Raw genomic sequence first — 51,839 nt, 5'->3', positions numbered from 1 at the left:
CCGGCGGCTCCGGCGGCAAGGCGGCCGCCGCCCCGGCCCGATCCGGTCCGGCCGAGGATCCGTTCCATGAAGCCCGGCTGCGCCAGTTCGGCGCGGGTAGCGGTCCTGGCTAGCGTCTCGGGCCGGTCGGAGGCGGCCCGCTCCGCGGCGGGGAGCTGGCTGTTGAGCTCGTCCCGGAGCATCGCGCGCTGCTGCGGGGTCAACCGGTTGAAGGCTTCGGCGTGGGCCCGCTCCATGTCCTGGGGCGGTGCAGTCTGCAGCATGTACTTGTATTTCGCGATGGCCGCCTGGTCGGCGTCCCGGCCGGCGGGTTGCCCGGGCCTGCCGTCGCGAGGCTGCGGCCGGGACGGATACCTTTGACCGCCGTCGCCCCCGCCACGGTTGTACCCGCCGTCGTAGCCGCGGTCCTGCCCATAACCACGGTCCTGCCCGTAACCGCGGTCGTAACCACGGTCCTGACCGTAGCCGCGGTTGTAACCGCCGTCGTAGTTAGGGTCCTGGCCGTATTGGCGGTTTTGGCCGCGCCCGTAGCCTGCCTCCTGGCCGTAGCCGGGTCCCCGGCCGGAGTCCTGGGGCCGCGGCGGGCGCTGCTGTCCGGTGCGTTGGGCCAATTGCTCCTTGGCGTACTGGATGGCCTTTTGCTTGCCCTTTTGGACCAGCTTGTCGAACATTCCCACGGTTCCGCTCCTTGCCTGCCCGGTGGAAGCCGGTGCACGGGGTCATCTCTCCCCGTTAAGAACTGTTGGCGACGGCAAAGGGTTCCGGCGGTCTCCCTAGCCCGCGACGCGTTCGACCGCTTGCACGTGTTCGGGCCGCACCGGGGTGGTCTGGGCCAGGTACTCCGGGTGCTTTTCGACGTAGGCCTTAAAGTAGGGGCATACGGTCACCACGGACACCCCGGCAGCGGCCGTGTCATCCAGCGAGTAGCGGGCCAGACGTCCGGCCAGTCCCTGCCCGGCATACTCCTCGTCAACGGTGGTGTGGAAGAAGACACGCTCGGGGCCCGACGGCCCCTCGAACGGCAACCAGTGGGCCTTGCCGATCACCTTGCCGCCGTCCACCAGTTCGTAGCGGCGCCGTCCGGCATTGCTGCGGACGGCGATGGGGACGTCGGCTTCCATGGGTCCTCCTGATGATGGGGCGGTCCGGCAGTGCTCAGCCGCGGGGTCGCAGCTGGACGGTCGGCAGCGTCGGTGCGGGCAGCGGTGCGGGCGTCCCGTCGGGGAAGGGGCCGAACCGGGGATACGGGGCGCCGTCCGGATAGGTGCCGTTTTCGGGTTCCGGCGCGGGGTCGACGTCGATCTCGGCCTGCCAGGCGGCGCGGTACGCCACGATCTCCTCATGGCTCCGGCCCACGAAGTTCCACCACATGATGATCTGCTCGCCCAGCGGCTGGCCGCCGATGAGCAGCAGCCGGGCCGGGGCGTCCCCGGCCTCGAGGACGAGGCGCTTTCGCCCGGGGGCGAGGTAAACCAAGTGGTCCACCGGGACGTCGTTTCCGTCCAGCCGGAGGTCGCCGGTATCCAGCAGGACTCCGTGTTCGAACCCGGCGTCCAAGGCGAGTTCCAGCCGGGACCCCGCACGCAGCGTGGCCTCGGCACCGAGCAGCGGAGGGGTGTAGGTGTTGACGGGAGACGTGGAGCCGGCCAGCGAACCGAAGAAGACGCGCAACTCCGTCCCGTCGCCGACGACGGGTTCCGGTGCGTAATGTTCGAACGTCGGCGGCATGTTGCGGGTCGAGTCCGGAAGGGCGAACCAGAGCTGCGCGCCGTGCAGGACGGTGGTGTCCGGCGTCGAAAATTCCTGGTGGGAGATGCCCCGGCCGGCGATCATGAGGTTCACTTCCCCCGGGCGCACGATGGCTTCAAACCCGGCCGAATCCCGGTGCGCGATCTTGCCGGAGAACAGCCAGCTGACCGTGGCCAGGCCGGTGTGCGGGTGGCGGGGAACCTGCATGCCGCCGGTACCGGACACCAGGTCGGGCCCGTAATGATCCAGGAAGCACCAGGAAGCACCAGGAACCGATCAGGCTGCGCCGTTTCTGCGGCAGGGTGCGGCGGACGTTCATGGCCCGGATGCCGCCCAGCGGGACGTCACGCGGCGCCAGGACCTCCGCGTCGGCGGAGTCTGCTTCCAGTGAACAGACAACTTCCCTCGGTGCCGCCTCCAGGTTGCTCATGGCCTCAGTTTAGACGGGCGCTTGCAGCGTGCCGCCAGATGCAGCGTTGCACCTGCACCGCCGTGCATCGGGGAGGATGGGGGGATGGACGAACTCGGCGAACTGCTGCGCAGCCTGGATTACTGGTGGATCTACCCTGCCGGTGCGCTCTTCGTGACCGTTTCCGCGCTGGTTCCTCCGGTGCCGAGCACCACGCTGTTCGTCGCGCTGGGGTCGCTCTCGGTGCACTCGGACCACCTCGACCCTTACGTACTGGCGGCCGCCATGCTGGCCGGCGCGGTAGCGGGTGACGCCGGCACGTTCTTTCTGGTGCGCCGCTTCAACCTCGCCGAGCGGAAGGTGTTCTCCGGGCGACACTGGCAGTCAGGCTTCCGCAAGGCCCGCACCGGGCTGGGCCGCAAGGGGCTGCCGCTGGTGCTGACGTCCCGGTTTGTTCCCATGGGGCGGGTGACGCTCAATGTGGCCGCCGCTATGATTCCACAGCCCGGCCGCCGGTTCCTGGCGCACTCCGCCCTGGCCGGTGTGCTGTGGTCCGCCTACTCGGTGGGCATCGGCACCGCGTCGGGCGTGTGGCCGCAGCTGTCCACCGAGTTCGCGGTGCTGCTCGCCATCGCAGCGTCCTTGGTGCTCGGGTCGCTGATCAACCACACGTTGAAGTGGTGGGAAAACCGGCAACGGATGGAGTCCCTCCAGAAGCGGGGCCGCTAGGCGGTCGCCGGCACCGGCAGGAAGCGCGGGTGCCGGCGACTGTGTCAGGCCCGCTCTTCCACGCCGCACCAGTTGGCGATGAACAGAGCGATGCTCTTGGTGATTCGACGGACCGATTCGATGGATACCCGCTCGTCGAAGCCATGGATCGCTTCGGAGACCGGGCCGTAAACAAGCGCGGGCGTGTCGGCATAGAGCGCGAAGACACGCCCGTCCAGGTAGCCGGGAGTGGTGAAAGTGCCAAGCTCCTGACCGAAGACCTGCTCGTGCGTGCTCTCCAGCAGGGACTCGGCTTCACTGCCGGGCTCCAGCACGTAGCCTTCGGAGAAGAATCCGGTTTTGGTGGCGACGGCCTTGATCGGCTCGGGGCCGGCCCCCAGCCGGGCGAGGCATTCCTGCAGTTCGTGCCAGGCCTGCTCGGCCGGGATCCCGGGGTAAATGGCCGCCCGCACATCGAATTCACACCAGGCGGGCACGCTGGAGGGCCAGTCGCCGCCGATGATCTGCCCGAAGTTGAAGTTAATGGGGTGTTCCAGGTCCTCGAAGTAGCGGTGCCGGCCCCGCTCCGCGTTCCACTTCTCCTCGACTTCGCGCAGGGCGGTGATGGCGGTGTAGGCGGCGTCGATGGCGTTGAAGCCGGTGCCCATCTCGCGCGGATGGGTCGGGTTACCGGTGACACGCACCTTGAACCAGAGCACCCCGACGTTGGCCCGGACCAGCATGTCCTCTTCGGGCTCGGGAATGATGACCGCGTCCGCCCGGTAGCCGCGCATAAGCGCGGACAGGGAACCGTTGCCCGTGCATTCCTCTTCGACGACGGACTGGAAGTGGATTCGGCCGGCGGGTTCGAGGCCGGCCGCCTTGACGGCGTCGAACGCGAAGAGGTTGGCGGCCAGCCCGGCCTTCATGTCGCCGGCACCGCGGCCGTACATCCAGCCGTCGATGATGGGAGCATCCCAGGGGGAGCGCGACCATGCCTCTTCCGGCCCTTCCGGCACCACGTCGACGTGTCCGTTCAGGATAAGCGAGCGGCCGGTTTCGGCGGCAGGCCGGTACGTGCCGACAACATTGTCGACGTCGTCGTAGGAGACGGTGACGGGGCCGAAGCCCGGATGCGTGGCGAGCTCGTCGGGATCCAGCTGCCAGCGGTCCATTTCCAGGCCGCGGGCGGCCATCGCCGTGTGCAGCAGGTCCTGCGCGCTGCCTTCCGCGGTCCGCAGCGACGGGTGCTTCACCAGCTCCTGGGTGAAGGCCAGCTGCGCGTCGAACGCGGCGTCGACGGCATCGAGAATACGTTGGGACTGTTCGTCATTGATCATCCGAATGCTCCTTGATATGGCGCGGGGGAGCCGCCCGGCTGGACGGCTCCCCCGCGAGGTGGTGAGACGCTGGCTTCCGGCGGCGGTGTCCACCGGAGGCCGGAGCCCGCCCCGGGGTGGGGCGGGCGTGGGGACTTAGCTGTCGGCTACGATCTGCTTGTCCTTGACCCGCAGCCGCTCGCCGAGGAACCCGCCGAGGGCCGTGAGCAGCGCGATGATGGCAAGGATCATGGCCGCGCCCCAGGACTGGTTGCCGGAGACGCCGAGCATGGCGGTGGCGATCATGGGCATGAAGCCGCTGGTCGCGCCGGCGATGTTGTAGCCCAGGGCCACGCCGGAGTAACGCAGTTTCGCCGGGAACAGTTCGGTCAGCAGCGCGCCGTTGACCGCGTACGCCACGGCGATCAGCATGATGCCGAAGGTGATGGCCAGGGTGATCAGCAGCGGGGACTTGGTGTCGATCATGGCGAACAACGGGAAGGCCAGGACGGCGGTGAGGATGCCGCCCCACATGGTGACCTTGCCCGGGCCGATCTTTTCCGCGAGCCGGCCCATCAGGATGGTGACGATGATCTGGGCGACGGCGGCGATCAGGGTGGCGTTGACCATCACGTTGCGGTCCACCCCTAGGGTGTTGACGCCGTAGCTGACCACGAAGGTGGTGATCATGTAGAAGCCGCCCACGCCCAGCAGGGCGGCGAGCACGGCAACCACCAGGCGGCCGCCGGCGTTGCGGAAGACGTCGAAGGCCGGGACCTTGGAGGTCTCTTCCTGGGCCAGCAGATCCTTGAAGATCGGCGACTCCTCCACCTTGAGCCGGATCCACAGGGCGATCAGGAGCATCGGGAAGGCCAGCAGGAAGGGAATGCGCCAGCCCCAGGCGTCAAAGAAGTCGGACGGGAAGAGCAGCACGAGGGTGAACGCCGTGGACGCCAGCAGGGTCGCCACCGGCGAGCCGACCTGGACCAGGGCGGCGTACCGGCCGCGCTTCTCGGCCGGGGCGTGCTCGACGGCCATCGTGACCGCGCCACCCCATTCGCCGCCCACGGCCAGTCCCTGGACGAGCCGCAGGACGGCGAGCAGGATCGGGGCCGCCAGGCCGATGCTGCCGAAGTCGGGCAGCAGGCCGATCAGACCGGTGGCGACGCCGATCATGACGATGGTGGTCAGCAGGGCGGGCCGGCGGCCGTACTTGTCGCCGATGTAGCCGAAGAGCATGGCGCCGATCGGACGGGCTGCGAAGCCGACGCCGAAGGTGGCGAACGAAGCCAGCAACGCGGCCGTGGGATCCAGTTCCGTGAAGAACAGGCGGTTGAACACCAACGCCGCGGCCGTGCCGAAGAGGTAGTAGTCGTACCACTCGAGAGCCGTTCCGACGAAGGCGGCCCGGGCGATCTTGCCTGCGTCCTTGCCGGAGACTTTCGGCGGAGCGCCGGGGGTGTTGAGAGATTGCGGCGTCGTCACGTGTTGCCTTTCAAGCTATGCGGGGCCGGCTCCGATGGAGGAGGCAGCGGCAGCCCGTAATTCCTATGGCCCTGAACGGAGGACATCCCGAGGTAGAGCTGTGAAGTACCTCTCGACTGTAAGGTAGTGCCATTCCCCTGAACAATGACAATACTCACCGGCTTGACAACGCCTACTTGTGCCTTTTCACAACTTGTGCCCATTTTTGTAGTCCGCGAGCGCCACGAGTGCGAGCGCTGCCTGCGCCGGAACCGTCATGTCCAGCCCGATGACTTCCTCCAGCGAATGCAACCGGTTGACCACCGTGTTTCGGTGGCAGTAAAGTTCCTCCGCGGTTTCCTTGATCGAACCGGTGCGGCCGTAACTTTGTGCCACCTGCAGCAACCGCTGGCGCTCATGCGGCGTGCAGTGGTCCAGTGCCGTGGTGACGGGGAGCGAGAATCCGGGGAGCGCCTTCTCCAGGAGGTCCCGGGCAATGGACATCCAAGTGCCCGCGATGGTGGCCAGCCCCGTATCGGCACCGTGCTTGGCGGCCAAAACCAAAGCCGCCGCTGCCGCCTGCGGAATCGCGGCCAGGCCCTCCACGCCGGGCATATAACCGGCCGGAAATTCGGGCGGATCGTCCTGCCAGGTCCGTCCGGCTCGGCTTACCCGGAAAAGGTAGAGGGCGCCGGCGCGTTCGTAGGAGAAGGTGTGGCGGTCGGCCGCCGGCTGATCCGGCAACTTCGCCGCCGCCTCCTTGGTGACCGCAATCAGTTCAAACACGTCCGAGCTTTCTACTTCCAAGCCGGCGGCGATGTCGGAGACCTCGCCGGTGTTTTGGGTATCGGTGTTAAAGAGCCGCGAAAGCAGCCGTTGCCGGTGCAACTGCTTGTCGCGGGCCAGCAGGGCTTCCTCTTCCGAAAACGCCTGCTGAATACTGCTGACGTATCTCTCCACAGTGTCCAAGACCCGGTCCATGTTGGCAACGAGCACGTCGGTGCCGTGCCCCCGCGCAACGCGTTCAAGGCCTTTCCACAGGACCCGGAAGTCGTTGCGTACCGCGCTCAGGAAGGCCTCCAGCGGAACCCCCTGGCGTGCCCGGCGGGAAGCCACATCCCTCGGCAGGGACCGAAGATCGGGCGGCAACTCGAGGCCGGCCATCTGGAACAGGAACATCTCCATCGTGTCCACCGCTGTCCGGCGGACATCCTCGTCCGGAACCAGTGCCCCCTCATAGGAGATGGCCGCAAAGCGCTCCAGGAAGTCGCTGACCAGTAAATCGCGTTCCTGCCACAGGCGCCGGATAAGTTCGGTCCACTGGGGTTCGGCCGACGGGTCGGGATTGAAGTCCCGGTGCCGGCTGGCGCTGTGCAGGAAAGGTTTTACGCGCGGCTCGCTCATGCATCCATCTTATGCATTTGCCTAATCCTTCCGCCGGAGATGGCGTCTTTTGTCCATTGAGCGTGACATTGCTCCAGTGTTGAAATGGAGGCGGCGCCGGGCACGGCTCGCTGCGCCGTCTACCGCTCCGGGCACGCCGCAGCGAAAGCACGAAGAGGACTCATGCTCGTCGATCTCCTGATCCGCAACGCCCGCATACTGACCCAGGACCCCGGACATCCGGTGGCAGAAAACCTGCTGATCCACGACGGGAAGGTGCTGGCACTCGACGTCGACCCGCAGGCCGCGCCCCGGGCCCGGAGGGTCGTCGACGCCGCCGGTGCGGTCATCGTCCCCGGCTTCAATGACGTGCACGCCCACAGCGTCTGGTTCGGGCTCGGCCTGCTGGAAGCGAATTTGGGGACCGTCGCCAGCCTCGATGAGGCCTATGCGGTGATAGCCGACGCCGCGTCCACGCTGGCGGAGGACGAATGGGTGGTGGCCTCGGGGTACAGCCCGCTGCTGCACGGCGGAGCCCAGCCTGACCGCGACCGGCTCGATGCTGCCGCCGGCGGCCGCCCGGTATGGATCAAGCACTCCTCCGGCCACGCCTGCAATGTCAACGGTGTTGCACTCGATCTCATCGCCGCACGCGGCGCCGACCTTGCCGCGCCGATCGATGGCGGCGTCGTTGTCACGGATGCCCAGGGCCGGCCCACCGGGCTGCTGGAAGAGAACGCCATGCGGTTGGTGCAGGACATCATGCTGCCCTACCCGCTGGCGACCATCGAACGCGCGCTGGACCTCGCGACCACCCACTATCTGACCGAGGGCATCACCAGCGTCACCGACGCAGGCATCGCCGGCGGCTGGATCGGCTACTCACCGCGCGAGTTCGGCGCCTACCAGAGTGCACGGGACAAGGGGCTGCTGAGCGTCCGGATGCAACCCATGCTGGTTCTGGATGCCCTGCACGAGGTTCCAGGGCACGACGCAGACCCGGTCTCGCGCGGCCTCGATGCCGGCATCCGCACCGGCTTGGGGGACGACTGGCTCCGGCTGGGACCGGTGAAAATCTTCAGCGACGGATCGCTGCTGGGCAGCACCGCCTACGTCACCGAAGAGTATGTCGGCTGCCCCCACAACCACGGCTACCTGCAAATGGACGCCGAAGTGCTGCGCGCATCGTCCCTCGAGGCGTACCGCGCCGGTTGGTCCATCGCGATGCACGCGATCGGGGATCACGCCATCGACCACGCGATCGACATCATCACCGAAGCCCAGGAAACCTACGGCCACAGGCCGCTGCCCAACAGGATCGAGCACGGCGGCGTGATCCGGTCGGAGCAGCTGGACCGCATCGCCGCGGCCGGCATCGTCCTGGTGCCGCAGCCGCATTTCATCACCGAGTTCGGCGACGGCATGGCGCGGCTGCTCGGTCCGGAGCGGACGGCGACGTCCTACCCGGCCAACAGCCTGCTGCGGCGCGGCGCTACGTTGCCGGGCAGCTCGGACCGACCGGTGTCCAACGGCCGTCCGCTCGACGTGATCCAATCGTTCGTGGAGCGGCTGACCCCGTCCGGCGAGGTATACGGCCCCGACGAGCGGATCACCGCGGCCGAGGCGCTGGCCGCCTACACCGTCGGTTCCGCGGCGGCGACGGGAGCGGGGGACATCAAGGGCCGGTTGGCGCCCGGCCTGCTGGCCGACCTGGTCTTTTTGGACCAAGACCCCACCGCCGTCGAGCCGTCGCGCATCGGCGCCACGCAGGTGCTGGCCACCATGGTGGGCGGCGACATCCGCTTCGGCGCGGAGAAATTTCCGGCACTGGAATCCGCTGATGCGGCGACGGCGTCGACGGGGGAGGAAGCACGATGAGCACGACCGGCCAGGAATTTCTTGACGACTTCGGTGCCATGTCCGGGTTCGGCGCGACCGCCGGCGGCGGCGTGGACCGGCAGGCCGGTACGCCGGAGGACCATGCCACCCGCCGGTGGTTCGGCGAGTGGCTGGCGCGGCACGGCTTCACGGAAAAGGTAGACGCCGCCGGAAACCAGTTCGGGACCCTTGAACTTGTTCCCGGTGCTCCCTATGTCTTGCTCGGCTCGCACCTGGACTCCCAGCCGTTGGCCGGGCGGTACGACGGCGCCTACGGCGTGTTGGCCGGGGCCCACGCCGCGGCCCGCGTGGCGGCCGAAGCTGCCGCGGGCGGGATCGACCCGGTCTACAACGTGGCCGTGGTCAACTGGTTCAACGAGGAAGGCAGCCGCTTCACGCCCAGCATGATGGGCAGTTCGGTTTTCACGGGGAAGCTGCCCCTGGAAGAGGCGCTGGCCACCGCGGATCCGGCCGGGACGACGGTTGCCGCGGCCTTGGCCGCCGGCCACCGCACCGCCGACGACGGCGCCCCCCGGCTCGCCGACGTGGCCCGTTACGCCGAGATCCATATTGAACAGGGCCGGAGCCTTGAGGAAACCGGCACGCAGGTCGGAATCGTGGACCGCACGTGGGCGGCGAGCAAGTACCGCGTCACGGTGGACGGGGAGCAGTCGCATACCGGCTCCACCCGGATGGAGGACCGCAGGGATGCCCTCTACGCAGCCGCCCTGGTCATCTCCGCCGCCCGCGACCTCGCCGCGGAGTTCGCCCCCGGCCAGCTGCACACCTCGGTCTCCGAGATGTACGTGTTGCCCAACTCGCCGGTGACCATTGCGCGCCAGGCCGTCATGAACCTGGACCTGCGGTCGCCGGATGAGGACGTCCTGGCCCGCGCCATGGAATTGCTGGACAAAAGGATCGCCGAGGCGGAGGCCGTGTCCCGGACGACGGTCGGTTTGGAGCTGACCCACCGGTGGGGACTGGTGTCCTACCAGCCCGCGGGCGTGGCGCTCGGCATCGCCAGCGCGGAGCGGCTCGGGTTCAGCCACACGGATATCATGACCGTGGCCGGCCACGACTCGACGAACCTGAAGGACGTTGTGCCGACGGTCATGCTCTTCGTTCCCAGCGTCGAAGGGATCTCCCACAACGAGGCCGAATTCACCCGGGACGACGACGCCGTGCGCGGCGTGGAACTGCTGACCGAGGTCGCGCGGCGGCTGGTCGCCGGGGAGCTCGCGGCCGGCTAGGAGCCGGTAAGCAGCCGGACGGCGGCTTCAGGCGCTGTCCTCGGAGGCATGGCGGCAGAGGACCCATACGTTGTCCTCGCCGTGGCGCTCGAAGGTGACGGTGCTGACCAAGGCATGGATCAGGTTGAGTCCGCGCCCTGACTCCGACTCGTCGTCGACGTCGTGCTCTTGCGGGTTCGAGATGCCGGGGCTGGAAGGTGCTGCGCCGATTTCGGAAATGCGTGCTTCCAACCGGCGGGACCAGATGGTGATCTCAACACCGAGCTGGAGGGGAGTTTCGGAAGCAGGGACGGCGTGCTGGACCACATTGGTGGCGGCCTCGATCACGGCAGTCGAGAAGGCCATCCGGTCCAAGTCCGGAACGAAGTCGGCTTTCGTCCACAGCGCCTCGAAGTCCTCGTGCAGGGCCTCGACGGTTTCGGCCGTGGCCAGCCCCTGGCGTGTCGTTCGGGCGAGGACCTCAGTCATCGGAAAACGCCGCGTCGACGCTCTGGTAAGGAGTCAGCACGCGGTGCATGCTGGTCAGCTCAAGCACCATCCTCACCTGCGGCTGCACGTTCGCGATGCGGAGGTCGCCCCCGGCTTGCCGGGCGATCTTCAGGCAGCCGATGAGCGCCCCGAGGCCGGAGGAGTCCATGAACTCCGTACCCGCCATATTCACCACCACATGGTGGTTTCCTTTAGCCACGACGGCCGCGACAACTTCCCGGAGGCGGGGTGCTGCGACCATGTTGAGCCGGCCGCTCCCGATGACTTCGGCATAGGCGGGCGTGGTCTCAACGGTGAACTGCATCCACGTTCCTTTCGTCGGGCTTGAACCCTTTGTACCTGACGGCCTTGACCAGCACGCCCAGAATCAGCAAATCAAACATAACCCAGGCCACGTTCACCAGCGTGCCCACGGGTTCGTTCAGTCCGGCCGCCAGTCTTGCCGCGCCCGTCAGGAGGGCAGCAACCAGCAAAGCCATGGTGACCAGCTGGGGTGTGATCAGGTTCCAGCTGCTCCCCCCGGATTGGCGGGCTTTCGGAGTGACGGCAAAGCCGAGGGGCCGTCCCAGCCACACGTTGCGGGCCGCCGTCGTGCAGGCCTTGATCCAGGTGGGGAAGAGGGCGAGGCTGTACTGCTGCCCGCGCCAAGTGCTGACGCCCTTGCCCACCACGGCGAACAGCAGTTGGTTGACCACCATGAACGGGATGAACCGGATGAAAAAGTCCGTGCTCAGGCTGTTGACGGGGAGGATGCCCAGGGTGAGGTAGACGATTGGCGCGGCGAAGTAGATCACCGCGGCAAAGCCACTGAGGTAACTCCACATCGTGGAGAAGTACATCAACCGTTGGCCGAGCCTCAGCCCGCGTTGCGCCAGCGGGTTCTCGCGCAGCATGACCTGGACGGTGCCCTGGGCCCAGCGCAGCCGCTGGGTCAGCATGGTTTTGAGGTCCTCCGGGGCCAGGCCGTGGGCGAGTACCTCGTGGTGGTAGACGCTGTGCCACCCCATCGAATGCAACCGCATCGAGGTCGCCATGTCTTCTGTCACGGAGATAGTGGCCAACGGCATCACCGGCTGGGCCTCGTCGGGGCGTTCTATCGAGACGGCGTCCAGCACCGCCTGCACTGATCCCAGCGCCCCCAGCGGGGACCAATCCCGCCGGGACATCCGCTCGAGCGCGCCGTCCAATTCGTCCGGCTCGGGCACACCGGCCGTGCCCCCGAGTTCCATGGCGGCGATCTCGGCCAGGTCCGCTTCCACGGCCGCGAAGTTCTCGGCAACCAAGGACCGCACGGCGTCGTCGACCTTCTTCCGGAGGTCATAAGTGATTTCGCTGAGCGACCCGCCGCTTCGGAGGCTGGCGCGGGCCGTGTCGGTGGCGGCCTCCACGTCGTCGAGCAGCATTGCTACGAGTGGATCTGCCGCCTCCGGGGACCTTCGGGCCTTGCGGATGGCACTTCGCGCCCCTGCGAGCGCGCGGTGAACCCCGCGGTCGACTTCGGTGACATAGCCGGCCAGGCCCAGCTGCATCAGTGCTTCGCGCCGGAGCAGGGCATTGGAACCGCAGAAAAACGCTGCGTTCCAGCCGTCCTTGCCTTGCTGAATGGGCCCGTAGAACAGCGGGGCCTGGCTGCCCAGCGGATCGTTGGCCGGAACGTTGCTGAAGTACTGGGGGGTCTGGACGAGGGCGACCCTGCGCTGGTTGAAATACCCCAGCGTCTTGTCCAGAATGTCGGGCCGGGGGACCTGGTCGGCGTCGAGGATCAAGAGGAATTCCCCGTGGGTCATCATCAGCGCGTTGTTCAGGTTGCCCGCTTTGGCGTGCCGCGGCTTGTCCGCCCAGTCACCGGTGCGGGTCAGGTAGCCCAGCCCGTGGCGGGCGGCCAGTTCGCCCAGCTCCGGCCTGGCGCCATCGTCCAAAATCCAGGTGCTGTGGGCGTACCGGATGTCCCGCGCCGCCAGCGCGGTAGCCATGACGAGGTCCAGCGGCTCGTCGTAGGTGGTGATGAAAACGTCGACGGTGGCGTCCGCAGGCGGTGGCGGCGCTTTGCGCTCCCGGAACCGCCAGACCGTTAAACCAAAGAGTCCGACGTCGATCAGGCTGTAGGTCTCGGCCAGCACCAAGGGGACGGCTATCCACCACGCCGACCAGTTGAGCGAGTCGAGCCATCGCCACGCGAGGTAGTTGGTTCCGAGGATGACCGTCAGAACCACCAGCAGCCGTATGGCAAAACGTTTCACAAGGGTACCGGGCTGTCTGCCGGGCACCGGCGCAGCATCACGGCGGTGATGTCGTCCGCCACCGCGGCGCCGGCCAGGTCCAACACGGCATCGCAGACGTCCCGGACATCGTCACCGGAGCTGGCAACGGCGGCCACCGCGTCCATGGCTGCGTCCACCGAGTCGAAGGCATCGAGAAGCCCGTCGCTGAGTACAAGGAGCGATTCGCCGGGCTCCAGCAGCAGACGGCTTGCGGCCCACGTGCTGCCCGGGACGGCACCGACGGGCGGGCCACCCGAGGGCAGGCGGCGCAGGCCGCCGTCGTAGAGGTGCAGCCCAAGCCCGTGCCCCGCGTCCACGTAGTCGACCGTAGAGTTCCCGGCGTCCAGCCTGGCATGAAAGATCGTGACGAAGGAGTCGGACTGGGCCAGGTCGCTCTCGAGCGACTGGCTCGCCGCCTGGAAGGCCGGGACGATGTCCGCGTGTCCGTGGGAGGCGCGCAACACCGCGCGAACCGTCGCGGCGATAAGGGCAGCGCCCATGCCCTTGCCCATGGCATCGGCGACCGTCAGTTGCAGCCCGTTTTCCGTGGCGCACCAATCGAAAAAGTCCCCGCCCACGCTTCGGCTGGGCCGGCAACGGCCGCCGATCTCATAGCCTTGAAGTCTCAGGGGCTCGGCCGGCAGAAGGCTGCGCTGAACCTCGGCTGCGCGTTTCTGGTCTTCGCTAGGAATCGCCTCAACGGGTTGGGATCGCGGGCGGCGGAAAAGCGCTCCGATTCTTGCCTGGAGCTCCCGGGGGCTGAACGGCTTGCTGATGTAATCGTCGGCGCCCGTGTTCAACCCGCTGAGCCGGTCCAGCTCCTCAGCGCGCGCGGTAATCATCAGTATGTAGGCGTCGGAAAAGGTCCTGACCTGCCGGCAGACTTCAATGCCGTCCAGATCGGGCAGGTTCAAATCCAACGTAATGAGGTCGGCGCCGCCGTTGCGGACCAGCTCGAGGCCGTCCCGCCCGTTTTCTGCCTCCGCCACCGTGAAGCCTTGGTCGGAGACGATTTGGGCCAGCAACCGGCGGATGTCCGCGTTGTCCTCGACTATGACGGCACGGCGGTTGCTGGGGGCAGCTGGCATGCTTTCATTAAGGCGGTTATCTTCCCGTTTGTCACATCCGTCACTGCAGAATCCGCCCGTGACGACGATATTGGAGTTCGCCGCCATGGAAAAAATCCTCGACCTGCTGACCCTGCATCGGGTGAAGTTCCACGACCTCTCACTGCGCGGGCGGGTAGTGATGAGCCAGTTGCCGCTGTCCATCACCATGCTGTTCCTGGGGGTGGGCACGTGGCTTTTTTCTCCCCCGCTCCTGGTGAATCCGCTCTTTGAACTCAGCATGGTGCTCAACGCGGTACTGCTGGCGGCGTGTTTCCTCGTTCCGTGGGAGAAGCTGCCGTACCCGTCGTTCCTGATCATCCCGCTGCTGGATTTCATTCCGATCGGCCTGCTGCGCGAAGGCGCCGGGTCGCTCCTGACAGGGGTAGGGCTGCTGGCCGCTTTCCCGGTGATCTGGCTGGCGGCCTCCGGACAACTGCCGCGGCTGTCCGTCATCGGGGGCGCGCTGGCCGCCCTGGCGATGGTGTGGATTCCGGTGTTCCTCAAGCAGCCTGCCGTCACTTTCGATGCGTTAATCCACCCGCTGCTCATCCCCTTCATGATGCTGGCCATCGGAATCACCGTCCGGGTCATGACCGCGAGCATGATGGAACAGCAGCAGGTGGTCGAGGCCAAGGACGCAAGGCTCCGCGCGCTGCTGGAAGCCAGCGACAAGCGCGAACGGCTCCTGTCAGCCGTCGTCAACGCCGTGAACGTGGGGGTCCTGGCCGTCGATGAGGACGGCAACCCGACTCTGCGCAACCGTCGGCAGGAAGAGCTGCGCCGCCTGGCGCTGCCGTCGGGCGACGAGGACGCGCCGGAATCCAGGCTCGAGCTCTATGCCGACGGAGGCAAATCGCTCATGCCCGTCCAGGATCGGCCCATCCGCCGCGCACTGCGCGGCGAGTCGTTTGCCGAATACCTGGTCTGGTTCGGCCGGCCCCCGCGGCAACGGGTACTCTCCGCGTCCGCCCAGGCGATGGTCGACGGCAGCGGCCGGCGCGAAGGCTCCGTCCTCGCCTTCAACGACGTCACGGAACTAGTGTCCGCGCTGGAAGCGAAGAGTGATTTCCTGTCCAGCGTGTCCCACGAACTGCGAACTCCGCTGACCTCCATCCAGGGGTATGCCGAGTTGCTGGCGCTGACGCCGGACTTGCCGGAGAACATGGCGGCAGGCCTGGACACCATCCTCCGCAATTCGCACCAGTTGCTCGCCCTGGTAAAGGATTTGCTGGGGACGGCCGCCGGCTTCTCCGAGCTGCAGCCGGTTCCTGCGGATCTCGGGGATATTGTCGCGCAGGCCGCCGCAGCAGCAGAACCCCGGGCCGCCGCCGGCGGCATCACGCTCGCCGTACAGGCGCCGCCTCCCCTGCGGGTGGTCTGCGACCCGGCGCGGGTCCGGCAGGTGTTGGATAACCTGCTGTCCAACGCCATCAAGTATTCCCCGCAGGGCGGTGACGTCACGGTCAGCTGCACCGGCGGCGACGAAATGGTTCGATGCGAGGTAGCGGACCGGGGCATGGGGATGGGTGCCGAGGAGAGCCGCAACGTCTTCACGCGGTTTTTCCGCAGTCCCGCCGCCCGCCGTAGTTCCATCCCGGGGCTGGGCCTCGGACTTGCCCTGTCCAAGGACATCGTGGAACGGCACGGCGGCAGCATCAGCTGTGAGAGCGAGCCCGGCCGGGGCAGCGTCTTCACGTTTACCCTGCCCGTAGCCGGGCCGCCCCGGGACGATGAATCCGAAGCCGATAAGACCAGCGTCCAAGGCGCCACCGTCGGCGCCCGGCAAGAGCCGTAAACCCCGCCGCCCTGCCGCAACCTGATCGTGCAGAACATCGGGCACGCCACCACGCCACCACGCTGCCCGCCAGCTGCCGGGTCGGCTTCTTCCCGCTCAAGCTCACCGCAGCGGGCGGCGCCCCTGTGCGCGACGTCGCCTGGACGTAGCTGCGAACGACGGCGGGGCCCGCCTTCTACAGGTGGGCTCCGCCGTCGTTGTGGTTTTGGCGGTTTCAGTCCTTGGGTGTGGACTTGGCGGGGTCGACGAAGGGCTTTTGGACGACTTGGCCTTCGCGGACTCCCTCGGGCGTGTGGATGGACAGCGTGGTGCCTTCGCCGCTGAGGTCGATCGGCACCATGGCCAGGCCGATGTTCCGTTCCAGCCGCGGGGAGTGGCAGGCGCTGGTGACCTCCCCGATGGGGGAGCCGTCGCCGACCGAGACCGGGAACGGCTCGATCATGGAGCCGTCGTTGTAGCTGCCCAGCGGCTCGCCGCCGATCTCCACGCCGACCATCAGCCGGTCGATGCCCTTCTCCCGGATGCGGCCGAGCGCTTCCTTGCCCACGAAGTCCGCTTCCTGGTCCAGATCCACCATCCAGTTGTAGTCGTAACCAACCTCCAACGGGTTGGTGCCGAGCGTGATGTCGCACCCGTAGGCCAGCATGCCCGCCTCGATCCGGCGGATGTGGCAGGGACCGATGACCCGCAGGTCGTGCGCCTGCCCGGCTTCCCAAACCGTGTCCCAGAGGCGCCCGGCGTTTGCGGTGGCGTTGTAGAGGTAGATCTCGTAGCCGACTTCGCCGGTGTAGCCGGTCCGGCTGACCACCACGTCCATGCCGTTGAGGGTGTGGTGCTGCATGTAGTAGTACGGCATGTCCAGGATCTGCGGGCCGAACAGGTCGGACATCAGCCCCTTGGCCTTCGGGCCTTGGACCTGGACGGGCGCCACGTCCACCTCTTCCACGGTGACGTCCCAGCCGCCGGCGTGCGCCAGGCCCATGGCCCACAGGTGCACGTCGCTGTCCGCCAGCGAGAGCCAGAACTTGTTCTCCTCCACGCGCAGCAGGATGGGGTCGTTGATGATGCCCCCGTCTGCGGCGGTGATGAAAGCGTACTTGCACTGGCCCACCTCGCACTTGGTCAGGTCCCGCGGGGTGAGCATGTTGGTGAAGTCGAAGGCCTGCGGGCCGCTGATCTGCAGCTGCCGCTCCACGCCGACGTCCCACAGGGTGACGTCGTTCAGCAGCGACCAGTACTCGCTGACCGGATCGCCGTAATGGCGCGGGTGGTAGGTGTGGTTGTACACGCTGTAGGCCGCGACGCCGTGCTCCCGCGACTTCCAGAAGTAAGGGGACTTGCGCAGCCGCGTGTAAAGGGTGACGGCCGGGTTGGGGTTAACGCGGGACGAATCGGTGCCGTTGAACTGGGCGGAGCCAGAATCGAGAATCTCCGACATAGGGGCTTACTCCTTCGAGGTTCTGGCGCCAGCCGGACCTGAAGAGTTGCGCATGATGCGCAACTTTGCGCCATGTGAGACTGCCATGGTGGCAGTCGCTCCGCCGGGGAGTCAAGGGGCAGCGCCAACCGGTTGCGCGGCGCCGCGGCGTCCCATCTGCCGGCGCGCGCCCCCGGACTCGAGGGGTCCCACCGGTTGGTACTCCCGGGGACATCAGGCGCACGCGTGAGATAATTGAGGCAGCCAAGCTCGCGGGTTTGGGGCGGGTCCATCCGCATGGATCCGAGCCGGTCCGCGTGCTCACAATATCGAAGCTCCGGTCTGCTGGCCGCGGTTTCGGTCCGTGGGACGACCGTCTGGCGCGAGGGCCCCGGGGCGCTCCGTCCACTGATGTCGAGTGTGGCGCTCGTGCGAATCAGAGGACTCTTGAATGCTGTTTGCTGAAGGTCAAACCCTTGTTCACCCACACCACGGTCCGGCCGTGGTCCGAGGCATCAGGACCCGGCCCCTGAGGCAGGACGCGGAATGCCGCTACGTCATGCTGGAAGTTAAGAACTCGAACCTGACGGTCGGTGTCCCGCTGGAGCGTGCCGAGCAGGTCGGCCTGCGGCCGGTCTTCGACGAGGGACAGTTGGAGGCACTGTTCGACGTGCTGCGCGCCGCCTCGCGGGAGGAGGATCCGCAGTGGTCCCGGCGCTTCAAGGACAACCAGGAACGGCTCCGCACCGGCGACATCTTCGTGATCGCGGGATTGGTCCGCGACCTCGCCCGGCGGCTGCACGCCAACGGCAACATGTCCCACGCCGAGAAGGAGATGCTGCAGTACGCCAAGAAACCGCTCGTCACGGAAATTGCGCTGTCCAAGGGCATTGACCTGCAGGAAGCCGAAGAGGTCCTCGAGGCCGTGGCGACCGGTTCGGGGCCGGAGGTGGAGCACCTGGCCAGCGCCTGAATGACGACGAGGCGCAGTGCGACCGTGCATGGGGTCCCTGCTTGGCGAGGGCGGGCGTGGACGACGGCGCGCTTTACGGGCGGCGCGCATGACGCGCTCATCACGAAGGGTCAGGCGCGGACCAGCCGGGACGTCGCGGCCAGGTCATGGATGGCGTGGTCGTACGCGATGGTGAGCGCGCCGCCGTCGTGCTGGAACTCGTGGTTGGCGCCGTCAAGCACGCCATACGCCCCGTAGTTTTCCTCCCACGAGCCGTTCAGTGCGAACTTGAACGCATACCGGCCGGCGGGCAGCTCGGCGTCCAGCTTCCACAAGCCGTCCGTGGCGTCGAAGCGCATCTGCACCGCCCCGTCGGCCGGGTCCCAATCCTGGTCGGCGCCGAGCAGCACGCCAAAGTCGCCCACCACGGCGACTCCGGCGGGTTGGTCGGCGGACAGGGCGGGCTCCGCCGCCGGCGGCGACGGTTCCGGCAGCGGGGTTCCCGCCGCGAGGGCCGCGGCCAGTTCGGCCGCATCGGGAAAGGCGGTGACCGCCCGCAGCCCGTCCTCGGTGATGGCCCACCCGCCGCGGCCCTTCGACATCCAGCCGGCTTTCACCAGCCGCGCGGTCGCCGTCGTCAGGTTTTTGAAGCCGCGGGGCACACCGCCGCTCAGCAACTCCTTCTCGTGCGCGGTCGGCGGTACGCGCCGCAAGGCCTCGCTGATGACGTCCCTGGCGTCAGGCCGGGTGCCGGTTGCGGCTGCCGCCGCCAGAATCTCGAGGACAGGTTTGAGACGCAGATGGGTTTTGAGCATGGCCGTGGCTCCTTCGCGGGGCTGCCGGAACTGGTGACGCTCCCAGTCTGTTACCCGGCCGTGCCGAGCACCACTATTTGGCGTTGTGTGTCGGCTCCCCTAGACCTTGATGACCACCTTGCCCCGCACCTCGCCGGCCTCCAGGCGGCGGAGTGCTTCCGGCATCTGCTCCAGCGGATAAGTGTGGTCGAGCACGGGCTTCAGCTGCCCCGAGACGATCAGCTCACTCAGCCGTTCGAGGTCCGAAGCCGCCTGGCGGGCCATGAACATGACAACACGCTGCCGGTTGAAGAGGGACAGGATCATTCCGCCCAGCGGCCTGAACAGGCCGCCCGTCCAGCGGTCGCCGTGCTCGCCGCCGACGATAACCGCCGTGCCGTCCGCTGCAAGAGCCCGGCGCACGCGCGACAGGGACGGGTTCCCGGCGATGTCCACGATCACGTCATACTTGTGTCCTGCTACCGCAAAGTCTTCGCGGGCGTAGTCGATGACGCTCCCGGCACCGAGGCTCCGCACCAGCTCCGCCTTGGCGGCGCTGCAGACGCCGGTGACCGTGGCGCCCAGGGCCGTGGCTATCTGCACGGCGTAGGTGCCGACGCCGCCGGAGGCCCCCGTGATGAGTACGCGGTGCCCGGCCTGTACGCGGCCGGCGTCCCGCAGCGCCTGCAGCGCTGTCACGCCGGAGACCGGAAGGGCCGCTGCCTGCTCGAAAGTCAGGTCTGCCGGCTTTCGGGCCAGCAGCGACTCCGCTGCCACCGCAAATTCCGCGAAGGAACCCTTGCCGAAACCGAAGACTTCGTCTCCGATCGAAAATTTCGTGACGGCACTGCCTACCGCCGCTACCGTTCCCGCGACGTCAAGCCCGGGGACCGGGTTCTTCGGGGACTTCCACCCGGAGACGGCGCGGACCGGGTACGGCAGGCCGGTGGCCATGTGCCATGTCCCGCGGTCCAGGCCTGCGGCGCGGACCTTGATGAGGACCTGGCTTTCGCCGACCTCCGGTACTGCGATCTCTTCGGGGTGCAGGGCATCGGTGATTCCGTACCGGGTCTGCACTATGGCGCGCATGGTGGGTCTTATGGGGTCCGGGGAGCCGCTGCCGGGAACCGGCTGCGTGTTCGCGGCCGAAGGGGTGGATTCTGTTGGTTCCATGGGACTTCCTTCTCGAGGACGTGGATGACGTGGAGCCCAAGTACTTCGTACAACGTACGAAGCTACCGTACAAAGTACGAGAATGCTATAGTCGCGGGAACAATGATCAAAAAACCGGGCAGCGCCCCCGCGCAACGTGAGCCACTCAGCAGGGAACGGGTGCTCCGCGCCGCGATGGAGATCGCCGACGGCGGCGGGCTGGCCCGCCTGACCATTCGTTCACTGGCTCAGGCACTGGACGCCAAACCGATGTCGCTCTACCACCACGTGCGGAACAAGGACGAGATCCTCGACGGCATCGTCGACGCCGTCTTCGAAGAGATAGAGCTGCCGGTGCCGGGCCGGGAGTGGAAGGCGGAGTTGAAGCGGCGTGCCGCCTCCGCCCGCGACGTGCTGCGCCGCCACCCGTGGGCCATAGCCTTGATGGAATCGCGCACCGCGCCGGGACCGGCAAACCTGCGCCACCACGATGCGACCCTGGGGACTCTTCGGGCTGCCGGGTTCTCGCTGCCGCTGGCGGCCCACGCCTATGCGGTGCTCGATGCGTACGTTTACGGGACGGCTCTCCAGGAGGCATCGTTGCCTTTCGACGGGCCGGACAGTCTGGCGGAGGTCGGCGGGCCGATGGTGGAGATGTTCACCGTCGAGGACTATCCACACCTGCGGGAGTTCGCCGTGGAGCATGTGCTGCAGCCCGGATACGACTTCAGCCACGAGTTCGACTTCGGCCTCGACCTCATTATCGGCGGCTTGGCGGCGTCGCTGCAGGGCCGCTCCGGGACTGGCGAAGAGACACCAGAGCGGGCCGAGGCGCCCTCGCCCTGAACCACCGGGTCGCGGGCGAGGCCATGGGCCCGGAACCCCTGGAACGCGATTGCAGGCAGGAGGGCCCGTGAGGCCCCGCCTTTATTCCGCATTGTCGTTGGCCTGAACCGGAGCGGCGGGACACCCCACTCCGGTGGAGTGCCCCGCCATCGCTCCGGGGTTGCGATTGGTGCGCGCGGGCACATCAACCGCGCCCGGCGTCAGTCGCCGCCGCTATGCCGCAGCGGACATGCTGTCTGCCGCGACGCGCAGCCCGTCGTCGCCGGCGGCCACGCGGATTCGCCCGCCGTCTGCAACGGCCTCGGCCACCAGCAGGTCCGCGATCCGGTCATCCAGCTCGCGCTGGATCACGCGGCGCAGGGGCCGGGCGCCGTATTCGGGCTCGTAGCCGGCCTCTGCGATCCATTCCACGGCGTCCTCGCCAACCTCCAGCGCGATGCCCTGGGCCGCCAGCCGGGCTTCGGTCTTGCGCAACTGCAGCCGCACGATGGAACGCAGCTGCTCCTGATCCAGCTTGCGGAACAGCACGATCTCGTCGATCCGGTTCAAAAACTCCGGCCGCATGGTTTCGCGCAGCCGGCCCATCACCCGGGCGCGCAGATCCTGCTCGCTTCCGAAGCCGTCCACCCCGTCGTTGGCGGTGAAGCCCAGCGCTCCGCCCTTGCTGGCCAGGAACTCCGAGCCGAGATTGGAGGTCATGATCACAACGGTGTTGCGGAAGTCCACGGTGCGGCCCTGCCCGTCGGTAAGGCGTCCGTCGTCGAGGACCTGCAGCAGGAGATTGAACACGTCCGGGTGGGCCTTCTCCACCTCGTCCAGCAGCACCACAGAGTACGGGCGCCGGCGGACGCGTTCGGTCAGCTGGCCGGCCTCGCCGTAGCCGACGTAGCCCGGAGGGGCGCCGACCAGCCGTGAGACGGTGTGGCGCTCGCCGTATTCGCTCATGTCGAAGCGCACCATGGCGTCCTCGTCACCGAACAGCGACTCCGCCAGGGCCTTGGCCAGCTCGGTTTTGCCCACACCGGTCGGGCCCAGGAACAGGAAGCTGCCGACGGGCCGGCCCTCGTCCCCCATGCCGGTGCGGTTGCGCCGCACGGACCTGGCGATAGCGGTCACCGCATCATCCTGGCCAATCACCCGGGCGTGCAGGTCCTCCTCCAACCGGGCCAGCCGCTGCCGGTCGCCCTGGGTCAGCCGGGCGGCCGGAATGCCGGTGGCGCGGGAGATGATCTCGGCGATCTCGGCCTCGCCCACCACATCGGAAGACGCGACGCCGGGGCGGGCCCCGCCGTCGTGGTCTTCCGTGGCACCCGGGGCCGACTGCTGGGCGGAGGCGGCTTCCAGCCGGGCCTTCAGCTCTTCGATCTCGTCGCGCAGCTTCGAGGCGTCCTCGTAGCGTTCCTCGGCGACGGCGGCGTTTTTGGCCGACTCCAGCTCGGCCAGCCGGCCGCGCAAGGCCTCCACGTCAACGCGCGGGCCGCGTCGCAGGCTCAGCCGCGCGCCGGCCTGGTCGATCAGGTCGATCGCCTTGTCCGGCAGGAACCGGTCGGTGAGGTAGCGGGAGGACATCTCGACGGCGGCCCGGATCGCTGCCTCGGTGTAGGCCACCTGGTGGTGTTCTTCGTAACGGTCCTTGAGGCCGGACAGGATGCGGACGGCGTCCTCGATCGAGGGTTCTGAGACCATGACGGGCTGGAAGCGCCGCTCCAGGGCAGGGTCCTTCTCCACCTTGCGGTACTCGCCAAGGGTGGTGGCGCCGAGCAGGTGCAGTTCGCCGCGGGCCAGCCGGGGCTTGAGGATGTTGCCGGCGTCCATGCCGCCCTCGCCGCCGCCGCCGGCACCGATCACGGTATGCAGTTCGTCGATGAACACGATCAGTTCGCTGCTCGCGGCGCTGATCTCGTCCAGGGTCTTGGTCAGGCGTTCCTCGAAGTCGCCGCGGTAGCGGGTGCCGGCCAGCATGCCCGGCAGATCCAGCGACACCACACGCTTGCCGCGCAGCTGTTCCGGGACGTCGCCGGCCACGATGGCCTGCGCCAGCCCCTCGGCGATGGCGGTCTTGCCCACGCCGGCCTCGCCGATCAGCACCGGGTTGTTCTTGGTCCGGCGCGCGAGGATTTCGATGGTTTGGGCAATTTCGTCCGCGCGGCCGATCACCGGGTCCAGCCGGCTCTCCCGGGCCTGGGCCGTCATGTCGGTGCCGAACTGGTCCAGCATGGGAGTTTCCGACCCGGTGCCGGTGCTCTGTTGCGGGCCGGTTGCAGGGGTGGGGCCGTCGGGCTGCGCCGCAGCTGTCTCCGCCGCGTGCTGCAGTGCCTGCGGGGTGACGCCCGCGCCGGCCAGGATCTGGCCGGCGGGGGTCTCCTGGTTCAGCACGAAGGCGGCGAAGAGGTGCTCGGGGTCGATGTAGGTGGAGCCGAACGCGCGGGCCACCTGGTGCGCGTCCAGCAGGGCACGCTGCGCCGACGGCGTGAGCGACGGCGTTTCCCGGGTCGGGCCGGTCTTTTCCGGCAGGCCCTGCTCCGCGGAACGCGCGATGGTCTGCGGGTCCGCGCCGGTCAGCTTGATCTGGCTGGCGGCCGGCTCCTGGCCGACCATGACGTGCAGGATGTGCAGCCCGTCCACCTCGATGTGGCCGAGGCCTGCGGCGAACCGGGCTGCCTGCGCCAGCACCTCATGGGTGCGGCGGCTGAGCAGCCGGGTGAGGTCGACCGTGCGGGATTGGGCCGCCCGCTGGCCCTGCAGGTAGCGGGCCAGGAACTCGTCGAATGAACCGTTGCCGGAAGCTGGTCCGAAGAACAGTGGCATGGATAATCCTCCTGTGGAACGTGAGTGCCTTCGACTCATGTTAACGCCTCTACGGCAGGATTATTCCAGAAGCTACCCGAACTTGAGTGCAGCTGGCTCATATGTAGGCCGCGGCAGGCCGGTGCTACTGTTGGATTCGAAGCTTTGTTCGAAGACGGGGGTCGGGATGTTCGGTGTAGAGCAGCCGTCGGATGCGTCGGCGGGCCCGGAGATGGGCAGCGGAGCGCCCGAGGAGGCGCGCGGTTTCCCGTCGCCGGCCAGGGACTACTTCCACGGCGGCATCGATCTGAACCGGCACCTGATCCGTGACCGCACCAGCACCTTTGTGATGCGGGTGGCCGGAAACTCGATGGCCGCGGCCGGGATCAGTGATGGCGATGAGCTGATCGTGGATCGCTCTTTGACCCCGCGCGACGGTTCGGTAGTGGTCGCGGTGCTGGACGGGGAACTGGTGGTCCGGCGCCTGCATCTCACCGCGGACGGCGTGCGCTTGCAGGCGGACGACGGCGGCGTTCCCACCGAGGTGGGCGAACTCGCCGACCTGAGCATCTGGGGCGTCGCCACCCGTTGCCTGCACCATGTCTAGCGCCCCCGTGCCCGGGGCAGGCGGGGCGGCCTCCGGCCAGCCGTCGGGCTCCGGCGGAGCGACCTCCGGCCGGCCCGGCGAACGGATCGCGCTGGTGGACGTCAACAATTTCTACGTCTCCTGCGAGCGGGTCTTCGATCCGTCCCTCGAGGGACGGCCCGTCGTCGTGCTCTCCAACAATGACGGCTGCGTGGTGGCGCGCTCCGAGGAGGCCAAACAGCTGGGGCTGAAGACCGGGACGCCGTGGTTCCAGGTGGCGCCGCGGGCCAAGGCCTGGGGGCTGGTCGCGCGGTCCAGCAACTACGAGCTGTACGGGGACCTAAGCGCCCGGGTGATGGAAGTGCTCGGCCGGTTCGGGGCCTGGCAGGAGGTCTATTCGATCGACGAGTCGTTCCTGGGCCTGCCCGGCGACGAGGCCCAGTTGCTGGAGACTGCCGGCCGAATCCGTGCCGCAGTGATCCGGCAGGTGGGCGTGCCGGTCAGCGTCGGCGTGGCGCAGACCAAGACGCTGGCGAAGTTCGCCAACCACGTTGCCAAACGGAATCCCCAGATGGCCGGAGTGTGCTCGCTGGGCTCGATGCCCGCTTCCGACATCGCCTGGATCCAGTCACGCGTCCCGGTCACCGGGCTGTGGGGCGTGGGCGGACGGACGGGGAAACGGCTGAACGCCCTCGGGATCGAGTCGATCGCAGACCTCAAGGCCGCCGACCCGCAGGCAATCCGCAAAAAGTTCTCCGTGGTGCTGCAGCGAACCGTGCTGGAGCTGAACGGGACGCCCTGCATCCCGCACGCGGAGGAGCGGGCCGACAAGCAGCAGATCATGTTCTCGCGCAGTTTCTCCACGCCGGTGACCACCCTCGAGCAGATGGACCAGGTGATGGCGGTCTATGCCCAACGCGGGGCGGCCCGGATGGCGGCCGAGGGACTGCGCGCCTCGGTGCTGACGGTGACTGCGGGGACCAGCAGGTTCGCCGGCGGCGAGGCATCGTTTCCCGCGGCCAGCGTCAACCTGGCGACGCCCACCCAGGATCCGATCCAGCTGACCAAGGCTGCCGTGGCCGCCATGCGCGGCTGCCTGACTCCGGGCGCCCACTATGTCCGGGCAGGGGTCCTGCTGTCGGGGCTGGAGCCCGCGGCCGGCCAGCAAACCTTCGACCCCTTCGTCAGCGATTTGGAACAGCGGCACATCGGCGACCTGCTGGGCGCGGTGCGTACCAAGTTCGGCGAAGCCTCGATCGGCCTCGGTCAGGGCGGGCTGGCGGCCCCCGCGGCGTGGTCAATGAAACGCGAATTTTCCTCGCCACGCTACACCACCGAGTGGAGCGACCTGCCGGTGGTCAAGGCGGATTAACCGGCTGTGCACCGGGTCGCGTCGCAGCGGCGCAACGGGCACGGCAGCGGCCGAACAGTGGCACGGCAGCGGCCGTATCTCGACGGCCGCTGCCGTGCCCGCGGTGGATCAGTCGCTCGGGCTCGTGTCGGTGGTGAGCCCGCGGTCGTCCGGCGTTTCCTGGTCCTTCTCTTCAGCCGGCCCGGGCGCGATGTTCATGCCCTCCTTGCCCTCGGGCTCGGGGGCGGAATCGGCCGCCTGCTGCTCCTGAGCATCCGGCGGATCTGCCGCGGTGCCCGACTGGTCCCGCGGACCTTTGACCTGGCCGGTGTCGTTCTCCGTCATGCCAGTCCTTCCCTCTGCCGTTAATGCAGGCGGAGCCCCGGCGAGGGGCCCGGCCCGCCAGAATCCCGGGCGGGTTAAACTCCGGGCGGGCGCAGGTCGTCGTCCCTGTTGAGGGTGGCGGGGCCGTCAGGCATGGTGCCTCCCTCGCCCGTCCAGCTCTGCCCGAGTTCATCGTTCTGCGCCGGATCCGACATGGTGGTGTCGCCGAGGGTGGTGGTGCCCGTGGTGCCGCCGGCGGTGGTCGTGGGGCCAGTGGTGCCTCCGTCGTCCTTACCCGAACCGTGGTTGCCGGGCAGCTTGGAGGTCGCCGCGGACCCTGCCTTCTTGGCCGCTTCGGTAACACGGTCGGCGACGCCTGGTGCCTTTTCCTTGACCAGGTCCGTGGCTTCGTGCACTTTTTCCTGGACCGCTGGGTTCTGCCAGAACTCCTGGCTCTTGGCCTTCAAGGAATCGTAGGCGGACCTTCCGGATTTCGAACCCAGGACGAATCCGAGGGCGATGCCGGCGCCGAATGTGAGTTTCCCTTTCACAGCGTGCTCCTGTCTGTAGACGGTTGATGGGCGGTGCTAGGTGGAGGTGCGGGCGGTGCCAGTCAGCCGGGGAAAGGCGCGTTGGGCGCGTCCCCGCGGCCGTCCTGGTCCTTGTCACCGTAGGCCTTCTTGACCAAGTCGTCGGCGAGTTTCTCGTCACCGTGGACCGGGATGTGGGCCTCGTTGACTTCCTTGTCGATGCCGCCTGCGTCGGCGGGAGTCAGAGTGTCGTCATTCGCGTCGTCCGGGTGTTCCGGGCGCCGCTCCTCGTTCGGATTCATCAGGTCCTCCTTCTCGAGCGGGTCGTCCTGTGGGATCAGACCGGGCAGCTGCGCTCTTCGCGCGGCTTCCCATGGGGCCACACTACGCGCCGGTCTCCGGCTTCGCACGGGTCAAGCGGCTGCGCGGGCGCATCGCGGGGGATTCCGTGACCCCTCCGGCCCCGGCCATTCCCGCCAGGACTTCACGGATCGCCGACAACGAATCCACCTGCGGTATCCAGCCGAGTTCGTCCCTGACCCGGCTGGTGTCCATGACCGGAGCGTAGCGGGCCATGTCCACCCAGCCGGGGTCGCTGGCCAGCAGCCGAAGGGACCACGCGGCGCCGACCAACTGCCGCACCAGCGGCACGGGAACGGGCAGCCAGCGCCGGGCACCGAACAGGGAGGCGACGAGTCCGGGCGTTACCACCGGTTCGGCCGCCACGTTGAAGGCACCCCTCGCGCCCTGGTCCAGCACCCGCCAGTAGGCGTCCGCCACGTCGTTGGCATGCAACGCCTGGAAGATGAACTCCTCGGGGAACGGGAACAGCGGCAGCCGTAGCCGGTTGACGAAGAACTTGGGGATCCACCGGCCCACAAAGTAGCGGCCGATCTGGCTGCCGGCCTCGGCTTGGAAAATCAGGCCGGGCCGCAGCCGCGCCACCTTGATTTCCGGGTGATCGTCGGCGAACTCGTCCAACAGCGCTTCCTGCTGGCCCTTGAACCGGCTGTAGTGCGAGCTGGCGATGCCTCTGGCCGGCCAATCCTCGCGGACACGGGAGTGCTTCGGTCCGGGGCTGTACGCGCCGACCGACGAGGCGCAAACCACCTGCCCGACGCCGGCGTTGGTGGCAGCGGCGAGCATGTTCGCGGTGCCGTCCACGTTCACCCGGCGCAACTGCTCTTCATCGTGGTTCGGTTGCAGCAGCCACGCGAGATGGACGACGGCGTCGCATCCCTTAAACGCCTGCGTCAACCTTTCCCGGGCATCGCGGGAGGCGATGTCCAGCGAAACCCACGTGACGCCGTCGTACGGTTCCGTCGTGGCATCGGGCAGCCGCCGCGCGATGCCGACGATCTCCACGTCGTCCGCGCGTTCGCCCCGCGCCTTCTGCAGCCGGCGCAGCACTGCTGTACCGACGTTCCCGCTGGCTCCGACCACCGCGACTCGCATGGACAGACGCTACCGCGGATGCCACGGCTTGGCGAGGGCCGGCGGGGCGGCCGGCCGCCGGAATCCGTGCAGGATTCGGCCGAGGGCCGGGTATCTCCGCAGGTCATCCGCAGCTTAAACGTGCAGGTCGCGCGGTGACGCTACCGCTCCACTTTGACGCGTTCGTTGGGCACGCAGTGCGTCATGGTTAGCCCCGAAACGTCACGCGGCCCGTTCTTGCCGAGGTTGGCCATCCACTGCTGCTCCGCTTCGGAAAGGTTCTGGCTGGCCAGGGGCCCAAGGTCCCTCACCTCGTCCAGCGAGATGCCGATGCCGCGGCCCACGCCCTGGCCGAGCTCGTCCGCGATCATGTAGAGGTGCCAGAGCATGCGCTCCTGGATCGGCCGGTCGCACTGCGCCAGCGCGTTGGTCAGGTTGGTGATCAGGTCCTCGCGCTCCCAGTCCTCTTGCAGGTAGAACCGCTGGCCGGCCTGCAGGTAGTCGTTGGTCCGCTCAATCCGTTCCCTAGTCAGCCGGCCGCCGATCTCGGGACCGACGGCGTGGTGGTAACCGGAATCCTTCGCCGCCTCCTGCAGCCCGCCGGTGATAGTCGGCTCGTAGTTAACGTGCGGGTTCTGGCCCGGCGCGGTGTCCACAAAGTGCGTCAACTGGCCGTCCCGCTGGTTGGTGGCCACCGGCACCTTCGGGCTGTTGACCGGCAGCTGCAGGTAGTTCGGGCCCACCCGGTGACGCTGGGTGTCGCTGTAGGAGAACGTGCGGCCCACCAGCATCTTGTCGTCGGAGAAGTCGAGGCCGTCCACCAGCACGCCGGTGCCGAACGCGATCTGCTCGCTCTCGGCGAAGAAGTTCTTGGCGGTGCGATCCAGCACCATCCGGCCGACCGGTCGGGGAGGGAACTGCTCCTCCGGCCAGACCTTGGTATCGTCCAGCGGGTCGAAGTCGAGCTCGGGATGCTCGTCGTCGGACATCATCTGCACCACCAGCTCCCACTCGGGGTAGTTGCCGGCTTCGATGGCGTCGTAGAGGTCCTTGGTGTGTGACCCGAGGGTCTGCGCCTGCACGTTCGCGGCGTCCTCGGCGGTCAGCGACTTCACGCCCTGCTTGGGCATCCAGTGGTACTTCACGAGCACCGTCTCGCCGGCGGCGTTGACCCACTTGTAGGTGTTCACGCCGAAGCCCTGCATATGCCGGTAGTCGGCGGGGACGCCGCGCGGGCTGAAAACCAGCATGACCATGTGCATGGATTCGGGGGACTGGCTGAAGAAGTCCATCGCCCGGTTCGGCACCGACGCCTCGAACGTTACCGGGTCCGGCTTCTGCGAGTGGATGAAGTCGGGGAACTTGATCGCGTCGCGGATGAAGAACACGCCCAGGTTGTTGCCGACCATGTCCCAGTTGCCGTCCTCGGTATAGAGCTTCACGGCAAATCCGCGCGGGTCGCGGGCCACCTCGGAGGAATCACGGCCGCCGGCCACGGTGGAGAAACGGATGGCGAGGTCGGTGCGCTTGCCCGCTTCCTGGAACAGCTTGGCGCGGGTGAACCTGCCGATCGGCTCGTCCCCCCACTTGCCGTAGGCCTCGAAGTAGCCGAAGGCCGTGGTGCCGCGCGCATGCACCACGCGTTCGGGCACTCGCTCGCGGTCGAAGTGGCTCATCTTCTCCAGGAACTGGTAGTTCTCCAGGGTTGCCGGGCCGCGGGCGCCGATGGTTCGCGTGTTCTGGTTGTCGTAGACCTTGTGGCCCTGGCGGTTGGTCAGGGGCTGGTCCGGGGACTGGGCCGCATCGGTCATCACTGATCACTCCTGGGGAAAAGGGGGAGGCCGCTTGCCGTGATTCCAGCTTCCTCCTCGGCCGCGGCGAGGGCAAGAGTCCGACGACGACGCGGCCGGGCTTCGCGGAGGAGTGCCCGTGGCGGTGCGGCGGGAGCTTCGCGGGAGCGGCCGGGGCGGTGCGACGGGAGCTTCGCGGGAGTTCCCGGTGGCGGTGCTTTTCGCTCCCACGTCTTGGCGGCGGCTCCCGACGTTTCGCCTAGTCAGCGCGCTTTAGGGGTAGCCAAAGATGGGCAGTTAGTCCGAGACATGGGAGCGAACACACCGGAGACCCGGCCCCGCCCCGCCCGGACCTACCGGTGGGCGAAGCTAAGCCCCAGGCGTTTCTCGCTCAAGTACACGCTCAGGCCAATGCCAAGGGCCGCGAACGTGCAGGTCATCCACCAGGTGGACTGCCAGCCGCCGGTAACCGTGGCCAGCCAGGCGATCAGGGCCGGGCCGGTGAAGTTGCCGACGTTGAAGATCTGCTGCATCAACCCCATGGCGGCCGGCGGGGACCCGTCCGCCGGCGCCAGGTCCACTGCCATGCGGGTGAGCGTAGACGGGATCACCGAGCCCACCATGGAAAACAGCGACACGCAGGCGAACTGGAAGGCCATGCCGCCCGGCGCAACGGTCCAGTCGATGCCGAAGGTGAGCACCGTCGTGGTGCCCATCAGGATGAAGGTGGGGATCATCAGCAGCCGCGGGGGGACGCCGCGCTGCAGCAGGGGAGCGGCGCCGATGGCCCCCAGCGCGTTCAGGCCGCCGACCACCGCGGACAGGATGCCCGGCCAGATCCCGGTGACCCCGTTCTGCTCATAGATGGTAGGCAGGAAACCGACCACGGCCATCCACTGGACGGTGTAGCAGGCGAACACCACGCCGGCGATCCACGGCTTGGGGGACCGGACGGTGCGGCCGATTCGACGGGTGGCCGCGGGCAGGCCGGAACCGTCGTGCCGCGGGTCCTGCGGCACGAACTTCAGCACCAGCGGGATCGGAATGAGCGTCAGGGCGGCCATGATCCACCACCACGTGTGCCAGCTGGTGGCCTGCAGGATGAGCGCGCTGGCCACCAGCCCGGCGAAGGTCGCGAAGCCCTGGTACGCGCTCCAGAAGCCGACCGCCAGGTTGACGCGGACCCCGGGCGTGTTCGCCCGGATGAGCCCTGGCGCCACCACCGTGGTCAGCAGGAAGCCCGCCCCTTCAAGTGCGCGGCAGGCCATCAGCACGGCGGCCGAGTCGGCGAACCCCCCGATGACCGATCCGATGATGAGCAGCCAGAGGCCGGCCAGCAGGCAGCGGCGTGCGCCGATCATTTCCGCCAGCAGGGAAACCGCCAAGCCACCGACCATGCCGGCCACCTGCACCACGCCCAGCAGCACTCCGGCCTGCACCAGGGACATGCCGAGCTCGTCACGGATCACGGGAATGGCCGACGGCAGCTTCCAGATGTGCATCGCGGCCGTGACGCCCGCCAGGACGACGACGATCCATGCCGCGTCTGCCCGCGGCCGGATGGCGCTGGTGGTGGCCACGCTGCTCCTTTCCGGGGGGTTCGATTAGTTGCCCGTACAGACTATCCGCGGCCGGAGAAGGGTGACGCGCGGCACGTAAGACGGGCGCCGGCGTCGTAATAGTTGACTACGATATGGGCGGAGCCGGGCGGGCTCGGCGCGCCATGCCGAGGCGCGGCGGCACCGCACCGCCGTGGATAGACTGGCCAAGGCGGCAAACCCGCCGGGGAACTACGGGAGGGCAACATGTTCGAACCTGGGGCGCCGATCGACGAGGTCGAGCGCGACGTCGAAGCGATCATCATGGAATTGGTGCACGAGCTGGGCGAGCGGGCCGACGCCGATCCGGAGCCGCTGGGCGCCGAGGAGCGCGCCTACATCGCGGCGTTTTCCGACGCCAGGGCCAACAACGACCGCAACCAGACGGCGTTGCTGTCGACGGCAATACGGCAGCCGAACCTGGCCGAGTCGCTGGTCTACCTTAACCAGCGGCTGGACCGGCAGGATCTTGACCCGCGCGAGCCCGTGGGCATCATCGGGATCATCGTCCGGCTGGCGATGGACGGGCTGTGGGTCTCCGACATGCTGGACAGCACGCGGTTCAAGCCGGAGGACCGGCGCCGGATCACCGACGTGCTCACCGGCATGACGTACCTGACCGACGCGCGGCTCAAGGAACTGCTGGCCGAGCTGGCGCCGAAGGGACGGGCGTCGCAGAAGGACTGACCAGCGCAGCCTGCGCCACCGGGCCCGCCCGCAGCTTCAACGGCTGGGGGCGGGCCGGCTGTCGTAAGGGTGTTCCCGTCGTCGTAACCGGCCCGCCCACAGCTTGACCGCTGGGGGCGGGCTCGTCGTCGTGAGGGGTCCGGGCCGTCCGGGGGGAACTAGGCGTCGGTTGCGTCGTGGCCGCGCTGCCGGGCCAAAGCCTTGGCCACCCGGGTGATCAGGTCGTACGGAACGGGCCTTCCCAGCGGAAACTTCAGGGTTCCCTTGGCCGCCAGGTACGGTTCCATGTCGTGCTGCAGCGCCGCATCGGCTTCCGGTACGGGGTAGAGCGAGACGTGGTGTTTCCAGCCGGCGAAATAGACCAGATAGTGTCCCTCAAACATGATGGTCGGTATGGCGTAGCTGATCTTCTCTTCAGCCCCCGGGACCGCGCTGTGGATGGTCTGCCGGATTTCCTGCAGGATGATCCTGACGTCCTCGGGGAACGACGCGATGTAATCGTCGATCGTCGCAAACTGCTCCGCCATCCTGACCCACCTGCCGCCTTCCGGCCTTGCCCTATCAGACGTCCTATCCGGCCACGTCCTAGCCGGCGTGTCCCGCAAACGGCGTCAGCACGATCTTGCCGGACGCGTGGCCCTCCTGGCTGTAGCGCATCGCGTCCGCGGCCTGATCCATCGAAAACGTGCGGTCGATGTCCACGGTGAGCTTGCCCGCGTCGGCCAGCTCGCTCAGCCGCGCGAGTTCGGCAGCGTCCGGGCGTACCCAGATGTAGTGGCCGCCGTGCTTGCCTGCGGTCGGATCGGCGATCGACGCGTGCCGGCCGCCATTGCGCAGCACGGCCAAGGTTTCCTCCAGAACCCCTCCCGCGAAGTCCGCCACGGCGTCCGCGCCCTGCGGAGCGAGCCCGCGCACGCGGTGCACCAGCCCGTCGCCGTATTCCACCGGTTCCGCGCCGAACTCCCGCAGCCGTTGGTGGTGTTGCTTGGAGGCGGTGGCGATGACCCGGAGGCCGCGTTCGGTGGCGAGCTGGATGGCGATTCGACCGACGCCGCCGGACCCGTTGTGGATCAGGATTGTCTCGCCGGTTGACGGGGCCAAGGCGTCCAGGGTCCGCTGTGCTGTCATGCCGGTGAGCGGCAGCCCGGCGGCCTGCTCCCAGCCCAGCGATTTCGGCTTGCGCGCCACCATGGATACCGGCAGCGCCACGAACTCCGCGTAGGTTCCGCCGCTCACGGTGTCCCGGCGGCCGTAGGCGTAGACTTCGTCGCCGGGAGCGTATTCGGGGGTATCCGGTCCCACCTCCTCGACGACTCCGGCCACGTCCCAGCCGGGAATCACCGGGAAGTGCACGTCCAGCATCGCGTCCAGTCCGCCGGCCATCACTTTCCAGTCCACCGGGTTCACGCTGGCCGCTTTGACCCGGATGAGCACCGCACCCGGTGCCACCTTTGGCCGCCGAACCTCCGACTGCTCCAGGACCTCCGGCCCGCCGTACCGCGAGTAGGTCATGGCCTGCATGGTCTTAACCAACGAATGCCGCCTTCCTGTTTTCGCTCCACCCTAGCGGCGGGTTGCAAGCCTTGCCTATGCAGAGGGCCGCGTAACGAACCTCACAGGCCCGCAGGAAATTCCGGCATGGAGGGGCGGTGTTCAACCCTGTAGACCCATCCCGCAACTAAGGAGTCACATGAGCGTCGAAACCGTTGACGTCAGCCTCGAGAACGAACTGGCCGTGGACCGCGAGGCCGCGAACCAGCTGTTCCTGGAAGCCCGCACCGCGAACACCTTCTCCGCCGAGCCGGTCTCGGACGAGCAGCTCGCCGCCATCTATGAGCTGGCCAAGATGGGCCCGACCATGATGAACAACCAGCCGCTGCGCATCACCTGGGTCCGGTCCGCCGAGGCCCGCGAGAAGCTGGGCGCCCGCATGGCGGAGGGCAACCGCGCCAAGACGCTGACGGCTCCGATGGTCGCCGTGCTCAGCTACGACGCCGACTGGCACGAGCACTTCGAGACGTTCTTCCCGCACGCTCCCGAGCGCAAGGCAATGTTCGACGACAACGCCGAAATGCGCGCCGAGGTCGCCAAGAACAACGCGTGGCTGCAGGCCGGTTACTTCATCATGGCCGTCCGCGCCGTGGGCCTGCACGCCGGCCCGATGGGCGCGTTCGACGCCGCCGGCATCGACGAGGACTTCAACGCCGGAACCTCCCACCGCACGTTCATGGTGGTCAACATCGGCACCCCCGGCGAGAACCCCTGGTTCCCGCGGCTGCCCCGCCTGGACGCGGAAATCGCCGTGCAGACGGTCTGATCCCGTCAAACCGCTGACGACGGCGGTGCCCACCCACCGGGGGCTCGCTAGCTTCCCGGGGGAGGGCGCCGCCGTCGGCGTTTAAGGGTGGCGGGCGAGGGCCGCCACCGGAAGGACAGCCAGGACAGCACAGTTCCTGCCGGTCATGACAGCGCGCGCCCCGCCGGACAGGGCGCCACGGCGTCGCCGGCCGGTCAGGACAGCGCGGCGCCGCCCTGCCAGAGTGCGTCGAACGGGGCGTGGGAGGAAACCCGCGCCTTGATGCCCTCGGTGACGAAGTGCTTGGCGGTCTTGGCCGCCTGCAGCGGGGTGGCGCCCTTGGCCAGTTCGGCGGTCACCGCGGCGGCCAGCGAGCAGCCGGCACCGGAGACGGCCACTTCGCCGACCTTCGGCGCGGAGAGCACTTCGAGGGTTTCGCCGTCGTAAAAGACGTCCACCGCGTCCGGGCCGGCCAGGCGCACGCCGCCCTTGGCCAGCACCGCGGCGCCGGAGGCCTCATGGATGATCTTGGCGGCCCGTTTCAGGTCCTCGACGTCGTTGATCGTGATCCCGGAGAGGGATTCGGCCTCGAAGTGGTTCGGGGTGACGAAGGTGGCCAGCGGCAACACCTGGGCCTTGAGCGCCTGGTCCGTGTCCAGCGCGTGACCGGGTTCCTGCCCCTTGCAGATCAGTACCGGGTCCAGCACGATGTTGTCCCATTCCTGGTTCTGCAGCGCCGCCGCGACCGTGTCGATGGTCGCGGGCGAGCCCAGCATGCCCAGCTTGACCGTCTTCAGCGAACCTTCATAGCAGGTTTGGATCGCCTCCAGCTGATCCGCGATGACGCCCGCGTCCACCGGGACGAAGCGGTGGTTCCAGTTGTCCTGGGGATTGAAGGACACGATGCAGGTCAGGGCGGTGATGCCGTAGGTGCCCAAAGCCTGGAAGGTCTTCAGGTCGGCCTGGGCTCCCGCGCCACCGGTGGCTTCGGAGCCGGCGATGGTCAGCGTGATGGCGGGCCGGTTGGTTTCGGTGATGGAAACAGACATGCGGCTATTTTCCACTGACACACCCTCAGCCTCCTAATGACGACGACGGCAGTGCCCCCACCGCCGGCGAGTGTGCGGTGGCCATCAGCTGAGCCGGCTGCCGCCCTCAAGCGCACGTCGGCTCAGCGGATGTCCACCATCCGCCATACGCTGAACCGGCCGATTGCCGCGGCCAGCCCGATCAGCGCTGCCAGTTCCAGCGTGCCGAGCGGGTCGCCGCTGGAGAGCGAAACCAGGATCAGGAACGAAGCAGCCGTCATGACCGCGAAGAACGCGAGCACGTGCAGCCATTGGTTAGCCACCGGCCGGAGCAACATGCCCAGCACGAAGGCGATGGGTGCGCCGATGACCAGCCCGATGCCGCCGGCGTACAACCCGACGACCAGCGCCAGGAGCGCGGCCGACGCGAATTGGTGCCAGCTAAGCGGGCCGCCGGCCAGGGTGAGCAGCAGGGCGCCCAGCGCGAATACGGAGACGGCCACGAGGAATCCGACCACGAAGGCCCCGAACCCGAACGTCACCCGGTGGCGCGGGTTGTCGTCCTCGAAGTCGTCGGGTTCGGGCTCCTCACTCATACAGCCAGAATAGGACGGCGGCGCCGTGAAGCAGTCGGGCATCGCAGGTGCCGGAGCGCGCAGCCCCGCGCGCATGGGAGAATGGTAGGCGGTCCGGGTGGCAGACGGACCCCTAGTGCTAATACAGCGGACGTTTCTTCAGGTCACCGTGAGGTGCGAAACGTTGCGCGAACCACTACTACGAGGGTGAACACCACTGATGACTGAACTGAAATCCCGCACGCCTGCCCGCTTTGCCTCGATCGGCAGCCCCTACTTCGGCGTCATGCTTGCCGTAATGGCGGTGGTCCTGATCCTGTCCAACATCGGCGCCTCCAAGGGCGTGGCCCTGGGCCCGATCATCACCGACGGCGGATTTTTCCTGTTCCCGCTGGCGTACATTCTGGGCGACGTGATCAGCGAGGTCTACGGCTTCAAGGTGGCGCGGAAAGCCATCCTCACCACCTTCGCGCTGTCGGTCTTCGCCTCGCTGTGCTACTGGGTGATCATCGCGCTGCCGGGCTTTGACGACGAGTTCGGGCAGATGAAACAAGAGGCACTTGAGGGTGCGCTCGGCCCGGTGCCTCTGATCGTGCTGGCCAGCCTCCTGGGCTTCCTCGTGGGGCAGACGCTGAATTCCTGGGTGCTGGTGCGCATGAAGGAGCGCTGGGGCGAACGCCGGTTGTGGGCGCGACTGATGGGTTCGACAGGTGTGGGCGAGTTCGCGGACACGCTCATTTTCTGTTCCATCGCGGCCTCGGTGATCGGCATCGGCGATGTCCCCACGTTCATTAACTACGTGGTCGTCGGCTTCGTCTACAAGACCGCGGTGGAATTCCTCTTCGTTCCTGTCACGACCGCCGTCATCGGGCGGGTGAAGAAGCGCGAACCGTCCTACAGCGCGGCGCCTTCTTCGTCCGCCGGCTGATCCTCGGCGGCGAGCGCCGGGACGCGTTCACTGAGCTCCGTCGGCGACAGGTTCGCTGCCCCGCTGATCTCCTCCGGGGCGGCCCCGGCCTTGAGCGCTTCGTCAATTGCAGAGTCCAGGATCGTCTCCGCCTGGTCCATTTCGCCCTGCAGCGTTTCTACAGCCGCGGAGGCGGTCCAGACCTGCTTCAAGTGCTCATCCATTGCTCTACTTCCTATCTCGCCGAGGGATGAATCCCGCCCGAAGGGCATGTCGGCATCGGTGGTGCGGAGTCCGGGGCCCGGAAGCCCCAGCTTACAATGTAAGCCCTGGGGAAATCGAGCCCCGCCGCCGATTTTGTGGCGTCTTCTGCCCAAAACTTTTCATACTTTCGCCAACGGCGGCAAAACCGCGGGTTACCGCGGAAAATCACGTACTTTTGGTACCGGATTAACCGGCTGCCGAGGGGGCTCCGGCCGACGGGCGGGAGGACAGGGCGAAGCCCGGCGCGTAGGCTGGGGCGCGAATGCAGGAGGGAGCGGTCAATGGTCGAACCCGAAACATCTTCGGCGGCTGATGCGGCCCACGGCGGCCACGACAGGCAGCGCCTCGATCGACAGCGGATCCTGGAGGCTGGGGCAGCCTTCATCGAACAGCACGGGGTCCGTCAATTGAGCATGCGGCGCCTCGGGGCGGAGTTGGATGTTGAGGCCATGTCGCTCTATCGCTACGTGCCGTCGCGGGAGCATCTGCTCGATGGCATCGTGGAGATAGTGGTAGATGAGCTGTACAGCGACCCGGAAGTGTATGTGGAACCCCGCCACGGGTGGCAGGACTACCTGCTGCGGTTGGCTCATGGGCTGCGGCGGCTTGCCGTTAAGCATCCGGAGGTTTTCCCGCTGATTGCCACACGCCCCACTGAGGCTCCCTGGGTACAGCCGCCCTTGCGCAGCCTGAAGTGGGTGGAGTCGTTTCTCAAGGCCATGACCGGCGCGGGTTTCAGCAACGAACAGGCCGTGGAGGCCTACCGGGCCTTCAGCAGTTTCCTTATCGGCCACTTGCTACTGGAGGTGGCTGCGCTCGGTGCCGATATAGGGCCGGTCGAGGAGGGCACGCCACCGCCGCCCGGCCAAACTGACCTGACCGACTATCCGCTGCTGCAGAAACTGCAGGGCCTGCTGTCCCAGGACCGCGCCAAGCAGGAATTCGAGGCCTCGCTGGACTGGCTGCTCGAGCGCCTGGACAGCCAGCTTTCCTGATCGCGGATACGATCCACGCCGTGCCGCGGCGGCGCTTCCGCCGTCGTACGTTATTGCGTCCGTAGTAAGGGAATTTAGCTGCGCCGTTTTGCAGATTGATAATAAGCATGCTTTGCTTACATCGTAAGCATGATTACCGTTTGGTCCGGCACCGCCGGACCGAGGTTCCCAGCCAGGGGTCCGGTCGGGTCACGCCCGCGCCCTCCGGTTGGAGACGCTAAGTGAGGAGAGGCATGCAGGTCATACGCAACAACTACGACGCATCACGCTTCGACGCCTATGTAGACGGAGAAGTAGCGGCGTCGCTGCAGTACAAGATCCAAGACGGTGAGATGTGGCTCCTCCAGATTGACGAAGACCGTTTGCACCGCGGGCTTGGCCTGGCCGACGAATTGGTGCGCCGGGCATTGGTTGAAGCCCACCGCCGCCGCCTGCGCGTATTGCCGTTCTGCCAGGAAGCCCGGCAGCAGGTCTTTAACCATCCTGTGTTCCTCCGGCTGGTACCGCAGGAACAGCGCAGCCGCTTCCATAAGTCGTGGGCCTTGGAGAGCAAGGCCGGGGCGGGTCGTCGCCGGCGCCGGGTGTCCTCCGGTGTGGCCCGGAATTCCACCGCGCCGAAGGCAACGGCCCGAAGTTCCGCTGCGCCGAAGGCAGCGGCCCGATGAGTGGCAAACTCAAGGTCACGGTCCGGGTCGACCTGGAGTGCTCGGCCGCGCACATCGAGGTACGCGGGCGCGTCGACGAGCGGAACGTTTTGGCCGTCTACTCTCTGGCCAGGCGGGCAAACTCGCTGGCGTCAGGACTTCAGATAACCATTGACCTGCAGAATGCCTCCGTGGACGGGGCAGTCCTGGCAGACCTGCAAGGATGTGCGGAGGCCGGAGCGCTGCCCGCACATGCCGACCCCGGGCAGTCCGACTGTTGGCTGAGCATTCTGGCTCCGGCCACCGAGCTCTCCGACGTGGCGCTGGCCGCCTGATACCCGGCCCGCACCAAGACACGGAAGGCCGCCGTCGTTCTCACGGAAACGACGGCGGCCTTCCGCCTGCCCGGACCTTGACCCGCCTCCGGCCTGCCGAAACCCTGTTCCGGGCCGCGCCGGTAGATCAGGCGTAGTAGCGGCCGAGCACCTCGGCCTTGAAGTCAAAGAAGGAACCGTCGTCGATGGCCAGCCGCGCGTCGTCGACCAGTTTTACGGTGAAGCGCTCATTGTGGATGGAGATCAGCGTGTGGCTGACCATCTCGTTTGCCTTGTACAGGTGGTGGATATAGGCGCGCGTGTAGTTTGCGCAGGTGTAGCAGTCGCAGCCGTCCACCAAGGGGGCGAAGTCCATTTTGAACCGGCGGTTGGACAGGTTCTTGCGGCCGTCAGGCGTGTAGAACGCGGAGTTGCGCGCCACCCGGGTGGGGGAGACACAGTCGAAGGTGTCGGCGCCGTTCTCGATCGCCGTGAAGATGTCGTCGGGTTCCGAAATGCCCAGCAGGTGGCGGGGCTTGTCCTCGGGCAGCTCCTCGGTGCACCAGCGCACGATGGTGCCCAGGTTCTCCTTCTCCAGCGCGCCGCCGATGCCGAAGCCGTCGAAGTTCATCGCTCCGAGGTCGCGGCAGGCCTTGCGGCGCAGGTCTTCGTACTGGGCGCCCTGAATAACGCCGAAGAGTGCCTGATACGGCCGGTGGGAGCGCTCCTCGGTGAGCCGCTCGTGCTCGGTCACGCACCGCTCGGCCCACCGCCGCGTCCGTTCCAGCGACTCCTCCTGGTAGCCGCGCGAGTTCATCAGCGTGGTCAGTTCGTCGAAGGCGAACATGATGTCCGCCCCGAGCTGGTGCTGCACCTGCATGGAGATCTCCGGCGTGAAGCGGTGCCTGTCGCCGTTGAGATGGGACTTGAACCAGACGCCGTCGTCGTCCACATGGGCCAGGCGTTCCTTGCCGGGTGCCACCCGGTCGTCGGAGCCGCTGCCGGCCGCGGCCGCGTCCATGCTGATGACCTTCTTAAAGCCGGAGCCCAAACTCATCACCTGGAAGCCGCCGGAATCGGTGAAGGTGGGCCCGTCCCAATTCATGAACCTGCCCAGCCCGCCGGCCGCATCGAGCACCGCCGCCCCGGGCTGCAGGTACAGGTGGTACGCGTTGGCCAGCAGGGCCTGCGCGCCGAGCTCCTTCATCGACTCGGGGAGGACGGCCTTGACCGTGGCCTTGGTGCCGACGGCGATGAAGGCGGGGGTCTGTATCTCTCCGTGCGGCGTGGTGATGGTTCCGGTCCGGCCCTGGAACGCGCCCCCGTTGTCTTCTACCTGGGCGGGGGCGGGGCTGGCGGTGTCGGACAGGCGGCTGCCGACGCGAAAGGAAAAATCAGACTGGGGCACCCCACCATTTTGCCTTACCGGGGCGGCGGCCGGACTCCGGGGCACTGGGTGCGTGGGCGGTGCGTGCGTGGCTGCGCCCAATGAAAGACGGGAGCAAGGTAGCTACAGTAGGCAACCGAAGGGCGGCAAAATGCTGAAGCAGCACGTGCGCGAGTTCTTCCGGGTTGGTCCGGCGCGCCAAGACCATATTGTTGCCACGCGTTGCGGTCTCAGCGTGGGCCTGCCCTTGCTTGCCCTGCTGGCGTTTGGCCGGTTTGACCTGATGGTATTCGCCGCCTTCGGCGCCTTCACGGGGATCTACGGCCGCGGCGAAGCACACGGCTCCAGGCTGCGGCACCAAGGCTGGTTTGGCGTCCTGATCCTGATGGTCATGTTCCTTGGCGCGCTCACTGCCCAGTCCGACGCCGGACCCTGGGGGATCGTGTTCGGCACCACCGTGGTAGCCGGGTCGTGCTCCCTGGCAGTCAACTACCTCCGGTTGCGGCCGGCCGGGGTCATCTTCTTCACCTTCGGTTATGCCGCCATCGGCTCGATTCCGCCGGCGGCGCCGTTGTGGCAGGCGATGCTGACCGGACTGGTGAGCGTGGTGCTGGCCATGCTGATCGGGATCAGCAGCCGGTTGGTGCCGTCCTGGCGGACGTCCATGGCCGCGCCGCCGAAACAGGAACTGACCGCTGCACACTGGCGGGAATTCGCGGTGGAGGCCGGCGCGAATGCCGTCGCGGCGCTCGCGGCCGGGACGCTCGCCACCATGGTGGGTCTGGGGCACAACTACTGGGCGATGGTGGCCGCGGTGGCCCCGATCGCCGGTCCCAGCCTGGTCCAGCGGGTGAACAAGGGCGTGCACCGCATCCTGGGCACCTTTGCGGGCGTGGCGGTGGCCGGGGTGCTGCTGGCCCCGCACCCGGCGCCGTGGGTGCTGGTGCTGATGGTGGTGGCGCTGCAGTTCGCGGCCGAGATGTTCGTGCTGCGCCACTATGCCCTCGCGCTGATCTTCATCACGCCGCTGGCCCTGATCATGACCGAGCTCGCTGCCCCCACGGATCCTCAGGAGCTGATGGTGGACCGGGCTTTGCAGACCGCTATCGGTGCGCTGGTAGGGCTCAGCCTGGTGTACCTGATGCACCAGCGCACCGTGCGCATGAAGAACCGGCGGCGCTTCCAACGCAAGCACCGCGGCGAGGGATGAGCGGGGTTCGCCCGCCGGCCGTCCGGCGGGGTGCGGTGTGGTCTATTCGGCGACCGGCCCCGCGGTGCTGCCGAGCACCAGCGGGTCGGCTTCGGGCAGCGCGCTGCTGCGCCAGCCGTCCCAGGCTTTCCGGATTTCGGCGAGCCGGCGGGCACCGAGGCCGTAACAGCTGATCAGCACCTGGCAGCCGCCCTCCGGCCGGCCCTCCGGATGCGGCGGCGTCGTCGCAACAATCAGGAGGCCGCCGCCATGGTCGGCATATGAATCCACCGTCAGCCCGAGCTGGCGCTCCGACCGGAACCACACCTTGCCGGAGAGAGCCTCACCGGTGGACAGCGTGGCGGAGTACGGCTCGTCAGGCTCCGGCAGGTTGTCGAGTCCCAGGCTGGCGAGCAGCCCGCCGTGCGGCAGCGAGTCCGCGCCGAGGTACGTGGTCTGGCGTGGGTCGTTGGGATGCCGCTCCAGGGCGAACCGCAGCTGCTGCAGGAAGGTCAGCCAGCCTTCGGTGACGTCCTCCCACCATTCGTCGGACTTCTCGCCGGACTCCAGGCCGCGCTCAAGGCTCAGTTGGACGCCGTCGCCCACCGGCTTCAGGATAAAGGCATCGCCGTCGCTCAGCGTGAGTTGTTTGTGGTCTTCGGATTCGGTGGCACCGGTGAAGTAGATCTCGCGGATCTCCTCGTCCAGGCCCTTCATGTCCCAGCCGTGCCACTGTGCAATCGACCTGGGCTCGCGCAGCATGACCCAGACTTGGCGGGCGTCCGCATTAATGTGGACGCTCAGGGGACCGGTCGCCGGTGCAACGCCGCTATCCGTCATGCGGCCGACTCTACCCGCGGGGCCGCAGGGGTGGCCAGAGTCGGGCGGAACGGGCCTAGGAGTTCCGCTGCTGGGCGTCCAGTGCGCGGATCGCCACCAGCTCGTTGCTGATCCGGCGGTCCAACTCGACCGGCTCCAGGGCCTCCGATCCGCCGTGCGTGCGCAGGTACAACAATGAGCTCAAGCGCAGTTCGCGCCACTCACGCTCCACGTCGCGGTCGGCGGCGGCCATGGCGCGGTGGATTTCCTTGTCGTAGAGGTTCGGCTCGTTCAGCTGGCGCTGGCGGACCTCCGCGTTGACCTTCGCGCGGAACGGGTCCTCGTCGGCGTCGTCGGGGGTGCGCAGCGCCTCGGCCAGCCTCCGGGCTTCCTGCTGGTCCTCCTCGTCGCCGGACTCGCGCAGCATGTAGGCGGCCATGGCCATCGCCGACTGAATCCATTTCCACCGGCCGAAGTTCCCGTCGAACGGCTGGTCGATGATCAGCCGGCAGACCGTGAGTGCGCGTTCGCGATCGTCCAGCTCCACGAACAGGATATGGGCCAGGTCCCGCACGTCCTGCAGGTGGCTGCCGGCCTTGGTGTTGAGGCCCCGGCTCAGGCGTGCGGCCAGCCGCTGCACCCGGGCATTGCGTGCGTGTGCCCGCGCCACCTCGACCACCACCGCCTCGGGAGTGCCTTCCTCAGCCGGGATCAGTTCCAGTTCAGCCAGCGCCAGCGCGCCGGGCAGCGGCGCGGGCCGGCGGGAGGAAGCCACGCGGATGCGCGAGCCATGGGCAATGCGCACCTTGCTGCCGTCTTCCAGCGTGGCCACCACCAGCGCCGGCGTGCCGAAATCGTCGGGTATAACGGCGGTGCTTGCCACCGGCGCCGAGTGCTCGCCGGAGCGGGTCAGGAACCGGGCGCCGGCGGCTACGGCCTCGGCCTTGACATGGTGGATGTATGTCTCGGCCTGCTGTTCCGTCATGGGTAAATCCTTAGTCACGCTCGCGATCGTCTGAACAGTATATGAATTCGTTATCTTTTCCGGGGGAGGTGCGGCCCGGTGTCCGGCCCGCCGTCTTGATGAAACGATGGATTGTGAGCGGCCTCTCGCGCTGTCCAAATCCTGGGAATAGGGACGGTGCGCCCGGGCGTTGATCTCGGCACCGGAGACCGCGGGCCCAAAAAATCGGTGTCCGGCTCGGGATCGAGGACCAAAGATGACCGCGATCGCCGATAGCGTCAAGACATCGAAGTTCCCGCCGGAACCGTACCTCGTCGGTTGTTCCGACGAAGCACCTCACGCACAGCAGCCCTACATCCTTGTGAAAGCTGAATCCAGCCATGAGCATCATTCTTGCCCCGGAGGCCCGCCTTGGCGAAGCGCCGACACACGCCCCCGTGTACCCCGAGCAGTTCCGTAGCAGGAGCCGTTTGACCGTGCTGCTGCATGCCGCCGGCGCGGCCCTGACGGATCTGGCCAACCGCCGCAGCCAGCGGCCGGTCCAGCTGAAGCGGCTGAGCTACCAGGACCAGCACCGGGAGGAGTCCCGGGACCTCGCCGCCCAGATGTACGTCTGGATGCTGCCGAAGTAGCCGGGCGGTCAAGCCGCCGGCACTCGGCGGGAGGCCTGCGCCGGCACTCGGCCGCGGTCAGCCCGCCGACCCACCGGGCGGTAAGCCCTCCGACATCCGGGCGGCGGTCAGCGGCACCAGCCCGCGTGAGCCAAGGCCTGGCGCAGCAGGTTGCCGCGGCCGCCGATGAATTCGGACTGGACCGCCTGGCTCAGCGCATCTTCCGGCGTCATCCAGCTCAGTTCCAGGGCGTCCTGGCGCGGGTTGCATTCCCCGGTGACCGGGATGACGTAGGCCAGGGCCACGGCATGCTGCCGGTCATCGGTTAGCCCGGTCTCGGACGGCGAGGGGAAGTATTCCGCCACCGTGAAAGGCACCGGGCTGGCCGGCAGTTGCGGCAGGGCCAGCGGGCCGAGGTCCTTCTCCAGATGGCGCAAGAGGGCGGCCCGGACCGTCTCGCGGTACATGACCCGGCCGGAGACGAACGTGCGCACCATCTCGCCTTCGTCCGAAGCCTGCAGCAGCAGGCCGATCTCCGTGACATATCCCAGCGAGTCCAGCCGCACCGGCACCGCCTCTACGTAAAGCATCGGCAGGCGTTGCCGCGCCTCGTGCAGGTCCTCGTGGGACAGCCAGCCGGGATACGGGTCGGGAGTACGTACGCTCATGTACTTGTTCTACCGCACCCCTGCGACGCCAGTCACGCCGGCCGCCCCGCCCGGCGCGTCCGTTCCAGTGCAGCCCAGCCACGGCCGGACCCGCCAGAACCGCGGAACCGCCGGTCCCGTCAGGACCAAAGGGTCGGCGGCAGCGGGTGATCTCCAGCCGAACCGTTTCGCGGGGCGCTGAACCGCAGGTACCCTTCGCCGGCCGGGTTCGCGCCGTCAGGATGCCCCACCAGCAGGACCTGCCGGCCGGCCTCGTCCGCTCGGGAACAGTCGTAACCGGCCGTGGCGAGGCGCTCCCGTAAGGCGCACAGGTCGCCGTCGTACTCAAAGGCCAGCCCAAGTTGCTCCGTATCGCCTGGCTGTACCTCGACCAGCCCGCCGTTCTTCGCCGCGAAGACCATGCAGGTGGCGTCGCCGCTGAACCGGGGGCGCGCGCCGATTCCGCGGAGGGTGGCCGCAGCGCCGGCTACGTCCGGCGTCACCCAGACCGGCATGACGGCCAGCGCCGGATCGGGCGGGTGGTGCCCGGCGTCGTGCCCGAACGCCGGCGCGGCGGCCCGTGCCAGGAAGCTGAGGCCTGAGGGTGCGGTGATCCGCGCGGACCGGCCGTTGCCGGCCTCCTCGATTTCCGCCCGCGTGCCGTCGGCCACGGTGCGGCGGACAAATTCGTCGAGGTCGCGGACCTCGAAGCCCAGTTCCACGCTGCCGTCGGTGGCGTCGCCGGGATCGGCCGGGCGCAGGTCCAGCCGCCCCGAGCCGGCGGCGAACTCATGCCGGGCACCGCCGTCGTGGGCCACGCAGGCCAACCCCGCCGCGGTCAACAACTCCCGCCACGGCCCGATGCGGGAGGTGGACAATACGGGACGGACGCGCAGCATCTGGGTTCCTCCTTGGGCCGGCACGGGACGATACCCCAAAACACTAGACGGCGCGGCCCTGCCGTGCTGCCATGAGGGCATGGCCGTTGAGCTTCCGGAGTTGCTGGTGCCAGACGCCGCCGCATGGCGGGCCTGGTTGGAGGAGAACCATGCCTCGTCGGCCGGCGTCTGGCTGATCCTGGGCAAGAAGGGTGGAACGGTTACAGCCTTGGATTATGCCGCCGCCCTGGACGAGGCGTTGTGTTTCGGCTGGATCGACGGGCAGGGCAAGCGGCGCGACGCGGAAAGCACCCTCCAACGCTTCACCCCGCGGACGAAGCGCAGCATCTGGTCGCTGCGGAACGTCGGGCACATCGAGCGGCTGGAGCAGGCCGGGAAGATGCACGAGGCCGGCCGGGCTGCAGTGGCCGCGGCGCAGGCCGACGGCCGCTGGGAGAAGGCCTACGCCGGGCCCGCCACGGCCGAGGTGCCCGAAGACCTGGCCGCGGCGATGGCCGCCGTCCCGGAAGCGCAGGCGATGTTCGAGGTGCTCACCTCGCAGAACCGCTTCGCGCTGATCCACCGGCTGGCCCAGCTGAAGACCGATGCCGCCCGGCAGCGCAAGATCGCCGGCTTCGTGGAGATGCTGGCCCGGCAGGAGACGCCGTATCCGCAGCAGAAGAAGCCGTCCTGACTGCCGGGCGCAGGGGCGTGCACGGGCCCCGGCCCGTTCCGACGCCCGTGCCCACGCCCGCGCCGACCCCGGTGCCCACGCCCGCTCAGGCGGGCAGCGTGGCGGCGGCTTCCAGGGTCATCCAGGCCTGCAGTTGGGTGGACAGCTCGACGCCGCCGCCGGGCCCGCCCGCTGCGGCGGCCGGAACCCCTGGGTCGGGGGAGAAGAGCAGCGCCTCCCCGGTGCGGTGGTTTCCGAGGGTCCGCCCGCCCCAAAAGCCTTGCGCGGTGTCCAAGACCATCCGCGCGGCCAGTTCCCGCGCCGAGTCCGGCAGCCGGTCCGAGCGGGCAGCCAAGGCCAGGTATCGGGCCAGGATCCCGGTGAACAGGCCGCCGTCGCCGGCGCCGTGCGTGCGCAGGACGAGTTGACCGCCGTCGCCGTCGGTCGCCGAAGTTCGTTGGACGAAACCGGCCGCGATGCCCTGCACCAGTTCGGCGGCCCGCGCCAGGTCGGCGTCGCGGCCCGTTTCCAGCAGTGCCCCGAGCACCGGCCCTTGGTTGTAGGTGTAGAGGTCGTTCACCAAAACCGGCCGGCCGCCGTCGACCCGGACGCCGTCGACCCGGACGCCGTCGAGATATAGCCGCTGCCGGGGCGCGTACAGGGTGGCGTCCAACCAGTCCAGGAGCCGGGCGGCCTGCGCCCGGTCGCCCGTGCGCGCCAGATACAGGGCCGCCGGTGCCGTGGCGGGGGTGTTCTTGAAGTCCCTGGCGGTGTTCCAGAACAGGCCGCCGCCCAGGTCCGGGGTGTGCGCCGATTCCAGCTGGGGCAGCAGGCGGCGTGCCGCGGCCCTGTTCCGGAAGCGGGGCTTGTGCGCCTCGGCGGCCAGCATGTCCAGCCGCTGCGCCGCCAACGCGAGCCAGGCCATGTCGTCGTAGTAGGAGTTGTCGAAGCGGAATCCGTTGCGCCAGCGGAGCGTGCGCAGCAGCCGCGCGGCGAGACGGCCGGCGCTCGGCCCGGTGCCGCCGTCGTAATGCCGGCCCCTGCGCAGCTCCCGCCACCCGGCATCAACCAGGCAGTCCAGGAAGTGGGCCTGCCACCAGTAGTGCCACGGCCCGCCGCGGCCGGGGGAGGGTCGGCGGACCGCGCCCAGCATGGTGAACGGAAGGCCCAGCAGGCGCTGGCGGAAATGGCGGACGACGGCGATGGCGGCCTCGTCCGCGCGTCCGGCCGCCAGAACGGGCTTGGGCGGGCGGAGTGCTCCGCCGCCGGGCAGGGTGGGCATGTGGACCAGCCTAACGGCGGATCGGCGCGGCGCAGGCCGGAATCTGCCCGCCGATGCCCGGGGTGTGCGCCGGGCCACACTAGGCTGAGGGTTGCAATGCCGCCGGCAGGAAGGCGGCCGGAGGGATGAGTGTTGAGGACCCGGAGGAGGATCCAGTGGAGGTAGCCGGAACCGTAGCGTTGATCACGGGCGGAGCATCGGGGCTGGGGGCTGCGACGGCCCGCCGACTGCATGCCGCCGGTGCGTCGGTAGTGCTGATGGACCTGCCCGGCTCGAAGGGGAAAGAGCTCGCCGCCGAACTCGGGGACCGGGCCGTGTTCGCGCCCGCCGACGTGACCCATGAAGAACAGGTGCAGGCCGCGGTGGAGGAGGCCGCGGCACTGGGACCGCTGAGGATCGTGGTCAACTGCGCCGGCGTCGCCACCCCGGGCAAAGTGCTGGGCCGCGACGGGGTCCTGCCGCTGGAGGCGTTTGCCAAGGTCATACAGGTCAACCTGGTCGGCACCTTCAACGTGATTCGCCTGGCCGCCGCCGCCATCGCGGCCACCGAACCGGTGGAAACCGAACTGGGCGGGCCCGAGCGTGGCGTCATCATCAACACCGCCTCCGTGGCGGCCTTCGACGGCCAGATCGGCCAGCCCGCCTACGCCGCGTCCAAGGGCGGAGTGGCTGCCATGACGCTTCCGCTGGCCCGCGAACTGGCGCGCTCGCTGATCCGGGTGGTCACCATTGCGCCGGGCATCTTCGAGACGCCCATGATGGCCGGGCTGCCGCAACAGGCGCAGGAATCGCTGGGCCAGCAGGTGCCGCACCCGTCCCGGCTGGGCCGGCCGGCCGAGTATGCGGAGCTGGCTGCGCACATTGTGGCCAACTCGATGCTCAACGGCGAAACCATCCGGCTGGACGGCGCGATCCGGATGGCGCCCAAGTAACCGAAGGGTCCGGTGGCCGGGAGTAACCGGCGCGAACCGGATGGCGGCCAAGTAACCCGAGGGTCGGTGGGCGGGGGAGTAACCGGCGCTCCCGGGCTGCGCCCAAGTAACCGCCGCGATCCGGATGACGCCGGGCGACCGGCGCCTCTGGGACCCTTCGGCGAAAGGCGAGGCGCCGCCGTCGTACGCTTGAGGTGGACCGTGCCGAAGCTTGGAGTCCCCCGGGAACGGCACGCCCGCCGCAGCCGCCCGCATGACGCGAAAGGACGCACCCATGCCGCACGCCGCCCGCGACCGGGACCTCGACGCGAGCCTGCGCGCCGACGTACGCCGGGTGAGCACGCTCCTGGGGGCATCGCTGGCGCGCCAGCACGGGCCGGAGTTGCTGGACCTGGTGGAGCAGGTCCGGCTGCTGACCAAGGAGTCCAAGGAAGCGGCCCGGGGCGAGGGCGAGGCCACCGGGCCGTGGACCGCCCGCGAGGTGATTGATCAGGTCCGCGAACTGCTCGCGGGGCTGGACGTGGACGAGGCCACCGATCTGGTGCGGGCTTTTGCCTTCTACTTCCACCTGGCCAACGCCGCCGAACAGGTGCACCGGGTGCGCCAATTGCGTGCCCGGCCGGAGGAAGACGGCCAATTGCTTCGCACCGTCGCCCAGATTGCCGAGGAAGCGGGACCCGAGGCGCTGCAACACGCGGTCAACCAGCTCGACGTCCGCCCCGTCTTCACCGCGCATCCCACCGAGGCATCGCGGCGCACCGTGCTGGACAAGCTGCGCGCTATCTCCGACCTGCTGTCCACCACGACGGCGGAGGGAAGCACGGCGCGGCGGCGGCAGGACCGGCGGCTGGCCGAGATCATCGACCAGATGTGGCAGACCGACGAGCTGCGGCACGTGCGGCCGAGCCCTGTGGATGAGGCGCGCAACGCCGTTTACTACCTGGGCAACATCCTCAACAACACCATGCCGGAGCTGATGGGGGACCTGGCCGAACTGCTCTCCGAACATGGCGTGACGCTGCCCGCCGACCGGGCGCCGCTGCGCTTCGGCTCCTGGATCGGCGGCGACCGTGACGGCAACCCGCTGGTCACCGTGGACGTGACGCATGAGGTCTTCCAGCTGCAGAACCAGCACGCGGTGCGGATCAACATCGGCTTTGTGGACAGCCTGATCGCCGTCCTGTCCAACTCGACGACGATCGTGGCCGCCAGCGACGAACTGCTGAATTCCGTGGCCAGGGACCTCGAGAACCTGCCGGGCCTAGACACCAGGGTGCGCGAGCTGAACGCGAACGAGCCCTACCGGCTGAAACTGACCTGCATCAAGGCGAAGCTGCTCAACACCAGCGCCCGGATCCAGCGGCGGCTCCCACACGAGCCCGGGCGGGACTACAGCTCGACGGCGGAGGTGCTGGCCGATCTGGCCCCGATCGAGCGATCCCTGCGCGCCCACACCGCGTCGTTAGTGGCGGACGGTTCGCTGGCCGCAGTGCGCCGCGCGGTCTCGACCATCGGGCTGCACCTGGCCACCCTGGACTTCCGGGACAACGCGGGGAAGCACCACAAGGCGGTCGCGGCCCTGCTGGCCGCCCGGGATGCCGCGCGGACCCCGGCCGGCGTGACCGCGGCCCCGGGTGCTGCGGCGGGCCGAGTGGCCGGTTCGGGCGGGACGGCTGCTGTTCCGGCGGATGTGGCGACAGCTGGGAGTGGCGCGGCTGTTCCGGGGGATGTGGCGACAGCTGGGGGTGGCGCGGCTGTTTCGGCGGGTGTGGTGACAGCCGTCGGCGGCATCGATGCTGCGGCCGACGCTGCTGTGCCGTCCGGCTACCTCGAGCTGGCCCGCGGACCGCGGCAGCAGCTGCTTTCCTCGCTGCTGCTCGAGCCCGGACCGCTGGCATCGCCGTCGTTGTTGAAAAAGAAGCGCGCACGCACCCTGGAGGTGTTCGGCGCGATCGCCGAGGCACTGCGCCAGTATGGTCCGGACGCGGTGGAGACGTACATCGTGTCCCGGGCACGCGGCGCCGACGACGTGCTCGCCGCCGCGGTGTTGGCGCGCGAGGCGGGACTGCTGGCGCTGGACGGCTCCGAGCCTAAGGCGCTGATCGGCTTCGCGCCGCTGCTGGAAAGCGTGGAGGCGCTGCGCAGCGGCGGGAAGATCTTGGACGACCTGCTCTCGGATCCGCAGTACCGCCGGATCGTGCGGCTGCGCGGCGACCTGCAGGAGGTCATGTTCGGCTACTCGGACTCCAACATGGAAGCCGGCGTGGCCACCAGCCAGTGGGAAATCCACAAGGCCCAGCTGGTGCTGCGCGACGTGGCCGCCCGGCACGGGGTGCGGCTGCGCTTCTTCCATGGCCGCGGCGGGTCGGTCGGCCGCGGCGGCGGGCCCACCTACGACGCGATCCTTGCCCAACCGAACGGCGCGCTCGCCGGCGAGATCAAGTTCACCGAGCAAGGCGAAGTCATTTCCGACAAGTACACCCTGCCGGAGCTGGCCCGGGAAAACCTGGAGTTGGCGCTTGCGGCGGTGCTGCAGGCGTCCGCGCTGCACCAGGAGCCGCGGACCTCGGAAGCCGAACGCGGCCGCTACCACGCGGCCATGGAAGCGATTTCCGGCGCGGCCTATGAGCGCTACCGGCTGCTGGTGGAGCACCCGGACCTGCCGGAGTATTTCCGGACGTCGACGCCGGTGGAGCAGCTGAGCGAGGTGAAGTTCGGTTCGCGTCCGGCCGACCACCCCGAGGCGGGCCCGGCCGCCGGCCAGGGGCTGGGCAAGCTGCGGGCCATCACCTGGGTGTTCGGCTGGACCCAGTCGCGGCAGATCGTTCCCGGCTGGTACGGCGTCGGCAGCGGATTGCGGGCCGCCCGGGCCGCCGGACTGCAGCCGCAGCTGCGCGAGATGATCAGCAACTGGCACTACTTCCAGTCCTTCATCTCGAACGTGGAGATGACGCTGGCCAAGACCGACCTGGAGATCGCGGCGCATTACGTCTCGACGCTGGTGCCCGAGCAGTTGCGGCACCTGTTCGACGACATCCGCGCCGAGTTCGAGCTGACCGTGGCCGAGATCCGGAAGCTGACCGGCGAGAACGAACTGCTCGATAACCAGCCGGTGCTCCAGCGCTCGCTGCACATCCGAGACCAGTACTTGGACCCAATTTCGTACATGCAGGTGGAATTGCTGCGCCGCATCCGGACGTCGGAGCCGGACGAGGCACTGCAGCGGGCCATGCTGATCACCGTGAACGGCATCGCCGCGGGATTGCGGAATACCGGCTAGCGCGGGACAAAAACGGGGGGGGGGGGGGGGGGGGGGGGGGGGGGGGGGGGGGGGGGGGGGGGGGGGGGGGGGGGGGGGGGGGGGGGGGGGGG

Annotated in this window: 49 protein-coding genes and 1 pseudogene; 19 read left to right on the top strand and 31 right to left on the bottom strand. The window is 68.1% G+C overall.

Annotation, left to right across the window (positions count from 1 at the left end; all coding sequences use genetic code 11):
* From AC5RUH_RS11140 to AC5RUH_RS11130, 3 genes and pseudogenes are all read right to left on the bottom strand, one after another.
* The coding region (locus tag AC5RUH_RS11140; protein ID WP_494128607.1) for a hypothetical protein at positions 1–671 on the bottom strand (671 nt) is incomplete at its 3' end.
* A 102-nt stretch (positions 672–773) separates the two neighbouring features.
* Positions 774–1,121 (bottom strand): GNAT family N-acetyltransferase, encoded by a 348-nt coding sequence (locus AC5RUH_RS11135; protein WP_494128605.1) that lies wholly within the window; start codon positions 1,119–1,121, stop codon positions 774–776.
* 34 nt (positions 1,122–1,155) lie between these two features.
* Positions 1,156–2,179, bottom strand: a pseudogene (locus tag AC5RUH_RS11130) (pirin family protein).
* Between the two features lie 84 nt (positions 2,180–2,263).
* Here AC5RUH_RS11130 and AC5RUH_RS11125 point away from each other — a divergent pair.
* Positions 2,264–2,887: a DedA family protein gene (locus AC5RUH_RS11125; protein ID WP_494002202.1), complete on the top strand. Its 624-nt coding sequence runs from the start codon at positions 2,264–2,266 to the stop codon at positions 2,885–2,887.
* A gap of 44 nt (positions 2,888–2,931) precedes the next feature.
* Here the strand turns inward: AC5RUH_RS11125 and AC5RUH_RS11120 are convergent, their stop codons facing one another.
* The 3 genes from AC5RUH_RS11120 to AC5RUH_RS11110 form a co-directional block, all read right to left on the bottom strand.
* Entirely contained in the window at positions 2,932–4,206 is a 1,275-nt protein-coding gene (locus tag AC5RUH_RS11120; RefSeq protein ID WP_494128604.1) for an ArgE/DapE family deacylase, read from the bottom strand.
* A 135-nt stretch (positions 4,207–4,341) separates the two neighbouring features.
* Positions 4,342–5,670, bottom strand: a complete 1,329-nt coding sequence (locus AC5RUH_RS11115) for an MFS transporter (RefSeq protein ID WP_494002204.1) — start codon at positions 5,668–5,670, stop codon at positions 4,342–4,344.
* A 186-nt stretch (positions 5,671–5,856) separates the two neighbouring features.
* The gene (locus AC5RUH_RS11110) at positions 5,857–7,053 is read right to left on the bottom strand and encodes a helix-turn-helix domain-containing protein (RefSeq protein WP_494128603.1); all 1,197 of its coding nucleotides are present in this window, start codon (positions 7,051–7,053) and stop codon (positions 5,857–5,859) included.
* A gap of 162 nt (positions 7,054–7,215) precedes the next feature.
* Here AC5RUH_RS11110 and AC5RUH_RS11105 point away from each other — a divergent pair, with 162 nt between their 5' ends.
* Positions 7,216–8,910, top strand: a complete 1,695-nt coding sequence (locus AC5RUH_RS11105; RefSeq protein ID WP_494128602.1) for an amidohydrolase — start codon at positions 7,216–7,218, stop codon at positions 8,908–8,910.
* Positions 8,907–10,160, top strand: coding sequence for a M20 family metallo-hydrolase (locus AC5RUH_RS11100; RefSeq protein WP_494102344.1), 1,254 nt, complete (start codon positions 8,907–8,909; stop codon positions 10,158–10,160). The genes AC5RUH_RS11105 and AC5RUH_RS11100 overlap by 4 nt, the downstream gene beginning before the upstream one ends.
* A gap of 27 nt (positions 10,161–10,187) precedes the next feature.
* Here the strand turns inward: AC5RUH_RS11100 and AC5RUH_RS11095 are convergent, their stop codons facing one another.
* Genes AC5RUH_RS11095 through AC5RUH_RS11080 form a run of 4 tightly spaced genes read right to left on the bottom strand, consistent with a single transcriptional unit; the run spans position 10,188 to position 13,998 of the window.
* On the bottom strand, positions 10,188–10,628 hold the full coding sequence (locus tag AC5RUH_RS11095) for an ATP-binding protein (protein ID WP_494002208.1): 441 nt from the start codon (positions 10,626–10,628) through the stop codon (positions 10,188–10,190).
* Positions 10,621–10,953 carry an STAS domain-containing protein gene (locus AC5RUH_RS11090; protein ID WP_494002209.1) on the bottom strand — a complete coding sequence of 111 codons (333 nt, stop codon included), beginning with the start codon at positions 10,951–10,953 and terminating at the stop codon, positions 10,621–10,623. Before AC5RUH_RS11090 ends, AC5RUH_RS11095 begins: the two co-directional genes overlap by 8 nt.
* Positions 10,937–12,889 (bottom strand): glycosyltransferase family 2 protein, encoded by a 1,953-nt coding sequence (locus AC5RUH_RS11085; RefSeq protein ID WP_494128601.1) that lies wholly within the window; start codon positions 12,887–12,889, stop codon positions 10,937–10,939. The genes AC5RUH_RS11090 and AC5RUH_RS11085 overlap by 17 nt, the downstream gene beginning before the upstream one ends.
* A complete protein-coding gene (locus AC5RUH_RS11080) occupies positions 12,886–13,998 on the bottom strand; it encodes a response regulator (RefSeq protein WP_494002211.1) in 1,113 nt (370 codons plus the stop codon). Before AC5RUH_RS11080 ends, AC5RUH_RS11085 begins: the two co-directional genes overlap by 4 nt.
* Positions 13,999–14,056: 58 nt before the next feature.
* On the opposite strand from AC5RUH_RS11080, the gene AC5RUH_RS11075 reads away from it, so the two are divergent.
* Entirely contained in the window at positions 14,057–15,814 is a 1,758-nt protein-coding gene (locus tag AC5RUH_RS11075; protein ID WP_494128600.1) for a sensor histidine kinase, read from the top strand.
* 214 nt (positions 15,815–16,028) lie between these two features.
* On the opposite strand, the gene AC5RUH_RS11070 is transcribed toward AC5RUH_RS11075, so the two are convergent.
* Positions 16,029–17,252: a glycine cleavage T C-terminal barrel domain-containing protein gene (locus AC5RUH_RS11070; RefSeq protein WP_494002213.1), complete on the bottom strand. Its 1,224-nt coding sequence runs from the start codon at positions 17,250–17,252 to the stop codon at positions 16,029–16,031.
* Positions 17,253–17,682: 430 nt separating this feature from the next.
* On the opposite strand from AC5RUH_RS11070, the gene AC5RUH_RS11065 reads away from it, so the two are divergent.
* A complete protein-coding gene (locus AC5RUH_RS11065; protein WP_494128599.1) occupies positions 17,683–18,204 on the top strand; it encodes a CarD family transcriptional regulator in 522 nt (173 codons plus the stop codon).
* Between the two features lie 110 nt (positions 18,205–18,314).
* On the opposite strand, the gene AC5RUH_RS11060 is transcribed toward AC5RUH_RS11065, so the two are convergent.
* Positions 18,315–18,998, bottom strand: coding sequence for a pullulanase X25 domain-containing protein (locus AC5RUH_RS11060; protein ID WP_494128598.1), 684 nt, complete (start codon positions 18,996–18,998; stop codon positions 18,315–18,317).
* Between the two features lie 99 nt (positions 18,999–19,097).
* Positions 19,098–20,150, bottom strand: coding sequence for an NAD(P)-dependent alcohol dehydrogenase (locus tag AC5RUH_RS11055; protein ID WP_494128597.1), 1,053 nt, complete (start codon positions 20,148–20,150; stop codon positions 19,098–19,100).
* 102 nt (positions 20,151–20,252) lie between these two features.
* Between AC5RUH_RS11055 and AC5RUH_RS11050 the strand changes: the two genes are divergently transcribed.
* Complete coding sequence (locus tag AC5RUH_RS11050) at positions 20,253–20,975, top strand: TetR/AcrR family transcriptional regulator C-terminal domain-containing protein (protein WP_494002217.1); 723 nt, start codon at positions 20,253–20,255, stop codon at positions 20,973–20,975.
* 213 nt (positions 20,976–21,188) lie between these two features.
* Here the strand turns inward: AC5RUH_RS11050 and AC5RUH_RS11045 are convergent, their stop codons facing one another.
* Positions 21,189–23,783, bottom strand: a complete 2,595-nt coding sequence (locus AC5RUH_RS11045) for an ATP-dependent Clp protease ATP-binding subunit (RefSeq protein WP_494128596.1) — start codon at positions 23,781–23,783, stop codon at positions 21,189–21,191.
* Between the two features lie 211 nt (positions 23,784–23,994).
* Between AC5RUH_RS11045 and AC5RUH_RS11040 the strand changes: the two genes are divergently transcribed.
* The gene (locus tag AC5RUH_RS11040) at positions 23,995–24,369 is read left to right on the top strand and encodes a LexA family protein (RefSeq protein WP_494013756.1); all 375 of its coding nucleotides are present in this window, start codon (positions 23,995–23,997) and stop codon (positions 24,367–24,369) included.
* Positions 24,362–25,720: a Y-family DNA polymerase gene (locus tag AC5RUH_RS11035; RefSeq protein WP_494128595.1), complete on the top strand. Its 1,359-nt coding sequence runs from the start codon at positions 24,362–24,364 to the stop codon at positions 25,718–25,720. The genes AC5RUH_RS11040 and AC5RUH_RS11035 overlap by 8 nt, the downstream gene beginning before the upstream one ends.
* Positions 25,721–25,828: 108 nt before the next feature.
* Here AC5RUH_RS11035 and AC5RUH_RS11030 read toward each other — a convergent pair whose 3' ends face one another.
* From AC5RUH_RS11030 to AC5RUH_RS11005, 6 genes are all read right to left on the bottom strand, one after another.
* On the bottom strand, positions 25,829–26,044 hold the full coding sequence (locus tag AC5RUH_RS11030) for a hypothetical protein (RefSeq protein WP_494048896.1): 216 nt from the start codon (positions 26,042–26,044) through the stop codon (positions 25,829–25,831).
* Between the two features lie 74 nt (positions 26,045–26,118).
* Positions 26,119–26,574 (bottom strand): hypothetical protein, encoded by a 456-nt coding sequence (locus AC5RUH_RS11025; RefSeq protein WP_494024669.1) that lies wholly within the window; start codon positions 26,572–26,574, stop codon positions 26,119–26,121.
* A gap of 62 nt (positions 26,575–26,636) precedes the next feature.
* Positions 26,637–26,855 carry a hypothetical protein gene (locus AC5RUH_RS11020; protein ID WP_494002222.1) on the bottom strand — a complete coding sequence of 73 codons (219 nt, stop codon included), beginning with the start codon at positions 26,853–26,855 and terminating at the stop codon, positions 26,637–26,639.
* Positions 26,856–26,937: 82 nt separating this feature from the next.
* Entirely contained in the window at positions 26,938–28,008 is a 1,071-nt protein-coding gene (locus tag AC5RUH_RS11015) for an NAD-dependent epimerase/dehydratase family protein (RefSeq protein ID WP_494128594.1), read from the bottom strand.
* 140 nt (positions 28,009–28,148) lie between these two features.
* A complete protein-coding gene (locus tag AC5RUH_RS11010; protein ID WP_494128606.1) occupies positions 28,149–29,798 on the bottom strand; it encodes a catalase in 1,650 nt (549 codons plus the stop codon).
* Between the two features lie 332 nt (positions 29,799–30,130).
* Positions 30,131–31,357, bottom strand: coding sequence for an MFS transporter (locus AC5RUH_RS11005; RefSeq protein ID WP_494128593.1), 1,227 nt, complete (start codon positions 31,355–31,357; stop codon positions 30,131–30,133).
* A 225-nt stretch (positions 31,358–31,582) separates the two neighbouring features.
* On the opposite strand from AC5RUH_RS11005, the gene AC5RUH_RS11000 reads away from it, so the two are divergent.
* Positions 31,583–32,062, top strand: coding sequence for a TetR family transcriptional regulator (locus AC5RUH_RS11000; RefSeq protein ID WP_494002225.1), 480 nt, complete (start codon positions 31,583–31,585; stop codon positions 32,060–32,062).
* A 158-nt stretch (positions 32,063–32,220) separates the two neighbouring features.
* Here the strand turns inward: AC5RUH_RS11000 and AC5RUH_RS10995 are convergent, their stop codons facing one another.
* Positions 32,221–32,589, bottom strand: coding sequence for an iron chaperone (locus tag AC5RUH_RS10995; protein WP_494002226.1), 369 nt, complete (start codon positions 32,587–32,589; stop codon positions 32,221–32,223).
* Between the two features lie 58 nt (positions 32,590–32,647).
* The gene (locus AC5RUH_RS10990) at positions 32,648–33,583 is read right to left on the bottom strand and encodes an NADP-dependent oxidoreductase (RefSeq protein WP_494002352.1); all 936 of its coding nucleotides are present in this window, start codon (positions 33,581–33,583) and stop codon (positions 32,648–32,650) included.
* Between the two features lie 169 nt (positions 33,584–33,752).
* Here AC5RUH_RS10990 and AC5RUH_RS10985 point away from each other — a divergent pair, with 169 nt between their 5' ends.
* The gene (locus AC5RUH_RS10985; protein WP_494002227.1) at positions 33,753–34,379 is read left to right on the top strand and encodes a malonic semialdehyde reductase; all 627 of its coding nucleotides are present in this window, start codon (positions 33,753–33,755) and stop codon (positions 34,377–34,379) included.
* A gap of 194 nt (positions 34,380–34,573) precedes the next feature.
* On the opposite strand, the gene thiD is transcribed toward AC5RUH_RS10985, so the two are convergent.
* Complete coding sequence (gene thiD / locus AC5RUH_RS10980) at positions 34,574–35,407, bottom strand: bifunctional hydroxymethylpyrimidine kinase/phosphomethylpyrimidine kinase (RefSeq protein WP_494002228.1); 834 nt, start codon at positions 35,405–35,407, stop codon at positions 34,574–34,576.
* Positions 35,408–35,529: 122 nt separating this feature from the next.
* Positions 35,530–35,982: a hypothetical protein gene (locus AC5RUH_RS10975; RefSeq protein ID WP_494002229.1), complete on the bottom strand. Its 453-nt coding sequence runs from the start codon at positions 35,980–35,982 to the stop codon at positions 35,530–35,532.
* A gap of 199 nt (positions 35,983–36,181) precedes the next feature.
* On the opposite strand from AC5RUH_RS10975, the gene AC5RUH_RS10970 reads away from it, so the two are divergent.
* Positions 36,182–36,889 (top strand): queuosine precursor transporter, encoded by a 708-nt coding sequence (locus AC5RUH_RS10970; protein WP_494002230.1) that lies wholly within the window; start codon positions 36,182–36,184, stop codon positions 36,887–36,889.
* Here the strand turns inward: AC5RUH_RS10970 and AC5RUH_RS10965 are convergent.
* On the bottom strand, positions 36,856–37,092 hold the full coding sequence (locus AC5RUH_RS10965; RefSeq protein WP_494002231.1) for a hypothetical protein: 237 nt from the start codon (positions 37,090–37,092) through the stop codon (positions 36,856–36,858). The genes AC5RUH_RS10970 and AC5RUH_RS10965 overlap by 34 nt on opposite strands.
* A 321-nt stretch (positions 37,093–37,413) precedes the next feature.
* Between AC5RUH_RS10965 and AC5RUH_RS10960 the strand changes: the two genes are divergently transcribed.
* From AC5RUH_RS10960 to AC5RUH_RS10950, 3 genes are all read left to right on the top strand, one after another.
* On the top strand, positions 37,414–38,127 hold the full coding sequence (locus AC5RUH_RS10960) for a TetR/AcrR family transcriptional regulator (protein ID WP_494002232.1): 714 nt from the start codon (positions 37,414–37,416) through the stop codon (positions 38,125–38,127).
* A 233-nt stretch (positions 38,128–38,360) separates the two neighbouring features.
* The gene (locus AC5RUH_RS10955) at positions 38,361–38,792 is read left to right on the top strand and encodes a GNAT family N-acetyltransferase (protein ID WP_494002233.1); all 432 of its coding nucleotides are present in this window, start codon (positions 38,361–38,363) and stop codon (positions 38,790–38,792) included.
* A complete protein-coding gene (locus AC5RUH_RS10950; protein WP_494002234.1) occupies positions 38,789–39,106 on the top strand; it encodes a hypothetical protein in 318 nt (105 codons plus the stop codon). The genes AC5RUH_RS10955 and AC5RUH_RS10950 overlap by 4 nt, the downstream gene beginning before the upstream one ends.
* 127 nt (positions 39,107–39,233) lie before the next feature.
* Here the strand turns inward: AC5RUH_RS10950 and tgt are convergent, their stop codons facing one another.
* Positions 39,234–40,538, bottom strand: coding sequence for a tRNA guanosine(34) transglycosylase Tgt (gene tgt, locus AC5RUH_RS10945; protein ID WP_494128592.1), 1,305 nt, complete (start codon positions 40,536–40,538; stop codon positions 39,234–39,236).
* 85 nt (positions 40,539–40,623) lie between these two features.
* Here tgt and AC5RUH_RS10940 point away from each other — a divergent pair, with 85 nt between their 5' ends.
* Positions 40,624–41,682 (top strand): FUSC family protein, encoded by a 1,059-nt coding sequence (locus tag AC5RUH_RS10940; RefSeq protein ID WP_494128591.1) that lies wholly within the window; start codon positions 40,624–40,626, stop codon positions 41,680–41,682.
* A 42-nt stretch (positions 41,683–41,724) separates the two neighbouring features.
* Here the strand turns inward: AC5RUH_RS10940 and AC5RUH_RS10935 are convergent, their stop codons facing one another.
* Entirely contained in the window at positions 41,725–42,501 is a 777-nt protein-coding gene (locus AC5RUH_RS10935) for an SRPBCC family protein (protein ID WP_494128590.1), read from the bottom strand.
* Positions 42,502–42,556: 55 nt separating this feature from the next.
* Complete coding sequence (locus tag AC5RUH_RS10930; RefSeq protein WP_494128589.1) at positions 42,557–43,465, bottom strand: DUF6707 family protein; 909 nt, start codon at positions 43,463–43,465, stop codon at positions 42,557–42,559.
* 359 nt (positions 43,466–43,824) lie between these two features.
* On the opposite strand from AC5RUH_RS10930, the gene AC5RUH_RS10925 reads away from it, so the two are divergent.
* Positions 43,825–44,076, top strand: a complete 252-nt coding sequence (locus AC5RUH_RS10925; protein WP_494002239.1) for a hypothetical protein — start codon at positions 43,825–43,827, stop codon at positions 44,074–44,076.
* Positions 44,077–44,183: 107 nt separating this feature from the next.
* On the opposite strand, the gene AC5RUH_RS10920 is transcribed toward AC5RUH_RS10925, so the two are convergent.
* Positions 44,184–44,723: an NUDIX hydrolase family protein gene (locus AC5RUH_RS10920; RefSeq protein WP_494002240.1), complete on the bottom strand. Its 540-nt coding sequence runs from the start codon at positions 44,721–44,723 to the stop codon at positions 44,184–44,186.
* Positions 44,724–44,842: 119 nt separating this feature from the next.
* Positions 44,843–45,601 carry a VOC family protein gene (locus tag AC5RUH_RS10915; protein ID WP_494128588.1) on the bottom strand — a complete coding sequence of 253 codons (759 nt, stop codon included), beginning with the start codon at positions 45,599–45,601 and terminating at the stop codon, positions 44,843–44,845.
* Positions 45,602–45,680: 79 nt separating this feature from the next.
* On the opposite strand from AC5RUH_RS10915, the gene AC5RUH_RS10910 reads away from it, so the two are divergent.
* Positions 45,681–46,274: a YdeI/OmpD-associated family protein gene (locus AC5RUH_RS10910; RefSeq protein ID WP_494128587.1), complete on the top strand. Its 594-nt coding sequence runs from the start codon at positions 45,681–45,683 to the stop codon at positions 46,272–46,274.
* A gap of 85 nt (positions 46,275–46,359) precedes the next feature.
* Here AC5RUH_RS10910 and AC5RUH_RS10905 read toward each other — a convergent pair whose 3' ends face one another.
* A complete protein-coding gene (locus AC5RUH_RS10905) occupies positions 46,360–47,535 on the bottom strand; it encodes a glycoside hydrolase family 76 protein (RefSeq protein ID WP_494128586.1) in 1,176 nt (391 codons plus the stop codon).
* Between the two features lie 155 nt (positions 47,536–47,690).
* Between AC5RUH_RS10905 and AC5RUH_RS10900 the strand changes: the two genes are divergently transcribed.
* The gene (locus AC5RUH_RS10900; protein WP_494002353.1) at positions 47,691–48,467 is read left to right on the top strand and encodes an SDR family NAD(P)-dependent oxidoreductase; all 777 of its coding nucleotides are present in this window, start codon (positions 47,691–47,693) and stop codon (positions 48,465–48,467) included.
* Positions 48,468–48,741: 274 nt separating this feature from the next.
* Positions 48,742–51,747 (top strand): phosphoenolpyruvate carboxylase, encoded by a 3,006-nt coding sequence (locus tag AC5RUH_RS10895; protein ID WP_494128585.1) that lies wholly within the window; start codon positions 48,742–48,744, stop codon positions 51,745–51,747.
* Positions 51,748–51,839 lie beyond the last annotated feature (92 nt).

It is taken from the genome of Arthrobacter sp. Y3223166 (assembly GCF_059090935.1).
The sequence above is the reverse complement of the archived record's forward strand: the minus strand, read 5'-3'. Positions and strand labels throughout refer to the sequence as shown.

Excerpts from the sequence above, each read along its gene's own strand:
- AC5RUH_RS11050 (WP_494002217.1), top strand. The coding sequence starts at position 20,253 with ATGATCAAAAAACCGGGCAGCGCCCCCGCGCAACGTGAGCCACTCAGC.
- AC5RUH_RS10990 (WP_494002352.1), bottom strand. The coding sequence starts at position 33,583 with ATGCAGGCCATGACCTACTCGCGGTACGGCGGGCCGGAGGTCCTGGAG.
- AC5RUH_RS10940 (WP_494128591.1), top strand. The coding sequence starts at position 40,624 with ATGCTGAAGCAGCACGTGCGCGAGTTCTTCCGGGTTGGTCCGGCGCGC.
- AC5RUH_RS11095 (WP_494002208.1), bottom strand. The coding sequence starts at position 10,628 with ATGACTGAGGTCCTCGCCCGAACGACACGCCAGGGGCTGGCCACGGCC.
- AC5RUH_RS11035 (WP_494128595.1), top strand. The coding sequence starts at position 24,362 with ATGTCTAGCGCCCCCGTGCCCGGGGCAGGCGGGGCGGCCTCCGGCCAG.
- AC5RUH_RS10935 (WP_494128590.1), bottom strand. The coding sequence starts at position 42,501 with ATGACGGATAGCGGCGTTGCACCGGCGACCGGTCCCCTGAGCGTCCAC.
- AC5RUH_RS11060 (WP_494128598.1), bottom strand. The coding sequence starts at position 18,998 with ATGCTCAAAACCCATCTGCGTCTCAAACCTGTCCTCGAGATTCTGGCG.
- AC5RUH_RS11010 (WP_494128606.1), bottom strand. The coding sequence starts at position 29,798 with ATGACCGATGCGGCCCAGTCCCCGGACCAGCCCCTGACCAACCGCCAG.
- AC5RUH_RS10965 (WP_494002231.1), bottom strand. The coding sequence starts at position 37,092 with ATGGATGAGCACTTGAAGCAGGTCTGGACCGCCTCCGCGGCTGTAGAA.
- AC5RUH_RS11040 (WP_494013756.1), top strand. The coding sequence starts at position 23,995 with ATGGGCAGCGGAGCGCCCGAGGAGGCGCGCGGTTTCCCGTCGCCGGCC.
- AC5RUH_RS11000 (WP_494002225.1), top strand. The coding sequence starts at position 31,583 with ATGTTCGAACCTGGGGCGCCGATCGACGAGGTCGAGCGCGACGTCGAA.
- AC5RUH_RS10960 (WP_494002232.1), top strand. The coding sequence starts at position 37,414 with ATGGTCGAACCCGAAACATCTTCGGCGGCTGATGCGGCCCACGGCGGC.
- AC5RUH_RS11065 (WP_494128599.1), top strand. The coding sequence starts at position 17,683 with ATGCTGTTTGCTGAAGGTCAAACCCTTGTTCACCCACACCACGGTCCG.
- AC5RUH_RS10970 (WP_494002230.1), top strand. The coding sequence starts at position 36,182 with ATGACTGAACTGAAATCCCGCACGCCTGCCCGCTTTGCCTCGATCGGC.
- AC5RUH_RS10985 (WP_494002227.1), top strand. The coding sequence starts at position 33,753 with ATGAGCGTCGAAACCGTTGACGTCAGCCTCGAGAACGAACTGGCCGTG.
- AC5RUH_RS11120 (WP_494128604.1), bottom strand. The coding sequence starts at position 4,206 with ATGATCAATGACGAACAGTCCCAACGTATTCTCGATGCCGTCGACGCC.
- AC5RUH_RS11015 (WP_494128594.1), bottom strand. The coding sequence starts at position 28,008 with ATGCGAGTCGCGGTGGTCGGAGCCAGCGGGAACGTCGGTACAGCAGTG.
- AC5RUH_RS10920 (WP_494002240.1), bottom strand. The coding sequence starts at position 44,723 with ATGAGCGTACGTACTCCCGACCCGTATCCCGGCTGGCTGTCCCACGAG.
- AC5RUH_RS11110 (WP_494128603.1), bottom strand. The coding sequence starts at position 7,053 with ATGAGCGAGCCGCGCGTAAAACCTTTCCTGCACAGCGCCAGCCGGCAC.
- AC5RUH_RS11030 (WP_494048896.1), bottom strand. The coding sequence starts at position 26,044 with ATGACGGAGAACGACACCGGCCAGGTCAAAGGTCCGCGGGACCAGTCG.
- AC5RUH_RS10950 (WP_494002234.1), top strand. The coding sequence starts at position 38,789 with ATGAGTGGCAAACTCAAGGTCACGGTCCGGGTCGACCTGGAGTGCTCG.
- AC5RUH_RS10915 (WP_494128588.1), bottom strand. The coding sequence starts at position 45,601 with ATGCTGCGCGTCCGTCCCGTATTGTCCACCTCCCGCATCGGGCCGTGG.
- AC5RUH_RS11055 (WP_494128597.1), bottom strand. The coding sequence starts at position 20,150 with ATGGAACCAACAGAATCCACCCCTTCGGCCGCGAACACGCAGCCGGTT.
- AC5RUH_RS11070 (WP_494002213.1), bottom strand. The coding sequence starts at position 17,252 with ATGTCGGAGATTCTCGATTCTGGCTCCGCCCAGTTCAACGGCACCGAT.
- thiD (WP_494002228.1), bottom strand. The coding sequence starts at position 35,407 with ATGTCTGTTTCCATCACCGAAACCAACCGGCCCGCCATCACGCTGACC.
- AC5RUH_RS10925 (WP_494002239.1), top strand. The coding sequence starts at position 43,825 with ATGAGCATCATTCTTGCCCCGGAGGCCCGCCTTGGCGAAGCGCCGACA.
- AC5RUH_RS11090 (WP_494002209.1), bottom strand. The coding sequence starts at position 10,953 with ATGCAGTTCACCGTTGAGACCACGCCCGCCTATGCCGAAGTCATCGGG.
- AC5RUH_RS10995 (WP_494002226.1), bottom strand. The coding sequence starts at position 32,589 with ATGGCGGAGCAGTTTGCGACGATCGACGATTACATCGCGTCGTTCCCC.
- AC5RUH_RS10955 (WP_494002233.1), top strand. The coding sequence starts at position 38,361 with ATGCAGGTCATACGCAACAACTACGACGCATCACGCTTCGACGCCTAT.
- AC5RUH_RS11100 (WP_494102344.1), top strand. The coding sequence starts at position 8,907 with ATGAGCACGACCGGCCAGGAATTTCTTGACGACTTCGGTGCCATGTCC.
- AC5RUH_RS11045 (WP_494128596.1), bottom strand. The coding sequence starts at position 23,783 with ATGCCACTGTTCTTCGGACCAGCTTCCGGCAACGGTTCATTCGACGAG.
- AC5RUH_RS11080 (WP_494002211.1), bottom strand. The coding sequence starts at position 13,998 with ATGCCAGCTGCCCCCAGCAACCGCCGTGCCGTCATAGTCGAGGACAAC.
- AC5RUH_RS11105 (WP_494128602.1), top strand. The coding sequence starts at position 7,216 with ATGCTCGTCGATCTCCTGATCCGCAACGCCCGCATACTGACCCAGGAC.
- AC5RUH_RS11125 (WP_494002202.1), top strand. The coding sequence starts at position 2,264 with ATGGACGAACTCGGCGAACTGCTGCGCAGCCTGGATTACTGGTGGATC.
- AC5RUH_RS11135 (WP_494128605.1), bottom strand. The coding sequence starts at position 1,121 with ATGGAAGCCGACGTCCCCATCGCCGTCCGCAGCAATGCCGGACGGCGC.
- AC5RUH_RS10975 (WP_494002229.1), bottom strand. The coding sequence starts at position 35,982 with ATGAGTGAGGAGCCCGAACCCGACGACTTCGAGGACGACAACCCGCGC.
- AC5RUH_RS10895 (WP_494128585.1), top strand. The coding sequence starts at position 48,742 with ATGCCGCACGCCGCCCGCGACCGGGACCTCGACGCGAGCCTGCGCGCC.
- AC5RUH_RS10905 (WP_494128586.1), bottom strand. The coding sequence starts at position 47,535 with ATGCCCACCCTGCCCGGCGGCGGAGCACTCCGCCCGCCCAAGCCCGTT.
- AC5RUH_RS11020 (WP_494002222.1), bottom strand. The coding sequence starts at position 26,855 with ATGAATCCGAACGAGGAGCGGCGCCCGGAACACCCGGACGACGCGAAT.
- AC5RUH_RS10910 (WP_494128587.1), top strand. The coding sequence starts at position 45,681 with ATGGCCGTTGAGCTTCCGGAGTTGCTGGTGCCAGACGCCGCCGCATGG.
- AC5RUH_RS10930 (WP_494128589.1), bottom strand. The coding sequence starts at position 43,465 with ATGACGGAACAGCAGGCCGAGACATACATCCACCATGTCAAGGCCGAG.